Annotated in this window: 70 protein-coding genes and 4 pseudogenes (1 of these 74 only partly in view); 8 read left to right on the forward strand and 66 right to left on the reverse strand. The window is 37.5% G+C overall.

Annotated features, from left to right (window positions below):
* Positions 1-53 precede the first annotated feature (53 nt).
* The 28 genes and pseudogenes from DWX65_RS15675 to DWX65_RS10910 all read right to left on the reverse strand — a co-directional run.
* A pseudogene (locus DWX65_RS15675) lies at positions 54-140 on the reverse strand (DUF6017 domain-containing protein); the annotation flags it as partial.
* 147 nt (positions 141-287) lie between these two features.
* Positions 288-683, reverse strand: coding sequence for a hypothetical protein (locus DWX65_RS10785; RefSeq protein ID WP_330414816.1), 396 nt, complete (start codon positions 681-683; stop codon positions 288-290).
* Between the two features lie 385 nt (positions 684-1,068).
* The gene (locus DWX65_RS10790) at positions 1,069-1,542 is read right to left on the reverse strand and encodes a hypothetical protein (protein WP_118173433.1); all 474 of its coding nucleotides are present in this window, start codon (positions 1,540-1,542) and stop codon (positions 1,069-1,071) included.
* A gap of 174 nt (positions 1,543-1,716) precedes the next feature.
* On the reverse strand, positions 1,717-2,118 hold the full coding sequence (locus DWX65_RS10795) for a (deoxy)nucleoside triphosphate pyrophosphohydrolase (protein WP_118173434.1): 402 nt from the start codon (positions 2,116-2,118) through the stop codon (positions 1,717-1,719).
* A gap of 12 nt (positions 2,119-2,130) precedes the next feature.
* Positions 2,131-5,112, reverse strand: coding sequence for a DUF3427 domain-containing protein (locus tag DWX65_RS10800; RefSeq protein ID WP_118173435.1), 2,982 nt, complete (start codon positions 5,110-5,112; stop codon positions 2,131-2,133).
* A gap of 3 nt (positions 5,113-5,115) precedes the next feature.
* A complete protein-coding gene (locus DWX65_RS10805) occupies positions 5,116-5,424 on the reverse strand; it encodes a nucleoside triphosphate pyrophosphohydrolase (protein ID WP_118173436.1) in 309 nt (102 codons plus the stop codon).
* Between the two features lie 12 nt (positions 5,425-5,436).
* On the reverse strand, positions 5,437-6,597 hold the full coding sequence (locus DWX65_RS15205) for an HNH endonuclease domain-containing protein (protein WP_199535046.1): 1,161 nt from the start codon (positions 6,595-6,597) through the stop codon (positions 5,437-5,439).
* A 29-nt stretch (positions 6,598-6,626) separates the two neighbouring features.
* Positions 6,627-6,806: a DNA-binding protein gene (locus tag DWX65_RS10815; protein ID WP_118173437.1), complete on the reverse strand. Its 180-nt coding sequence runs from the start codon at positions 6,804-6,806 to the stop codon at positions 6,627-6,629.
* A 230-nt stretch (positions 6,807-7,036) separates the two neighbouring features.
* A complete protein-coding gene (locus DWX65_RS10820; protein ID WP_118173438.1) occupies positions 7,037-7,399 on the reverse strand; it encodes a Fic family protein in 363 nt (120 codons plus the stop codon).
* Positions 7,400-7,683: 284 nt separating this feature from the next.
* On the reverse strand, positions 7,684-9,060 hold the full coding sequence (locus DWX65_RS10825; protein ID WP_118173439.1) for a sensor histidine kinase: 1,377 nt from the start codon (positions 9,058-9,060) through the stop codon (positions 7,684-7,686).
* Positions 9,048-9,710 (reverse strand): response regulator transcription factor, encoded by a 663-nt coding sequence (locus DWX65_RS10830; RefSeq protein ID WP_118173440.1) that lies wholly within the window; start codon positions 9,708-9,710, stop codon positions 9,048-9,050. Before DWX65_RS10830 ends, DWX65_RS10825 begins: the two co-directional genes overlap by 13 nt.
* Before the next feature lie 14 nt (positions 9,711-9,724).
* Positions 9,725-10,465: a lantibiotic immunity ABC transporter MutG family permease subunit gene (locus tag DWX65_RS10835; RefSeq protein ID WP_118173441.1), complete on the reverse strand. Its 741-nt coding sequence runs from the start codon at positions 10,463-10,465 to the stop codon at positions 9,725-9,727.
* 1 nt (position 10,466) lies between these two features.
* A complete protein-coding gene (locus DWX65_RS10840) occupies positions 10,467-11,198 on the reverse strand; it encodes a lantibiotic immunity ABC transporter MutE/EpiE family permease subunit (RefSeq protein ID WP_118173442.1) in 732 nt (243 codons plus the stop codon).
* Complete coding sequence (locus DWX65_RS10845; protein WP_118173483.1) at positions 11,191-11,904, reverse strand: lantibiotic protection ABC transporter ATP-binding protein; 714 nt, start codon at positions 11,902-11,904, stop codon at positions 11,191-11,193. Before DWX65_RS10845 ends, DWX65_RS10840 begins: the two co-directional genes overlap by 8 nt.
* An 87-nt stretch (positions 11,905-11,991) precedes the next feature.
* Positions 11,992-12,663 (reverse strand): GNAT family N-acetyltransferase, encoded by a 672-nt coding sequence (locus DWX65_RS10850; protein WP_330414810.1) that lies wholly within the window; start codon positions 12,661-12,663, stop codon positions 11,992-11,994.
* The gene (locus DWX65_RS10855) at positions 12,635-13,216 is read right to left on the reverse strand and encodes a TetR/AcrR family transcriptional regulator (RefSeq protein WP_118173443.1); all 582 of its coding nucleotides are present in this window, start codon (positions 13,214-13,216) and stop codon (positions 12,635-12,637) included. The genes DWX65_RS10850 and DWX65_RS10855 overlap by 29 nt, the downstream gene beginning before the upstream one ends.
* Positions 13,217-13,324: 108 nt before the next feature.
* Positions 13,325-13,450, reverse strand: a complete 126-nt coding sequence (locus tag DWX65_RS15525; protein WP_278336320.1) for a hypothetical protein — start codon at positions 13,448-13,450, stop codon at positions 13,325-13,327.
* Between the two features lie 166 nt (positions 13,451-13,616).
* Positions 13,617-13,811, reverse strand: a complete 195-nt coding sequence (locus tag DWX65_RS10860; protein ID WP_117691176.1) for a hypothetical protein — start codon at positions 13,809-13,811, stop codon at positions 13,617-13,619.
* A gap of 37 nt (positions 13,812-13,848) precedes the next feature.
* The gene (locus tag DWX65_RS10865; protein WP_015553868.1) at positions 13,849-14,169 is read right to left on the reverse strand and encodes a type II toxin-antitoxin system RelE/ParE family toxin; all 321 of its coding nucleotides are present in this window, start codon (positions 14,167-14,169) and stop codon (positions 13,849-13,851) included.
* Positions 14,169-14,471, reverse strand: coding sequence for a type II toxin-antitoxin system RelB/DinJ family antitoxin (locus tag DWX65_RS10870; RefSeq protein ID WP_199534370.1), 303 nt, complete (start codon positions 14,469-14,471; stop codon positions 14,169-14,171). Before DWX65_RS10870 ends, DWX65_RS10865 begins: the two co-directional genes overlap by 1 nt.
* A 54-nt stretch (positions 14,472-14,525) precedes the next feature.
* On the reverse strand, positions 14,526-15,464 hold the full coding sequence (gene xerA, locus DWX65_RS10875) for a site-specific tyrosine recombinase/integron integrase (protein ID WP_118173444.1): 939 nt from the start codon (positions 15,462-15,464) through the stop codon (positions 14,526-14,528).
* Positions 15,449-15,670 (reverse strand): annotated as a pseudogene (locus tag DWX65_RS10880) (GNAT family N-acetyltransferase); the annotation flags it as partial. The pseudogene DWX65_RS10880 and the gene xerA, both read right to left, overlap by 16 nt.
* 83 nt (positions 15,671-15,753) lie before the next feature.
* A complete protein-coding gene (locus tag DWX65_RS10885; protein WP_008981870.1) occupies positions 15,754-16,248 on the reverse strand; it encodes an HD domain-containing protein in 495 nt (164 codons plus the stop codon).
* Positions 16,249-16,285: 37 nt separating this feature from the next.
* Positions 16,286-17,047, reverse strand: a complete 762-nt coding sequence (locus DWX65_RS10890) for a class I SAM-dependent methyltransferase (protein ID WP_199535047.1) — start codon at positions 17,045-17,047, stop codon at positions 16,286-16,288.
* Between the two features lie 32 nt (positions 17,048-17,079).
* A complete protein-coding gene (locus DWX65_RS10895; protein WP_117699138.1) occupies positions 17,080-17,490 on the reverse strand; it encodes a TIGR04076 family protein in 411 nt (136 codons plus the stop codon).
* A 64-nt stretch (positions 17,491-17,554) separates the two neighbouring features.
* Complete coding sequence (locus DWX65_RS10900; RefSeq protein ID WP_278336321.1) at positions 17,555-18,055, reverse strand: SGNH/GDSL hydrolase family protein; 501 nt, start codon at positions 18,053-18,055, stop codon at positions 17,555-17,557.
* A gap of 247 nt (positions 18,056-18,302) precedes the next feature.
* Positions 18,303-19,598, reverse strand: a complete 1,296-nt coding sequence (locus DWX65_RS10905; protein ID WP_008400148.1) for a tyrosine-type recombinase/integrase — start codon at positions 19,596-19,598, stop codon at positions 18,303-18,305.
* An 86-nt stretch (positions 19,599-19,684) separates the two neighbouring features.
* The gene (locus DWX65_RS10910) at positions 19,685-20,314 is read right to left on the reverse strand and encodes a helix-turn-helix domain-containing protein (protein ID WP_008402208.1); all 630 of its coding nucleotides are present in this window, start codon (positions 20,312-20,314) and stop codon (positions 19,685-19,687) included.
* Positions 20,315-20,485: 171 nt separating this feature from the next.
* Between DWX65_RS10910 and DWX65_RS10915 the strand changes: the two genes are divergently transcribed.
* From DWX65_RS10915 to DWX65_RS10935, 4 genes are all read left to right on the forward strand, one after another.
* Complete coding sequence (locus DWX65_RS10915) at positions 20,486-20,716, forward strand: helix-turn-helix domain-containing protein (protein ID WP_004843519.1); 231 nt, start codon at positions 20,486-20,488, stop codon at positions 20,714-20,716.
* Positions 20,717-20,856: 140 nt separating this feature from the next.
* Complete coding sequence (locus DWX65_RS10920) at positions 20,857-21,171, forward strand: hypothetical protein (RefSeq protein WP_005337289.1); 315 nt, start codon at positions 20,857-20,859, stop codon at positions 21,169-21,171.
* Between the two features lie 328 nt (positions 21,172-21,499).
* A complete protein-coding gene (locus tag DWX65_RS10930) occupies positions 21,500-23,221 on the forward strand; it encodes a MobA/MobL family protein (RefSeq protein ID WP_118173447.1) in 1,722 nt (573 codons plus the stop codon).
* Entirely contained in the window at positions 23,199-23,906 is a 708-nt protein-coding gene (locus DWX65_RS10935; RefSeq protein ID WP_008394183.1) for a DUF6040 family protein, read from the forward strand. Before DWX65_RS10930 ends, DWX65_RS10935 begins: the two co-directional genes overlap by 23 nt.
* Before the next feature lie 195 nt (positions 23,907-24,101).
* Here the strand turns inward: DWX65_RS10935 and DWX65_RS10940 are convergent, their stop codons facing one another.
* The 19 genes and pseudogenes from DWX65_RS10940 to DWX65_RS11030 all read right to left on the reverse strand — a co-directional run bounded on the left by DWX65_RS10940 (position 24,102) and on the right by DWX65_RS11030 (position 38,041).
* The gene (locus DWX65_RS10940; protein WP_006859032.1) at positions 24,102-26,429 is read right to left on the reverse strand and encodes an ABC transporter permease; all 2,328 of its coding nucleotides are present in this window, start codon (positions 26,427-26,429) and stop codon (positions 24,102-24,104) included.
* Between the two features lie 14 nt (positions 26,430-26,443).
* Complete coding sequence (locus DWX65_RS10945; protein WP_006859033.1) at positions 26,444-27,109, reverse strand: ABC transporter ATP-binding protein; 666 nt, start codon at positions 27,107-27,109, stop codon at positions 26,444-26,446.
* A gap of 151 nt (positions 27,110-27,260) precedes the next feature.
* Positions 27,261-28,292 (reverse strand): sensor histidine kinase, encoded by a 1,032-nt coding sequence (locus DWX65_RS10950; protein ID WP_006859034.1) that lies wholly within the window; start codon positions 28,290-28,292, stop codon positions 27,261-27,263.
* The gene (locus DWX65_RS10955) at positions 28,289-28,978 is read right to left on the reverse strand and encodes a response regulator transcription factor (RefSeq protein ID WP_009265522.1); all 690 of its coding nucleotides are present in this window, start codon (positions 28,976-28,978) and stop codon (positions 28,289-28,291) included. The genes DWX65_RS10950 and DWX65_RS10955 overlap by 4 nt, the downstream gene beginning before the upstream one ends.
* A 249-nt stretch (positions 28,979-29,227) precedes the next feature.
* On the reverse strand, positions 29,228-29,467 hold the full coding sequence (locus DWX65_RS10960) for a DUF6061 family protein (RefSeq protein WP_006859036.1): 240 nt from the start codon (positions 29,465-29,467) through the stop codon (positions 29,228-29,230).
* 301 nt (positions 29,468-29,768) lie between these two features.
* Positions 29,769-30,965 carry an ATP-binding protein gene (locus tag DWX65_RS10965; protein WP_117699137.1) on the reverse strand — a complete coding sequence of 399 codons (1,197 nt, stop codon included), beginning with the start codon at positions 30,963-30,965 and terminating at the stop codon, positions 29,769-29,771.
* A gap of 382 nt (positions 30,966-31,347) precedes the next feature.
* Positions 31,348-31,545: a YoaP domain-containing protein gene (locus DWX65_RS15685; RefSeq protein WP_118173448.1), complete on the reverse strand. Its 198-nt coding sequence runs from the start codon at positions 31,543-31,545 to the stop codon at positions 31,348-31,350.
* Positions 31,546-31,586: 41 nt separating this feature from the next.
* A pseudogene (locus DWX65_RS15690) lies at positions 31,587-31,856 on the reverse strand (PTS sugar transporter subunit IIB); the annotation flags it as partial.
* A gap of 1 nt (position 31,857) precedes the next feature.
* Positions 31,858-32,175, reverse strand: a complete 318-nt coding sequence (locus DWX65_RS10980; RefSeq protein ID WP_118173449.1) for a PTS lactose/cellobiose transporter subunit IIA — start codon at positions 32,173-32,175, stop codon at positions 31,858-31,860.
* A 355-nt stretch (positions 32,176-32,530) separates the two neighbouring features.
* Positions 32,531-33,667 (reverse strand): Fic family protein, encoded by a 1,137-nt coding sequence (locus DWX65_RS10985; RefSeq protein ID WP_118173450.1) that lies wholly within the window; start codon positions 33,665-33,667, stop codon positions 32,531-32,533.
* Between the two features lie 82 nt (positions 33,668-33,749).
* Positions 33,750-34,244 (reverse strand): annotated as a pseudogene (locus DWX65_RS10990) (hypothetical protein); the annotation flags it as partial.
* A gap of 267 nt (positions 34,245-34,511) precedes the next feature.
* On the reverse strand, positions 34,512-35,747 hold the full coding sequence (locus DWX65_RS10995) for a tyrosine-type recombinase/integrase (RefSeq protein WP_004611641.1): 1,236 nt from the start codon (positions 35,745-35,747) through the stop codon (positions 34,512-34,514).
* Between the two features lie 32 nt (positions 35,748-35,779).
* Positions 35,780-35,956: a DUF6290 family protein gene (locus tag DWX65_RS11000; protein WP_004611640.1), complete on the reverse strand. Its 177-nt coding sequence runs from the start codon at positions 35,954-35,956 to the stop codon at positions 35,780-35,782.
* Positions 35,957-36,090: 134 nt separating this feature from the next.
* A complete protein-coding gene (locus tag DWX65_RS11005; protein ID WP_004611639.1) occupies positions 36,091-36,303 on the reverse strand; it encodes a DUF6462 family protein in 213 nt (70 codons plus the stop codon).
* Positions 36,287-36,724: a type II toxin-antitoxin system PemK/MazF family toxin gene (locus DWX65_RS11010; RefSeq protein ID WP_008395276.1), complete on the reverse strand. Its 438-nt coding sequence runs from the start codon at positions 36,722-36,724 to the stop codon at positions 36,287-36,289. Before DWX65_RS11010 ends, DWX65_RS11005 begins: the two co-directional genes overlap by 17 nt.
* A gap of 2 nt (positions 36,725-36,726) precedes the next feature.
* Positions 36,727-37,098: a recombinase family protein gene (locus DWX65_RS11015; protein WP_004611637.1), complete on the reverse strand. Its 372-nt coding sequence runs from the start codon at positions 37,096-37,098 to the stop codon at positions 36,727-36,729.
* 10 nt (positions 37,099-37,108) lie between these two features.
* A complete protein-coding gene (locus DWX65_RS11020; RefSeq protein ID WP_004611636.1) occupies positions 37,109-37,429 on the reverse strand; it encodes a helix-turn-helix domain-containing protein in 321 nt (106 codons plus the stop codon).
* Positions 37,419-37,571, reverse strand: a complete 153-nt coding sequence (locus DWX65_RS11025; RefSeq protein ID WP_242994293.1) for a hypothetical protein — start codon at positions 37,569-37,571, stop codon at positions 37,419-37,421. The genes DWX65_RS11020 and DWX65_RS11025 overlap by 11 nt, the downstream gene beginning before the upstream one ends.
* 62 nt (positions 37,572-37,633) lie before the next feature.
* Entirely contained in the window at positions 37,634-38,041 is a 408-nt protein-coding gene (locus tag DWX65_RS11030; RefSeq protein WP_077326070.1) for a recombinase family protein, read from the reverse strand.
* Between the two features lie 234 nt (positions 38,042-38,275).
* On the opposite strand from DWX65_RS11030, the gene DWX65_RS11035 reads away from it, so the two are divergent.
* Complete coding sequence (locus DWX65_RS11035; RefSeq protein ID WP_117719293.1) at positions 38,276-38,806, forward strand: hypothetical protein; 531 nt, start codon at positions 38,276-38,278, stop codon at positions 38,804-38,806.
* Positions 38,807-38,853: 47 nt separating this feature from the next.
* Here the strand turns inward: DWX65_RS11035 and DWX65_RS11040 are convergent, their stop codons facing one another.
* From DWX65_RS11040 to dinB, 8 genes are all read right to left on the reverse strand, one after another.
* A complete protein-coding gene (locus DWX65_RS11040) occupies positions 38,854-39,204 on the reverse strand; it encodes a helix-turn-helix domain-containing protein (RefSeq protein ID WP_117719292.1) in 351 nt (116 codons plus the stop codon).
* Positions 39,205-39,252: 48 nt separating this feature from the next.
* The gene (locus DWX65_RS11045) at positions 39,253-40,140 is read right to left on the reverse strand and encodes a hypothetical protein (protein ID WP_117719291.1); all 888 of its coding nucleotides are present in this window, start codon (positions 40,138-40,140) and stop codon (positions 39,253-39,255) included.
* Between the two features lie 205 nt (positions 40,141-40,345).
* Positions 40,346-41,260, reverse strand: a complete 915-nt coding sequence (locus tag DWX65_RS11050) for a helix-turn-helix domain-containing protein (protein WP_117719290.1) — start codon at positions 41,258-41,260, stop codon at positions 40,346-40,348.
* 54 nt (positions 41,261-41,314) lie between these two features.
* Entirely contained in the window at positions 41,315-41,647 is a 333-nt protein-coding gene (locus DWX65_RS11055; protein WP_118088030.1) for a helix-turn-helix domain-containing protein, read from the reverse strand.
* Positions 41,648-41,928: 281 nt separating this feature from the next.
* Positions 41,929-42,069: a hypothetical protein gene (locus DWX65_RS15015; RefSeq protein ID WP_158564735.1), complete on the reverse strand. Its 141-nt coding sequence runs from the start codon at positions 42,067-42,069 to the stop codon at positions 41,929-41,931.
* A gap of 245 nt (positions 42,070-42,314) precedes the next feature.
* Entirely contained in the window at positions 42,315-42,560 is a 246-nt protein-coding gene (locus DWX65_RS11065) for a hypothetical protein (RefSeq protein WP_154266625.1), read from the reverse strand.
* Positions 42,561-42,574: 14 nt separating this feature from the next.
* Positions 42,575-42,817, reverse strand: a complete 243-nt coding sequence (locus DWX65_RS11070) for a LexA family protein (protein WP_118088029.1) — start codon at positions 42,815-42,817, stop codon at positions 42,575-42,577.
* 162 nt (positions 42,818-42,979) lie between these two features.
* Positions 42,980-44,230: a DNA polymerase IV gene (gene dinB / locus DWX65_RS11075; protein WP_016213262.1), complete on the reverse strand. Its 1,251-nt coding sequence runs from the start codon at positions 44,228-44,230 to the stop codon at positions 42,980-42,982.
* 235 nt (positions 44,231-44,465) lie between these two features.
* Here dinB and DWX65_RS11080 point away from each other — a divergent pair, with 235 nt between their 5' ends.
* The 3 genes from DWX65_RS11080 (at position 44,466) to DWX65_RS11090 (ending at position 46,479) form a co-directional block, all read left to right on the forward strand.
* Positions 44,466-45,200, forward strand: a complete 735-nt coding sequence (locus DWX65_RS11080; protein ID WP_117998372.1) for a helix-turn-helix domain-containing protein — start codon at positions 44,466-44,468, stop codon at positions 45,198-45,200.
* A gap of 83 nt (positions 45,201-45,283) precedes the next feature.
* Positions 45,284-45,484: a helix-turn-helix transcriptional regulator gene (locus DWX65_RS11085; RefSeq protein ID WP_004611564.1), complete on the forward strand. Its 201-nt coding sequence runs from the start codon at positions 45,284-45,286 to the stop codon at positions 45,482-45,484.
* Positions 45,485-45,633: 149 nt separating this feature from the next.
* Complete coding sequence (locus DWX65_RS11090; RefSeq protein ID WP_117998369.1) at positions 45,634-46,479, forward strand: MerR family transcriptional regulator; 846 nt, start codon at positions 45,634-45,636, stop codon at positions 46,477-46,479.
* Between the two features lie 212 nt (positions 46,480-46,691).
* Here DWX65_RS11090 and DWX65_RS11095 read toward each other — a convergent pair whose 3' ends face one another.
* From DWX65_RS11095 to DWX65_RS15625, 11 genes are all read right to left on the reverse strand, one after another.
* On the reverse strand, positions 46,692-47,570 hold the full coding sequence (locus DWX65_RS11095) for an ABC transporter ATP-binding protein (RefSeq protein WP_117715640.1): 879 nt from the start codon (positions 47,568-47,570) through the stop codon (positions 46,692-46,694).
* 4 nt (positions 47,571-47,574) lie between these two features.
* Complete coding sequence (locus tag DWX65_RS11100; protein WP_117715641.1) at positions 47,575-48,234, reverse strand: hypothetical protein; 660 nt, start codon at positions 48,232-48,234, stop codon at positions 47,575-47,577.
* Entirely contained in the window at positions 48,235-49,296 is a 1,062-nt protein-coding gene (locus tag DWX65_RS11105; protein WP_117715642.1) for an ABC transporter permease, read from the reverse strand.
* Positions 49,297-49,380: 84 nt separating this feature from the next.
* Positions 49,381-50,562, reverse strand: coding sequence for a HAMP domain-containing sensor histidine kinase (locus DWX65_RS11110; protein ID WP_117998363.1), 1,182 nt, complete (start codon positions 50,560-50,562; stop codon positions 49,381-49,383).
* Positions 50,550-51,224: a response regulator transcription factor gene (locus DWX65_RS11115; RefSeq protein ID WP_117715644.1), complete on the reverse strand. Its 675-nt coding sequence runs from the start codon at positions 51,222-51,224 to the stop codon at positions 50,550-50,552. Before DWX65_RS11115 ends, DWX65_RS11110 begins: the two co-directional genes overlap by 13 nt.
* 119 nt (positions 51,225-51,343) lie before the next feature.
* Positions 51,344-51,712: a hypothetical protein gene (locus tag DWX65_RS11120; RefSeq protein WP_117715645.1), complete on the reverse strand. Its 369-nt coding sequence runs from the start codon at positions 51,710-51,712 to the stop codon at positions 51,344-51,346.
* A gap of 197 nt (positions 51,713-51,909) precedes the next feature.
* Positions 51,910-52,830, reverse strand: coding sequence for a DUF6674 family protein (locus DWX65_RS11125; RefSeq protein ID WP_118173452.1), 921 nt, complete (start codon positions 52,828-52,830; stop codon positions 51,910-51,912).
* 60 nt (positions 52,831-52,890) lie between these two features.
* Positions 52,891-53,580: a SpoVG family protein gene (locus tag DWX65_RS11130; protein ID WP_118173453.1), complete on the reverse strand. Its 690-nt coding sequence runs from the start codon at positions 53,578-53,580 to the stop codon at positions 52,891-52,893.
* 3 nt (positions 53,581-53,583) lie between these two features.
* Entirely contained in the window at positions 53,584-53,982 is a 399-nt protein-coding gene (locus tag DWX65_RS11135) for a hypothetical protein (RefSeq protein ID WP_117690985.1), read from the reverse strand.
* On the reverse strand, positions 53,975-54,592 hold the full coding sequence (locus tag DWX65_RS11140; RefSeq protein WP_008395323.1) for a class D sortase: 618 nt from the start codon (positions 54,590-54,592) through the stop codon (positions 53,975-53,977). The genes DWX65_RS11135 and DWX65_RS11140 overlap by 8 nt, the downstream gene beginning before the upstream one ends.
* 13 nt (positions 54,593-54,605) lie before the next feature.
* A protein-coding gene (locus DWX65_RS15625) for a helicase-related protein (RefSeq protein ID WP_118173454.1) crosses the window boundary here: on the reverse strand, positions 54,606-56,610 show its 3' end. Its footprint extends 5,648 nt past the window's final position; the window shows 2,005 of its 7,653 coding nt (coding positions 5,649-7,653); the start codon falls outside the window, past its right edge; it ends in the stop codon at positions 54,606-54,608.

Here is a 56,610-nt window from a genome sequence, read left to right on the forward strand (position 1 = left end):
TTTTTGGGTGAATGGACTGGAATTTAATTTTCCAATTCACCAATAGCTTCCCATTATGTCCCTGCATTGAATAACACTTCCAACAAACATGCTTTGATATTGCGAATCTTAGTAGTATTCTTTCCCATACAGTGCACAACATACCTATGATACTCCTAATTATGTTTCAGAAGCTTTCGCTTCACTAAGATTACTGAACATGCCTAACTTCCACAATATATATTATACATAAAACCCCCACCAGACAGATTTTTCTATCTAATGGGGGCAATCATCATAATATATTTTTAGTAGAGCTTTGCTCCTGCCGGAATATGGTTATCAACCATCAGAAGATGAAGTTCTTCATCCTCTGAATCCTTCAGGTTATTCACTGCGGAAAGTAACATACCACAGGAATCAATTCCCATCATCTTACGTGGTGGAAGATTTGTGATGGCGATAAGTGTCTTGCCAACAAGCTCTTCCGGCTCATAGTAAGCATAAATGCCAGAAAGGATGGTACGGTCTGTGCCTGTTCCGTCATCAAGTGTGAACTGTAACAGTTTCTTTGACTTAGGAACTGCTACACACTCTTTTACCTTAACAGCTCTGAAATCTGACTTACTGTTTAAGCCCTCTACTTTTATATTCTTTCCACTGTTAATACACGTCGTCTTCCAATCATGTAAAGGTGTATTAATCCAAAAGTCGTACTTACCTCAAAATCAATAATTTTAGAGAGTGATGCTAATATCGTTTTGCTTATATCTACTATTTTCTTAGTCGTTACTCCCCTTGCACTACATAAAGCCTTACTCATTATTTCAAACTTAGATGCCGCTAGAACAATAATCTGCTAAAAAATATCTGAGTAAACTTTTCCATGAACAAAATTTATTACTCCATTATGTTCCTCTAAACCATGATCTATATAATGTTTTATATCATCTAATCGTTCTGCCAATGAACAAAATAATTCCAATGCTGTACTAGCTCAACTTTCTCCATGCATTCTTCCCTTCCTAATGATGTTCTCTGCTTTTACCATATGTTGCTTAATCTTAATACCCTTAAAATTACAATAGACTATTTCAATTTCTTACTTTCATATTTTTTAACAGTCAATTTAGAGTCCTCTATTATCCCTCTTATTATTTGTATCCACTCAATCATAATTGAACTTACTAAGCTACCAGCAGAAATCCATCTACATACTATTTCACTCATCTGTGGCGAAATTTTTCCTCTCAAAACAACTGTAACTCCTATTATTCCATATATTGTAACAAATATCATAACCGCAAAAGCCATATATGGATTGAGCTTTTTTACATTCAAAAGAACGGATAATACTAACATCAAAAGCGACATTATTGATATAACTAAATCATTATGGCTGTAAGCTGTAATAAAACTTAACGTCCCCATCAAAATGATTAATGTCACTGTAGCAATTACATACATAATCCTATTTATTATCTCGATATTAATTCTCCACTGAATTTTTCTATTATCTTTCTCTTTTTTTATTTTATTCGACCTTCTTACCCAACTTTGCATAATCACATCTCCGGAAACACCTAATTATGTCATTCATTTTTTCTTGATAATATTCTATATTCGTTTTTTATCCCATATCGACACCATATAAGAAACGTATATTTATAATTCCATCACATATATTTTTGTATATCACTAAACATTTAATGTCACGATTAAAAGTTCTCCACTCTTCTACAGTTTTGTACTAATATTCTCAACCAGCTTTATATCTGCAGGCAACCATTCCACCGAATTAAGCTGTTCTTTTGTCACCCATTTTGCCGCTTCATGCTCCTTCAAAACCAAATCTCCCTTTACAATCTCACACCAAAAGCAATCCATCGACAAATGAAATGTTGGATAATCGTATTCCACCGTATTAATCAATTCACCAACTGAAATCTCTGTATCAAGTTCTTCCATAATTTCACGCTTCAAAGCTTCCTGTGGAGTCTCTCCTTCTTCAATCTTGCCTCCTGGGAATTCCCAACCACCTTTAAAATTGCCATAGCCTCTCTGTGTTGCAAAGATGATTGGCTCACCGTTTTCATTTATAGCTTTAATAACCGCAGCTACCACTCTTACTGTTTTCATATTGCCTCCATTTTAAGCACTTACAATGTACTCATAAATATCTTCTCGAACTGGAACGTCAAGAATCCATTCGATTTCAACCGCTGACTTTTCTGTATTAGCCATAGTAAATTCCCTAGCATTTCCACTAGCTGTCATATGTCCTAGATAATAAAATTCTTTCGAAATCTTATCGTCTTTGTTCTTTCGAACAAATAACTCCACTTGAATTCCACGCTCTTTTGCTTTTAAGAAATTCTGTACATCATCTGACTGTAGTTTCCTTCCCGATTTAGAAATTGCAATCAATCGATCCCTAAACCCTTCTACAAAATGGTCCTCGTATTTTGTAGTATCACTTATATCATCTGATTTATCATAATTAATAAAAACTGGATATGTTTTTGTTTTCTTATCCAACATATAACCATTCATCACGGAAGATAAGTTCTTTTCCCAATTCAGTAATCTACACACTTCTTCGTAGGTATATTTCTGATATAAAACCAAATCCGAATTCTCATAACAATCGCTGTAATCGCGTTCATATCTGCTAATACCGAATTCAACCAATTCCTTTAGTATGGTATAAAAATCATCATTTTTTAACATCTCAATAAAGGACTCTGTAGGTTTATAATCAGAGGCATCTTCCTCTATAAATACACACTGAGAATAGGTTTTCTTTCCAGATCCAGCTGGAAATTCGTTAGTCAAAACATTGACTATATTTTCCTTTTGATCCCTCGATATTTCTTTTCCATATTCTTTCATATCCTCAGAAAGTCCAGCAAATAATCCAATCTTTGAAAAACCACGTGCATATGCGAGAAGTCTCTTTAACATCTGCAATTCTTGCACTCGCTTTCCACTGGCCAACTTCTTAGAAACAAACTCAATAACCTTTTCCTCATCCTCTGATAATCGAATTTTATATTCCTTTTCATATTTCACAAGGAACTTGTAATACGAACCAAGGCCATTGTTATCAAAAATACGGATAACGTCCATTTCTCCATAATCATCAAAGTCTCTAAGGGCAGGAATTCTTCCAAGCTTGTTTTTTAGATTTGTATAATTCTCGCGAATGAGTTTTATATCACTGAAGTTTGCACTATCTACAGATGCAAAAATCCTCTTTCTGCTTATCTCATCAAAGTGTACTGTGGATGCACCTGGAATCACACGTCCACCTTCCATGATGTATCTTCGAATATTATCCTTGTTATATGTTCTGTCACCAGAAAGAGCAATCGGAATCATGAAGTTATTAGTGTAATTTCCAATAAAATCAAGAATTACAACGTATTCTTTCCCATTTGCTTTTCTAAGACCTCTGCCTAGCTGCTGAATGAACACGATTGGTGACTGTGTTGGGCGAAGCATAACTACCTGATTCACCTCAACAATATCCACACCTTCATTTAATATTTCTACTGAGAAAATATAATCTAAAGGTGTTTTTTCTTCATTGGCATCCTCTTCATTCATCGCCAATCGCTCAAAAGCATCCTGTCTTTCCTGCTCAAATGAACTACCATTAAGAGCAATAGTTCTATACAATTTTCCTGTTGCGGGATTTGTTATCTGATTGAACTTAGCAGATAGCTCTTCCGTTTCCTTTATGCTGCTACAGAAAATTAACCCTTTGACCTTATCCCCGCTATATCCATAATAATCGGCCTGTGTAATGATATGTTTCACACGTTCATCACTCGTCAGCATTGAAAAATCACGATTTGCCTCCTCATCATCTCCAATAATTGCCAAGTCTGTGATACCAAAATAGTGGAATGGACAGAGCAAATTCTCTTCCATTGCCTGCTGTAAGCGAATTTCATATGCTATCTGATAATTAAAGAGTTCATACACATTTCGCCCTTCTACATTATCATCTCGCTTATCTGGAGTAGCTGTCATACCAAGCCATAGCTTAGGTGTAAAATGTTTCATTATCTTCTGATATGTATCAGCTGGAACATGGTGTGCTTCATCCAAAACAATGCAATCAAATGTATCTTTTGCGTACTGCAATAAGTGCTCATCACGATTTAACGTCTGCACGGTAGCAAATACATAATCTGCATCATAGTCATGATATCCAGCACCTACAAGTCCCATTGAAACTGTTTTTGCAAACACCTTCTCATAGGATCTCTTTGTCTGTCTTGCAAGCTGACCTCTATGAACCAAGAATAACACTCTCTTAAATCCAAGCTCACGCATAGCGAATGCAGAAGCATATGTTTTTCCGGTTCCTGTTGCAGAGATAAGTAACGCTCTTTCTTCACCTGCATCAATTATTTTCTTCAAATTAGTAATAAACCTAACCTGCATACTATTTGGCTGTAATTTATATTTTTCAAGAGAAGTAACTTCTTCCTGCTTTGCAATATCTCGCTGATGTTTGATGATTTTATATCGTTCTTTGTAATTCTCATAGAATTCATCAAATGATAATGAATACTTAGAATTCCAAAGTTCCCTAAACTCAGCTACAATTTCTTCTGCCATCTCTCCCTGATCCGTAGAGATTAGCTTTGTGTTCCACTCACGATTACTTGTGAGCGCAGCACTTGTTATATTTGAACTACCTATAATGATACGATAGATTTCGTCTTTTCTAAAAATATATCCCTTGGTATGAAAGCCCTCATCCGCCGCTTCCACATCATACATTTTCAAGGTGATATTTGTCAGCTCATTTAACTTTGCTAATGCTCTTGGCTCGCTGAAGTTCAGATAGTTTGTAGTAAGAATTTCTCCTGGAATATTTTTCTTCTCTAATTCTTTTAAGGTCTGAAGAAGAGGTGTAATTCCACTCATTGTGATAAATGCTACGCTAATCTGAAATTGATCGCATTTTAATAACTCATCTTCGATAGAAGATAAGACTTTCTTTCCTTCTTTGTAATTGTTAGAAACAAATTGTGGCCTGTATGCAAGAGAAGATGCTACAGAACCATCAATGTATGCTGTTTCAAAACCAGCTCTTAATTCATTATAATTTTTCATAGTTTACTCCACGTATTCTAAGAATATTTTATCTGCAAATCCGCCTCTTTCGCTGGCTTTCTTTGCCCTAAGTGCTTCCAGTTCCTCTAACGAGTACCCTCGTGCTATACAAATAGCCTGTAATACTTCAAGCACATCCGCCATCTCTTCAAGATTTTTATCTGCCTGGTACTCAGCAACTTCTTCATTCAACTTTGCTTCAAGTACAGCTATATACTCGTCATTGGATAAGATGCGCGTCTTGCATTCTTTGCCATCTGCTTTAATTATTTCAGGTATCTTATCGCGTACTAATTTATTGTATACCCTCATCGTGGTGCCCCCTTATGAAACATCCCAAATATCATATCCTTGCCTTCTTGCTGAGTCATATACCGGATGCATATTTTTATCCAAAATGTTTCTAAACTCATCCGCTGAGTTTCCTTTTCTATATAATTCCTGTATCGCCCAGATTGAATGCAAATTGTCTTTATAGCATTGCTTATACAGCTTTAGTAATTCTGGTTTTTCAAATATCATTTCATACATCATAAATTGATTATTTGCAAACTGACCAAAATAATTTTCCCACACCGGAAGCTTCTTATTTTTCTTCATATTCTGGATTGGATCCATCGGCATTAAATTCCACAACTCATCATTCATGACAAAGTTTCTTGGAATAAAGTGATCCACTGCATAACTTTCTCCGTTTATGTCACCATCCATAAATACATTTTTTACAGGACGTATTTCAAGGATTGCATCCCAGAGTTTTCTTACATTGTCCAATTTTCTTGCTTTCTCATCATCTTGAGCTAATTTATATACAATCCCCGGGACTTCTGGGTTATTATTTTGCAACCACTTAACCTTCTCATACTTTATCCATCCCAAAATTGAGACCATATTATCTTGAATCATCTGAATCCAGCCATCATTGAATTTGACAACCTTTTTTAAACTTTTTTCATCACCAAATGTATATGGCAGCAAGAGTTCTGAACCACTGAGCTTATTATAGTAAGCTATCATTCTTCCGGCGCTGCTCTCCAAATTTATCTTTTCCGTTCCTTTATTTGCAAACCCTGATAAGGCTTTATAAGGCACGTTTTTTGTAAGCTCTGTTTTATATGAATGCAGCTCCTTATCATTAGAAAACTCAGCTAATTTGTTCATAATCTGTATTTCATTAGCATTACTTGGTAACTGAGTTAGTTCATATAATCTAGAAACTGCTTTTTCAAGATTATCCTTTACATCTCCATCTCCATATATCCCGCTTAAATGGATATGATATTCCTGAACAGGGAACCATGCATTCGCAATCATTTTATTTATAATTTCATCATATGTTGCCTCTGTTCTATTCGCAGATATTAGCTGTACAATTGCTTCAAGCCAATAAAATTTATAGCAATATGAAGGAGAACTCATCATCTTTGAAAAGCCTTCTATATCAAGTTTATTGTAATAATTACTATCGATTATTAGCTCAGCCAATATCTCACCTTCTCTCTATCAAAGCAACATTATTCTGCATTCTTTTTGGTCTTTCTTGGATCCTCTGGTTTCTCTGCACTTTTAGGAATCATCCACATTCTTCCCATCATGACAGCGCCTTCAATGCGTCCTTCTTTACAATAAATCGCCACTCTTCTCTGAGATACATTCCATTTTTTTGCACAATCTGCTGAAATTAAATATTCCATTCTGTGTCCTCCATATAAAACGACAACATGTCACTTTAATTATATTCGAATACGCGAACACTTTCAAGATAAATATTCTATGTTGCGAACACTTTTCTATATGTTGACAGCATGGTCTACACTCCGTTTCGGTCGTCGCTAAACAAGTGCCACCGGCACTTAGCGACCTGCTGTAAACATATTTAATTTGCAAACTAGTTTTGGTCCCGACATTAATGTCGGGACCAAAACTATTCGTAAAACTGCTCTTCAACAGAAATGGCATTAAATAATTTTAACTTTAATGCTTCATCATTATCATAAGTATTATCTAATATAGCAGTCATCAGCTCGGTTAAAAGCTCCTCATCTATGTGCCCGGCTGCCACATGATAACTTATATTTTCCATTTCTCTGAAATACACATTTGCAATTCCCATGTATCCATTTCTCAGTAAGAAATCTGCAGTCAATGTGATCGCAATTCTCTTGTTTCCGTCTGTAAAACAATGAAATTTGCAGGAGCAAAAGAATAAATGTACTAGCTTATCAATGAATGTTTTTATGTTTGAATCGTCAACCTTCAATTCGATTATGTTTTCATCTCCAAACACATTTTTTCATCCAATGCAATGTTATATTAAATGAAAAAATCATTTGATATCATAACAAAAGTTATATTATTCTCTTCTTATATGTGCATATAATCCCAACTATAATGATAGTTATGTAATAAAGAATAGTACGAGCATTTTTAATTTTATCAGCTATCATAATTCTGTATGCCTCCTTCTTCCATGAGATTACAGCAAACGTAGTAGTAATGTCTATCAAAAGGCTTTTACATATTAGATAAAAGCATGTAAAATTTCTTTTACATAGCTTAATTGCGGTCTATTTAGCTTGTTTCTTGACTACTCAGGAAAAATATTTCTACCCTCGCCCCACCTGTATTTTCAGAATTTGAAAGTTTAATATCTCCACCATATTTTTCAGCCACAGTTTTTGCAAAAAATAGTCCCATCCCATAATGGGCTTCGCCATTTCTACTTGTGTCATCCATAAAAAACTGCTCTGTGCCATGCAATAATGCTTCTTTTGTAAATCCTGATCCGCTATCCTCCACAATGAATGTCAGCCGGCCATCCTGCTCCTTTGCGTCAATATAAATGATTCCATTTTCTTTTGTATGCTCCACTGCATTCTGAATCACATTCATTACGGCCCGGAACATTGGATCATAAGCAATCGTTACCTTTTTATCACTTTGTTCCGCCTTCCAATCTATCTTCTGGTGATAGATTTCTACCAGTCCGAGTGCCTGTTCCTTTATATCTGCGAAAAAATCTTCTAACCTCACCGTTGTATAGGTAACATCACTGCAATTCCATGATTTTGTGACATCTATCAACTGTTTTACATAACTTTGTATCTGTGTTGTGCCGTTCAAAACATAAGTGATATTTTTCTTCTGTTCTGTGGTCAGTTCAGTCTCTGAAAGTAGTTCTGCATTTCCCCGTACAATCGTAAGAGGTGTTTTAATATCATGCGCCAAAGCAGACATCTGCTGTTTCTTTTCCTGCTCTGTTTTCCACTGCTTTTCTAAAGATTCTCGCAATGCATCCCGCATATCATCGATTGCCGATAAACAGTCATCAAACTCTTTGATACCGGAAGAGGATGTCTCATATTCCAGATTTTGATCCTTTATTTGTCCGATTGCGTCTAATACAGGCTGCATCTGCTTTTTGATTCTTTTTCCAAAACGTATGGACGGAATGATGATAATCGCTACCGCTCCAATCACAGACATAATACTCATCACATTCTGTGGTCCTATAAAATGCTCCCTCAAAAAAGCTGAATGATATTGAGGTGTCAGGCGATATTGCAATACAACATATTCATTTTCCCTTACAATTACTTTATAAAAATATTTCCCGGATGCGTTTCCGTACTTTGCAACATTCCATGCTATCTGTTCGTATTGTTCTGACAGATCTCCACCTATTTTCTCTCCATTCTCTGAAAAGATTACATAATCGCAAAGTGCAGGAATCATCTCAGCAGTTACTTTATCCGCATGTAAAATCGTATCATATGCTTCATTAATCTTTTGCTCTGCATAATTCGCCGGATAGATACAGCCCACACTAATCAAAAGGTACAGCAGCAGCCAAGCAACAATCACCAAACCTACTAATGATCCAAGCATGACCAGTACATATCTCATAAAAATCCAGCTGAGTGCATTGCTTCTCTTTACTCTTCCCATTTATATCCAATCCCCCAGACTGTTTTTATCGGTGTATAATCATAATCCGCAAATTTTGCTCTTATATTTTTGATATGCGTGATAATGGTACTGTCATTACTCTCACTGTCAAAACCAAAGACCTCTTCTAAAATCTGTTCTTTCGAGAAAACCTGTCCCCTGTTTTTAGCCAGGAATTCACAAATTTCGTACTCCGCTTTCGTAAGAGGAAGTTCCTTATCATCCATCAACAGTTTCTTTTGAGACATCTGAATGCAGACTCTCCCTAAAACCATCCGGACAGAATGTTCCCTGTGCTCTCTTCTAAGATGTGCATTGATCCTTGCCCGAAGTTCCATCACTCCAAATGGCTTTGAAATATAATCATCTGCTCCTAAAGAAAGTCCGTTTACCAGACTGTTTTCCTCCGTTTTTGCCGTAAGAAACAAAATCGGACAATCCACAAGTGCCCTGATTCTTTTGCATAATTCGAAGCCATCAATTCCAGGCATCATAATGTCCAGTAAAATCAGGTCATAACGATGTAATTCTTCCATATTAATTTTTAGTGGATTACTTACTTTGGTAACCAGATGTCCATCCTTATTCAAAATGCTTTCTATCATTTCCAGAATTGCCGGTTCATCATCAACTGCCAGTATTTTTGCCATAGTTTCCCTCGATTCTATTCCGATATTCTGTTTCCTTCCCAGTGGTTTACCCACCAAAAATAGTATACCATACTAATCACTGTAAATATTAAGCAACCTGGTATGAATGACAACCATTCACCTACACTAGTTTCTCCCAATACAGATTGCAGATAAGTATATGGTACTCTACCCGTCCAGCAGACAAATACATATTTCCACACATAATCTCCAAGTCCGGTAAGCATCAATGCACTAATTAGTCCTGATATAATCCCTGCTCCAATGGATACCCCTTTTCCAAACTGAAAAGCCAGAATCAGCTGCCACAGATAAAGTGGAACACTGCTTCCCCACAGCAGCAATGCTGCAAATATACATCCTTTCATGATTTCGATATCGCTTGATGCGATTCTTCCAAATCCAATTCCGAATATGATTGCTGTCAATAGGATAGAGCACAGACACAAAACCAGTAGCATCAACAGTTTCGATAAAAATGCTGCAGGTTTATCCGGTAAAGACAACAGATTTTGAAAATCACCTGCATTTTGTTCCTGCTCCATCACACTTGCTGTAAAAATTCCAACAAGTACTGGAAGTCCTGCTCCTATTGCCTGATAAAATGCAATCACTTTCATATTTTCATTCCATGGTGAAAAAAGGTAATACACTAAAAATATAACGCTGGTTAGAATCGGAATCAGTAAGTGTGCCAGAATCACAGATGTTCCTTTCATCTTTCGCAAGTCTGCATTCAGAGATCTTCCAAGCATCCTATCTCACCTCTCTTCTCTCAAACCATTTCAGAAACAAAAGCGTTGCAAGAACAAACCAGATCATTGAGAGGCAGATCCCCGGAGCAATGACTCCCGTATTCAAAAATGGATTCCCCGATTCTGCCGCAAGACCATTCGGTAAAATATGAAGTAACGGACACATCATTCGCATAGGGATTGCCGAAACAAGTACATACCAGATCCTGGTTTGTGATATTACCACACCGCTGACGGTAATAAACAGGCAGACGAACAGGTTTACAATCATTCCAAAGCGTTCGCTTAAAAACAAAGCTACCGGAATCTCCCATAACTCAGAAATCGTCAGAAACAATACTGCAATCAACGCTCCTTTCACCGGAACATGTGTCGTTAGAAGAAAGCCTCCAAGCGTTGCTCCTGCAAACACAATCACATTGGAAAACAGAATCATGCACCCAATATAAATAATTTTCCCCAGCAACAATTTTCTTCTGTCTGTGGGAATAGTCATTAAATGATAGTATTTTATCTTTTTCTCCTGCGCCACAGAAAGATAACAAAATAGAGCAATCATCCCCGGCAGCAAAAGTGTATACCACCAGTTCCAAACACTTTCTGCATAAGCATTTGTCATCCCAAGAGTAAATATAAATGCCATGACAAATGTAAGAAGAGGAAATCCCCAGATAAACTTTTTTCGCATGGTTCTTTTGGCTTTTTGATGTTCTGCTTTTATAATATTAACCATGGATTTCACCTGCTTTCTGGTTTTTTCTTACCACATTCATAAACAAATCTTCAAGATTATCTCCCTGCTTTAATTCTCCTTCGTATCCTAAGATTCCACCTGAAATAATCCCGACTTTATCTGCAAGTAACTGTACCTCCGAGAGAATATGACTGGAGAGAATTACAGTGATTCCCTGTTCCGGAAAAGACCGGATCAGCTCTCGTAATTCCTCGATTCCTATTGGATCTAATCCATTCGTAGGTTCATCCAATATCAAAAGTTCCGGTTCTCCAAGCAATGCCATTGCAATGCCTAGTCTTTGCTTCATTCCCAAAGAAAACTGTCCTGCTTTCTTCTTTCCGGTGTTTGTAAGTGATACAATCTGCAAGACCTCATCAATTCTGTTTTCATCTGTACCAAGCAATAATTGCCTTACCTTCAAATTCTCTCTGGCGGAAAGATTTTCATAAATAGGCGGATTCTCAATTAACGCTCCTATTTTTGATAAATCTTTCCTATCCCAAAGTTTTCCATCAAAGTAAATCTTTCCTGCAGTTGGTTTCATCATACCGGTCAGCATTTTCAATGTGGTAGATTTTCCCGCACCATTCGGTCCAAGCAGTCCATAAATCTGTCCCTTTTCGATATTAAGTGAAACATTATTTACCGCTTTCTGTTTTCTAAAATATTTACATAGATTTTGTGTCTGCAACATCATTTCCATCTTTGCCATCCTTCCTTCTATATTTCATTTCTTACTGAAATATAATCTATCAGGGAAAAATAAAGATTTGATGAAGTTTGCTACATTTTAGAAAATCTGTCCCGGAAGTTTTTTCTTCTCCATATACGGGAACTCTCTATCAAATGCCTCTGCTTCCTTTTCATTTACCAGATAACCTGCCGGAGGTGCATACTCTCCTGTAATTCCATTAAGATATCCCGGCATCAGTTCTTCGCACAGAAAAAAAGATGCATCCTCGCCTTCCGGCAATCCATGATAGCGGATGCCAAACTCACTCGCCTGTCTGAATCCGCTTTTTCCATAAAAATCAATATTTCCTTCAAAACATAGTGCTCCGCATCCAAGCTCTTTTGCTTTTTCTAAAGAATAATCCAGTAAAATCTTTCCATACCCCTTCCTTTTAAGCTCCGGTGCAATACAGATCGGTCCCATAGTCATAATGGGAATACTTCTGCCATCATCGGCTGCAATCACAGCCTTCATAAACATGTTCTGTCCAATTAACTGTCCATCTAATGTCATGACAAAATCCAGTTCCGGAACAAATGCGGGATCATTGCGAAGTTTGTGGAGTACATAATGCTCCAGACAGCCTGGTCGATACACATTCCAGAAACTCTCCCTTACCAGATTTTCTACCTCATGGTATTCATTTTCTCTTTCCAATCGAATGATAATATTTTCCTTCATTTTCTTTTTCTCCACTTCTTTATATAATGCTGCTAATACTTTTTTCAAACCGCTCTTTTATTCTTGTTTTATCCTTTGCTCCATCATACAGACTATAGTAGAAAAACATGATGGAATAAAACATGGTTGCTTTTTTATCTGCCTCCACAACACCCATGCTCTTGAACAAATCCTTCACGTATTCTACCGGACCAGACACAAGATACTGCTGATACAAAGCCTGCATCTCCTCATTCCGAAACTGCTCTAACGTAAGCATCTTTCGAAATGACGATGCAAAATCGTTTTCTGTCCAATATAAAAACATAGATTTACTGTATTCCATGAAATTGTCCGCAGAAATCTCTTCATACTGTTCCGGTTCATTTTCCTTTTTATCAGCAGGCATATCATGTGATTCTGCCTGTTCGCCATCCCCCTGCTCCATCCTTTTTACAATATGTTCAAAAATATCTCTCTTACTCTCATAATGCCTATACAATGCACCTTTTGTCATGCCAAGCTCCCCCGCAATCTGACTGACAGAAACTGCTTCATATCCATCTCTCGCAAATAAATGTAATGCAACAATCAATATATCTTCCTTTGTAGTTTTTGACATACCCAAACCTCCTGCTCATAAAATAAACGACCGTTTACATTTTGATTATAGTAAACGGCCGTTTATTTGTCAAGTCAGATATCTCTACACATTTTTACATAACTTTGTTTATGATAATTTTGTCTTTAATGGGAAACAGATGTCAATCTCCATATAACCATCTTCCTCTATCTTCCGATAAATATCAATAATCGGTCGCTCATCCAGCTCATTCTTTCCCTTAGGAGGACTCATAAACAAGGGGAAAACGATATAACACGATACAAGATGTAATCGAAAGGATACCAGTGAAAGGTTTAGTATTTTCAAGGGGGCGACGAGATTTTTATAACAAGATATAACAGTTATTAAATCCTTTAAAAATCGTCATCTGAAAACTGAAAGTTTCAAGTGGAAATTATCAAATCAATTTTTTCGCATTATCTGCATTCAATTCAACATATCCACATTTTGGACATACATAACATGAAACAGTACTATTCTTTTCATTCTCAAAGATACCGTTTTTCTTATTAGTTAAATAAACAACCGTACCTACTGCATCTCCTTTTAATTTTGCTTTAATCATTTCCTCTTTACATCTTAAACAATCCATCTTTATTCCTCCATAAACTTCAAATAAACGCGTGCTTTTATAGCTCGCCTCTCAAACGTGCTTCTATATCAGATGCCGTGTATAACACATCCGTTACAATTACCCTTTCGTCACGGATTGTATAAAACACTGAATAATTATCGACGAGCATTCTACGCAACTCCATTCTCTTTTCCGGCTCAGAATCCATAATCCTAAATCGTTCTGGGAAAGTGTCTAATGTAAGTATTTCATCAGCAATGCGATTATATTGCCCCATTGCATTATCTGGAGCAAGCAAATCTATAGCAATATAATTGTATATATCTTCCATATCCTGCAAAGCTTCTTTTGTAATCTCTACCTTATATTGCTTCATTAATGCCTCTCTCTAAATGCCACAAACGCACTAGCTGCATCCTCAACATTTCCTTTCTCTATATCGGCATATCCTTTTTCTAACTTTTGATGAATCTGTGTAACAGACATCATATCTGCATTCACTGAATTAGCTGCTTTTGGTAATACAATAGAAAAGGGAATTCCTCCTACTAATGATATTTGTTTTAAATACATATCTATAGCAGTAGCCATTGGTATCCCTAATTGTGCCAATACACTTTCTGCATTTTTTTTTACATCTGGATTTACTCTTATATTTAATGTTGCTGTTTTTCCCATAGAATACACCTCCATCTTTCTTTTATTGTAACGTCTTTTGCGTTACAAGTCAATCTATGAAATATATTTTCGATGCGATAGCTTCACATTGTTTTGATTAACCATTGCATATCTGAGCGTTGTATCTATTTGCTCATGTCCAAGAATTTTCTGTACCTGTTCAATCGGCATACCTTTCTCAATTGCTCTGGTGGCCATCGTCCTTCTGAACTTATGTGGGTGTACCTTTTCTACACCTAACTTCTTCCCCATTTCTCGTAATCGTAACTCCACACCGCTTTCAGTAAGTCTACTGTGTGGTTTGTTTAACGACACAAATAACGCTATATTATTATCTGTCCTTGATTCAATATAATTCAACAAATGAATTTTGGTCTTAGCATCAAAATATGCTTTCCTCTCTTTGTCTCCTTTGCCATAAACCACGCATTCCCGCTCAGAGAAATCTATATCATCAATGTTCAGCCTTACCAATTCGCCTACTCTAATTCCTGTTGAAAGCAGAAAATCAATCATTGCCCTATCACGCAGATTATTACAATTATCTCTAAGAATTTCTATTTTCTCATCTGGAATGGTATCTTTTACAATAACGGCAGTCTTTACCTTATGAATTCTTTTCATTGGGCTTTTTATAATATAGTCCTCTTCCTCTAGCCACGAAAAAAATGTGGAAAGACTTCTACGAATATTATCAATAGTTACCTTTCCACAATTATTTATCGTTTGATACTCTACAAGATATTTTCGTAGCATCTCGGTCGTTATCTTTATGACCGGAATATTTATTGTATCCAACATCTTTTCAATATTACACCTATAATAGCGTATTGTTTTGTCAGAACACCCTTCTAAATGCTTTGCAGTTAAAAACATATCTAGAAAGTCCATATTCGTTGTCTGCAAATAATCAGATACAGTATTTTCAGATAACCGTTTTACCAACACCTCTTGTAGTTTCTGCATCTGCGATGCATTTAATACTTCTGCCATGTCATTACATAATCTTTTTCTCCGGTAGCCTCATCTAAGCCACTATGCTGAATCTCAAATCCTTCTCTCTTATAAAAAGATATTGCCCGTGCGTTCTTTTGGTATACGTTCAAGTACAACTTATTCCTTTTATCCTTTGCATAATTCAGCAGAATTTTACCTATACCCTGCGATTGCATTTCACCAGAAACAAAAATGCCCTCAACATATTCATCATTTAACCCTAGGGTTAAACTTAACTACTATTTTTTCTTTGCGATATAAAATACATAACTGTAATAATCTACTACTAATCTAAAATAAAGCGATTATAAGCTATCCTTTTTCCAGTGTTTGTTTTAAAGTTTTCATCTATACACTTTTTTATCTTTTCCTGTTCTTTTTCTTTATCCATAACCGTTAAATTTTCAAGCAAATCAGCTTCCCATTGTATTTGAAAATCAAGTCCATCAATTTTAGATGGAGTATGATGGTTGCCTATTATAAAGCATATTCTATCAATATTTTTGTTATAGCCTACCTTTTTTAATATTTCTTTCGCTACTTCTGGTCCTTCCTTTTCTTGATAGACACCATCAATAGAACCGTATTTTTTTTGTGCTTCAACCGCACCAATATCATGTAGTATAGCAATAATACTGATGAATTCTTTTTCTTCCTCTCCGATATTTTCTCCTTTCATTATATCTTCTGCATTTTTCAAAACTTTGAGAGTATGCTCTATGCCAAAAGGAATTTCTTTGAATACTTCTTTCATCTCTATAATAATTTTTTCTTTAAACATAAATTCCCCCCATTTATACCTTATAGGTGTTTTAGTTCTATCTATCCACTTTTTTGTTCGCCGATACAATCAGCATCATGGGACGGCGCATTTCATCCTGCATCCCCGGAATATCCATCATGTTTTCCGGTGGCTGCGGCTCCACAATATGATTTATTATAAAACCATTTGAAAGCAGTGTATTTAGATATGTGGTCAGTGTTCTATGAAATTTTGTAACCTTTTCTCCCAAAAACACAGCTGTTCGTTTGCCCTCATAATAATAATTATCCACCGGAAAATGCAGTATTTCTCCTTTTTCGTTATAATACCAGTCTTGTGTTCCATAGGCAGTAAAAACAGGATGTTCAACCGTAAAAACTAGCTTGCCACCAGACTTCAGTATTCTATATATCTTTTTTACTAAAATCTCATAATCTGCTACATAGTGAAACGCAAGTGAACTTAATATTACATCAAAACTCTCCTCTGGGAATTCCACATCTTCTATAGCACAGCATTTATATTCAACCTGTGGAAAATGTGTTTTTTCTTTGGCTACCTCGAGCATTTTATGAGAAATATCAACACCTACAACAGAAGACGCTCCGTGTTCCATCGCATAAATACAGTGCCATCCATAGCCGCATCCTAAATCAAGCACACGCTTATCTTTAAAATCCGGCAGCAGCTTTCTCAATGTTTCCCATTCTCCTGCACCGGCTAGTCCCTGCTGTGAGCGACTCATTTGACTGTATTTTTGAAAAAATATATCATCATCATATTTGTTTTCTTTTCCATATTCTACATAATTCAACATCTTTCACCTCGCTGTAAACTTCCGTTTTGTATTTATCCTGTATATGCATTTTCAGCAGTATTCTTGAAATCGTGTTTTTCTAACCACTGCTTTTCATCTTCGTTTTCCGGTATATCAATTCTTTCGATCTTGAAAATTACAGGTCGTGTTCCATCATTACAGCAAGCAATCATCATTCTTTCATCATTTGTCCATCCATGCATAATCGAACCACCCTGTAATGCTGTATAAACATACCTACTAATAGCATCCCATGCTTCTCCACAGAATTTTCCATTCATAAGATGATAAAAATCATCCTGTTGCGGTGTCCTTTTCAAAAGGAATGTATCTCCAACCTTAAAACATGGACACGGTCCTGATTTCGGATCAGCAAGATATTTTTCTTGAAGATCTGGAAATACTTTTGTCTCTAAAACAGTTATTTTACACTCGTGCTGCATTCTGTATCACCTCGAAATTCCGATTTGTTTACTTTTTGTTCCACTAATAAAACCCTTTCATGAATTACAAATAAGGCTTTAAAGACTTAAAAACATTCAAATATCCATTTGCATACATATGTACACCATCAATGGCATACTCCGATTTCTGTTCACCATGTTCATCAACAAGTGCTTCATTACAATCAAGGTAACGACAACCGTATTTTTCTGCTATTTCTTTTAATCGATGATTACATAATATAAGATTTTCAGGAGTACGGAGTTTCATCCATTGGATTGATTGTTCTGTCTGCCATGGCAGGTGAAGATTTGCAGGATAAAACCCCCTGATAAAAATTTCCACATCTGGAATACGGAATTTGATAATTTCCATGATTCTACAGATATTATCCATTAAATGTAACATCCACTGATCTCCAAATCGTTCTTTTGTAATATCATTAGTACCGATATTGATAAATATCTTTGATGGCTCAAGATCTAAAAGCAATGTATCGATATTTTCCAGAAACTCATCTGTATTCAATCCACTAACGCCGCGATTATATATCTTATATACCACTTGTTCAATACCCTAGCTTCGTGCAATTTCACAGACAGGAAACATTTCCATCAAGGATGATCCTGTAAAAAGGATTTGTCCTGTTGACTCCCGATTTTCTTAATTATATAAACTGGAATTTATATAATTATTCCTCTAACTTTCCCCATTTTATAGGCTTTCCTGCCTGTCCATTAGTGAAATGATATGTAGTTTCCCTTATTTTTGCCCTTATGAGATAATCACAAGGGAAATAAGGGAATTTTTTTTAATCATTGCCTACCACTTTATCAAGAAGCCGAACCGATTTTCGTTTCGCATCTCTTGTGGAGTGAGCATAGACATTCATTGTGGTACTTACATCTGAGTGTCCTAATAATTCCTGCACATCTTTTGGAGCAGCTCCATTTGCCAAAAGGTTGCTTGTATAGGTGTGACGTAACTGGTGGAAATGAAAGCCTTCAAATCCCTCTAATGTTTTTGCCACCTTTCTGCATACCGTCCCCAAAGTAGTCGGAAGTTCCAGACAACCATCCGGTCTTAAGCAGACGAAAGAAATTTCTTTATAATCTGCCGGGACTTCCTCTGTTCTGTCTAAGCAGTAATATTCGTAGTACACTCTGTTTTTCTCTTTGACCTCTTTGTAGTAGTTCGTGTGATAAAGTTCTCCGTACTGCATTCGATTTTTTAACTGCTCTTTCCGGGCATTGCGGAAAATCTCTACCAGCGTATCTCCAAAATCAACAATCCTCACTTTTTTCCGCTTGGTTGGTCCGATGATATATTTGCGCTTTGAGCCATCATATCGGATGCTGCGTCTTATGGTAAGGCATTGTTCTTCCAGATTTACGTCCTGCCATGCCAAACCACAGGCTTCTCCAATACGAAGCCCGGCATAATAGGCTATCTGGATTGGAAGTATTGCGGCTGGGTTCTTTTTTTGAAGATACGCAAGCAGTCTTTCATAATCTTCTCGTGAAATTGGTTGGATATTTCCGTCCATGTCCTCATCCGAAAACAAATCAACTTCGTCCGTCTGATACCGCAGTTTAATATACTGCATGGGATTGAACGTAATATACTGTTTTGGAAATACTGCAAAGCGGAAAGACTGCTGCATGACTGCGGAAAAAGAATGGATGTAATCTTTGCTGTAACCCTTTCTCTCTTTTCCATCGGGATGAACTCCCCCGAAGGAAAGCAAATCAAAGAAAGATTGCAAATGCTCAGAGGTTACATTTTTTAATTTCCGTTCTGCCAGCGGATGTTTCTTAATATTTCGGATTGTTCCGAGGTAATTCTCCACAGTACCATTGCTGAGCGTACCTGTTTTTAATTCCTCCTCTGCCCACACATCCAGAAGTTGTCCGACTGTGAGATTTTCCGCTTTGGCAACAAATTTCTTTTTCTCATAATCATCCATTGCCTGACGGAGCAGCTTTTCAGTTTCACTTTTGCTTTCTGTTCCAACGCATTCTTTCTGAACAAGATTGCCGCTTGCGTCCTCTACATAGAAGCGGTAGTACCATTTCTTTCCTTTTTTTCTTACAGATCCTTTTGCCATAATCGTATGTCTCCTTTCGATATTAGACAATCGGAACTGATGAAATGCTTCGTGCGTGTAAGTATATCATAACTCCGGTTGTCTTACTATACCGATTCGGAATCTTCGTATAAGACTTCTGATAAAAGATTTGCAAGCCTTTGTTCTGCTGTTTTTGGTTTCTTGGAATAGAGCCTTACAACGTCTGCCATCTCATTAAAAGCATTGATGGTAGGAGTGATTTCCCTTAAGAACATAATCTCATTATATTCATCATTCGATTCAAACCCTATTGTTTTGGCAATATCCGTCTGACCAGCATTCCCCTTGAAGTTTTTGCAGGCGAACTGAAAGGAATCCAAAAACAGACCATATTGTTTTAACATCAGCAGTAATAAATCTTTTGAAAAAGCATCTTCTTCTTTGGTAAGGGCAAGCGGTAACTGTTCCAGAATATCTCCCATCGCATCACGAATCTGTAACTCTCTCTTATCCGTAATGTCGGTTTCATATTCATCTGTTTCCCCTTTGAGCCATTCCACAGATACATGGAGTGCTTCCGAAAGACCTTCCAGCACCATTTTTTTCGTATTGTCAATCGAACCATTCTCATAACGCAGGATTGTAGAAGCGGTAACCCCCATCTTTTCTGCAACATAAGGCTGTGTCAGATTCAATTCCAGACGGCGCTGTTTTACTCTGCTGCCTATCAGCTTGCGTAGTTCTTTATCTTTCATGCTGACTGCCTCCTTTTTCGGTATGTATGAATTATAGCATTGTTTTTCCAAAATTGCAATATGCAATATAATATTTACTTTTAATATTTCGTAACGCTTGACAAAAAGATATGAAAAGGATATACTTACATCACAAGAATTGCATAATGCAATTTATAAGGAGGTGATTATATGACGCAAAGAAAAATTGCATTATCCATCGAAGAAGCTGCTGACTATACGGGAATCGGCAGAAACACCTTAAGACAGCTTGTAGAATGGAAGAAACTTCCAGTATTAAAGGTTGGTCGCAAAGTCCTGATTAAAACCGATATTCTGGAAATGTTTATGGAAGCGAATGAAGGTCGTGATTTGAGGGATAGAGGAAATGTAAAAGCCGTAACAAGAACTGCGGCAAATTAAAAAGGCGGCTTCCAAAGAAACCGCCAAAGGTTCTATCAGACCGAAGCCATGATATACCTACACGCAAGAAGATTATACCATGTGCTTCTTCTGATACGCAACCAAGAACTTATGTTTGCAAGAGAAAGGAGAATGTAATAATGGCAAAATCAACAAAAAGTTATGAAGAACGAATGCTTGAAATGGAAAAGAAAGAGCAGGAAAGCCTTGAAAAGGCGAAAAGATATGCAGCACAGAAGAAAGAACTTCTGAAGCGAAAGAAAGCCGAAGAAAGTAAAAAACGAACCCATAGGCTCTGTCAGGTTGGCGGTGCGGTGGAATCCGTTCTTGGTTCGCCTATTGAGGAAGAAGACATCCCAAAGCTGATTGGTTTTCTGAAAAAGCAGGAAGCCAACGGGAAATTTTTCTCAAAGGCAATGCAGAAAGAAACAAATACCGATATGGAGGAAGTGTAATGGCGGAGGGGATGAGGTTTTCATTCCCTTCATTGCTTTTTTATGAAGGGCGCACTTATGGACAACCAGAGGTCGTCCCAATAAGTTTGCCACAAGTGTCAACCGGTCTGCGCTCACGCTTGCCGGGCTCGTTCCGTCGGCGGGGCTTTCAGCCAGACCTGCTCATGCCGCAGGAGGCACTCTTCGCCAGAGAGGCGCATTCCATGCAGGCTGCTATGCGCAGGGCACTCTTACGCAGAGGGAGTTCCGGCAATGCTGCTTTTTCTAAAACTGAAAGCAATGTTGCCGGAAATCTATGCCGGATACGTCAGAAAGGAGGAATCCAGACATGGCGATTTTTCATTACACAATCAAAATAGTCGGACGAAGTAAAGGGAAATCTGTTATCTCCGCTTCCGCATATCTCAATGGGGATGTGATGAAAAACGAGGAAACAGGGAGAATCAGTTATTACACTTCTAAAAAAGAAGTGGTCTACACCCGGCTGATGATGTGCGAAAACGCACCTCCTGAATGGCAGATAGTACCAGAAGAAAATATAAAACGCTTTCAAAAATCTGTCCGATACAAAAGGTCAGAAGATAAAGAAGCTGCTTTAAAAAAATTCAGAATCACATTTCAGAAACAGAGGTTATGGAATGAGGTATTGAAGATTGAAAAAAATGCAGATGCCCAACTTGGCAGGTCATTTGAATTTGCCCTCCCCAAAGAATGGAGCAGACAGGAACAAATTCAATATACAACCGACTATATCCAAAAAACTTTTGTAGATAGAGGAATGTGCGCTGATTGGAGTATCCACGACAAAGGGGATGGCAACCCCCATGTCCATCTGCTTCTAACTATGCGTCCTTTTAACCCGGATCATTCTTGGGGAAAGAAAGAAGTCAAGGATTGGGATTTTGTCAGAGATAAAAACGGAAATATCGTGATTGATGAATCCCATCCGAACTGGTGGCAGGATAAGAAAAACCCTGACCGTCATGGAATCCGTATCCCTGTATTAGACGAAAACGGAATTCAGAAGATTGGAGCAAGAAACCGCCTGCAATGGAAACGGGTGCTGACCGATGCTACTGGATGGAACAATCCAAAAAATTGTGAACTGTGGCGGAGTGAATGGGCAAAGGTATGTAATGAACATCTGCCTTTGCATAATCAAGTTGATCATCGTTCTTATGAAAAGCAGGGAAAACTCCAGATTCCTACCATCCATGAAGGAGCTGACGCAAGAAAGATTGAACAAAAGTTTTTTGCCGGGCAGGAAATAAAAGGCTCGTGGAAAGTAGCGGAAAATCAAATCATAAAACAACAAAACACGTTATTGCAAAAGATACTAAACACCTTTGGGAAAGTATCGGGTGCATTATCATTATGGAAGGAGCGATTAAATGACATTAGAAGAAAGCCGGGAAATTATACCCTTAATGGAATCCATGATTGGTCAAATCGAAGAACAGCAGAACCTAATGGCAGAAATGATTCTGGAAATGCAGAACCGGGACACTCAACTCTCTCTTATGCAAAAACAGAATCAGAAATTACAAAAATTAAACAACGAGTTATCCGAGCTGCTCAACATTTTGCCAAATACCGAGGAACTGCTTTCCAAGATGGAAGAACAGAAAACGAAGATAGAGCTTTTGGAAAACGAAAATCAGCAATGGCAGAAATTGGCACAGAAGCTGAACAGCGAAAACAGTTTATTACTGAAACAGAACACCGAATTGCTGAACTGGAACAGCAGATAGAGAAAGGACGTGATATAGATGAACGAATCCAGAGAATCAAAGAACGCCGAACAGTTGGAAGAACTTCTGCTCTTGACCGAGGAGATACAAGAAGAACTAGAACAGAAAGAACAGCTTATCGTGGAACTGAAGACGCAGCTCAGCGAATCTCTGACCTTGAACGAGAAATTAAACAAAGAGAACAGAGCCGGGAATATTCAAGCATTAAAGAACGACTTGAAGCTGGCAGACAGAGCATTGCGGATCGAGAAAGAGAAGTTGCGAAGCGCAAACGTCATGATAGAGGAATGTCAAGATAAAATATGCTATTTAACACAGGAACGGGATTATGCCCGGACACATCAGAAAATCGTAGAAATACCGGTAGAAAAGCCGGTACTCTATGAAAAATGTGAAGCCTGTAACCGGACAGCCTATCAGAATGCAAAAGCAAAATACGAAACACAAAAAGAGCGACTTGCAGGACAGTATAAAGCAAAAACGGTAATGTTCCAAACAACCTTGTTCCTTCTTGCATGGTATTCGTTGACAACCACTCTTTTTCAGGCAGTACAGTCAGATATGTTCCTTGTCGATTGTAAATCATTCTTCAATGATTTAGCATCATTCATACAAACCTTTGTCGGATGGACGATTGATGCCGGGCATTCTGCGGCACAGATTAGTACAAAAATTCCAAATGCTTTTATAGCCGGAATGGTATATTGGTTATTGCTAATATTGATTGTAGGAATATGTATGGCAGGAACAGGGATGCTGGCGATACTGATAGAAATAAAGGTTATAGAATTATATAAGAAAAACTGTTGGGATGTTATTACTCTACTAATGATACTGACAAGTGTTGCTATTGTCATTTATTTTGGAGAATCAATCAAAAAAGTACTGTCAGTAAATCTTCTATTGCTTTTCGTACTTTCGCAGGGCGCATATGTTGGAATTAGATGTTATCTTAAAGTTTGGTTAGAAAAAAGACCATATTAGTATTTTCAACTTACTGTATAGACAGTAAAATTACTCCATACCAGCCTAGTGAAAATTTACTGTATGAAAAGAAGTATTACAGAGAAAAAAGGCTGTAAAAACAGGAACAGCCAGCCCGAAAGAATTTACGGACTGGCTGTATCAGCAGAGTAATGTAATTGTGGAGCTGACCGAGATATGAAAAGCTTTCTATCATCAATTTCGCATTATTGCAATAACAGATTGCTTCTTCCATGAATGAATAAGCAATATTGTCATCAAACTTTCAAGCATAAACATAGCAACAGCAAAAAGAGTAAAAGCAACAACCGGAAATACAAATCCCGTAGACATGCCTGCATTTTTCAAAAATATACCGATTGCATATCCGCCGGGGATTCCAACAACAGCAGTTATAAGCAATGCAATCAAAGTAGTAAAAAGACCTTCCATCATAAATGCTTGCTTCAACTGCTTATTTGTCATACCAATAGATTTTAGTGTGCCCATTTCCTGTTTCTGTGATAAAAGATTTGTCACAGTAAGATTGATTTGATTGATGACCGCAAATATCCACAAGATGGCTGCAATCGCATAAGCTAATGTAAAACCTGCACGATTGTCTGATTGGTGTTCTACAATAAAATCTTGAAGGGTTTGTAAGCGAACATCCCTATTGTCAGAAACGAGTAATTTGAGTTCTTGCTCGATTATCTCCTGATATTCAGCTTCTGCTTGTATTTCGATTGCGTATGTACAGTCATAACCTGCAAGTTCTTTGAGCATATTTTCCGGCATTCTGAAAATATAGCCACCCATTCCATCATTGCTGGAAGTGATTGCACCAATTTTGAATGCTTTTGTTATTGTTTTACCACTATGATTTTTGAAATTAAAGGTCACAGTATCCCCAATTTGAGGTTTCCAATGGTAAACATCATAAATACGTTCGGGATCACTTACAACTAATTCTGTATCATCAGTAATATTTCCAGACAAAACCGCTGCATTTAGCGACGCCAAATCCTTTTCATTATAGCCGAGCATCAAGGTGCTATCTGAAATATCATTGTCTGTTGAGAAATCAACTGGTACGGTAGCATAAGTAAATATATTGCTAACTCCCTCTATATCTCCAACACGCTTTACATAATCAGAAAAATATTCTTTCTGCAAGAGAGCATCCAAATTTTCACTTTCGTTTTCTAAATCAATGCTGATTTTGAAATCTCCGTACTTCATATCCCAATAACGAGCCATACTCTCGGCATTAAAAGAACTCTGATAACTTGCTGCAAGGAAAAATATAACTCCGCACAGTCCCAATGATAAAATGGTCAATAGAGATTTTTTTCTGTTTCTGGAAAAGCTGATTTTCGCTAAATATACAGGCGTAATACGATGTCTTTTGTGAGTGCGGTAATTTACAATTCCCACTGGATTTTTCAGGGCGGAAATTGGAGAAGTATTCGCTGCAATTTTTGCTGGTTTACGAACACTAATATAAACAAGCAGTATTCCAAAAAGGCATGCGCCACATAGAGAAACAATAAATGCAAATACTGACCAGCCTTTTGATTGCAGACAATAGCTGATGATCGTTCCCATGATACTACCAATTAAAATCCCCGGAACTGCAAGCATATAACCCTGTTTAAGAACTATTTTATAAATTTGCTTTTTACTTGCCCCTATTGTCCGAAGCTGTCCGAACTCAGCAACTTTTTGTCCAACCGAAATATAGAAAATGCTGTAAATTACAAGTGCGGCAGCTAAAAACAAAATGGCAGCAACTACACCATATACCGCATAATTACTGAAGGACAAAGTTGTATTTACATAATCATAGTAACTGCTGACTGTCCAATTATTCAGTCCAGTCTCCTCTGAAATTTGAGATAATATTTCTGTTGCTTCGTCTTTTGTAAGGGTATCTGCATTTTCAAGCCAAACATATCCATTAAGCAGGTTATTTCCACGTAATTCCCGGCATTTTTCAAGTGAAACAAAAACAGGATAAGCGGTAGAAGTTTTATCATGATAAATACCAACAATAGTATAATTCTTCAAAGTACCATCCAGATTCAACTGAACTATGGCGTTGATTTCCGGAGACTTATTTTCACTGGCAAAAAAGGCATCTGTAACAGCAATTTCACTTGCTTTCTCTGGATATTTTCCGTCAAAGGCAGGAATCAAACTAAGCATGTCATCATCATAATAAATCAGAGACAGTTCTTTAGAATTTTCTTTCACTGTTTTGATATTACAGGAAAGTCCTACACTTTTTACTTCTTCGTTTGCTAACAACTTTTCTTTACTGTCCTGCGTAATGTCAAAGAAAATCCCTTGATGTAATCCTTCGATTTCTTTCTGATTTTGATAAATGATATTTTGCACTGTGAGCAACGACATCATTATCATAGCAACGGCTACAATAATTGCCGAAAGGCAAAATAAGTTTTTCTTCTTATCAAAACGCACACTTTTTCGTGCTAATTTTTTAATTACTGCACTGGTATCATTTTCAAAAGGATAATTCATAATTCCCACCTCCTTTAGCCAACAATTTTACCATCTTCAATCCGTACAATGCGGTCTGCGAGTTGAGCGATCTCGTTGTTGTGAGTAATCATTACAATGGTCTGATTAAATTCTCCGCTGGTATGCTTCAAAAGCCCTAACACATCTGCACTGGTCTTGCTATCAAGATTTCCGGTCGGTTCATCAGCAAGGATAATCGCAGGCTTCGTAATTAAAGCTCGTGCAATCGCTACACGTTGCTGTTGACCGCCTGAAAGATTGTTCGGCATATTTTCCAGTTTATCTTCTAAAGCCAACATATACACAACTTCGTCCATAAATTTCTGGTCTACTGTATCGCCATCCAGTTCCACAGGCAGGACGATATTTTCATATACATTCAAAATCGGAACCAGATTATAATTTTGGAAGATAAATCCGATGTTACGACGGCGGAAAATTGTCAATTCATCATCATTCTTTTTTGCGAGTTCTTCTCCCCGTACAATCACGCTGCCGGAAGTGGGGGTATCAAGTCCTCCCATCATGTGAAGCAATGTAGACTTACCGCTGCCGGAAGTTCCAACTACGGCAACAAATTCTCCCTGTTCCACAGTAAAATTTACACCATTAAGGGCACGAGTAATATTTGGTTCTGTGCCGTAATACTTCTTTAAGTCGATTGTTTGTAAAATGCTCATATTCAAATGCTCCTTTCAAGGCTTTCTATCTGTTGATAAAGCCATTGTAAACCACAAATGTTACACAAATGTCCGAGATAGAAAAAATTTTTATCGAAAATCAGAGTGAAATGTTACAACGCTCGGACATTTCAAAAAAAGTGGTTATATCTTACCTTACAGGAAGCATAATAGAAAATTCTGAGCCTTGCCTCAGCTCTGAAACAACCTTGATATAGCCCCCTTGCCTTGTTACAATCTCACGAGCCAAATACAAACCTATTCCCACACCCTGTTGATCGTGTACTTCTTCCTCACGATAGAAGCGCCGGAAGATGGCAGCCTGATTGCTTTCTGAAATGCCCTTGCCGGTGTCGGTCACTTTGACCTCTACGTACATTTCCCACTGAACCACTGATACAGAAATCTTTCCACCTGACGGAGTGTATTTTACTGCATTGTCCAGCAGATTGAAAAGGGCTTCGCTTGTCCACTTGCTGTCATGGGAGATTATCAAATTTTCCGGGCAATCCACGGATACAGCAATTTCTTTTTTCTCTGCGGCATATACAATACTGCTCATGGCTTGTGCAAGCGTATGGAATAAGCTGCTGTCTTTCTTTTCTAATCGTATTGCTCCGGTTTCCAACCGGGACGTTTTAACCAGTGCTTGGAACAGAAAATCCAGTTTATCAGTCTGACTACGTATGCCTTGTAAAAAGTCCATCCGTTCTTCTTCTGAAACAGGCTTTGTTAAAAGTGTGTCCGTTACCATTTGCAAATTGCTGACAGGCGTTTTAACTTGATGTGAAATATCAGAAATCAGCATTTGAAGCTCCTGTCGTTCCATGTCTACCTTGTGCCGGTTTTTCTGCATAATCTCATACAACCGAATTAAGCGGTGGTTGATACGGGCAAAAAGAGTTTCACTATCATTTGACTTTTGTAATTCCTCGTTTCCATCAATCATGTTGTCCAGCGTCCGGCACAAATTAGAAGTAAAATGAGAAAGGCGTTTTCCAAAAATCAGCACCAATAGCCAAATCCAGAAAAACGCACAGAGTGTCAATGTTCCACCCACTATAAAAATTCGTATATCCTGCATTATACCGCCGAAAATACCGGTAATTACCAGCATAGAGAAAACCATGCCAGCACTAACCAGTCTACAAATTTTCTTAGCAGAAAGGTTATTCAGATTCATTTCTTTTCGCCTCCTGTCCATTGATACCCCATACCATAAACCGTTTTGATATATGTGTCGCCATCCGCTTCAATCTTACTGCGAATACGGCTGATAGAAGTAGTAAGGGTATGTTCATCTACATATTTTTCATCAACATCCCACAGTTTTTCTAAAAATTGTTGGCGAGTAAGTACCTGCTTCGGATTTTTAAGAAATAGGTTCAACATTTTATATTCCATCGCAGAAAGTGCTAATGGTTTCCCGTTCAAACTTGCAAATTGTTCCGAAAAATCCAGAAACAAGCTACCATCCTCGTAAATATCCTTAGCTGGTTTGTGATGCTCCAACATAGCGAACATGGCTTTGATTTTTCGCTGCAAAGCACTAATCGAAAAAGGTTTCGTGATATAATCCACTGCACCAGCTTCATATCCCCGTATCTGATTGCTTTCCTGATCGTTGGCAGTTAGAAATATAACTACTGTATCAGGATGCTCTGGCTTGATAAGACGGCATAGGTCATAACCATTTCCGTCTGGTAAATTTATATCCAGCAATACCAAATCAAAAATGTTTGTTTTTAATGATTCAGCGGCTGTCCTTGCATTCAGAACAGAAGTTATTGTGTAACCGTCCAATTCCAAATTATAAGTAAGCGTTTTATTCAAAAGATTATCATCTTCGACAATTAAAATATGCTTCATATTATCACTTCCTTTTCTTTTTGCAGATAGTATAACAGGCAAATGTCCGAGAATTGTTACAAGGACAAATATATTTTTCATTTTACAGCTTTTTTCTGTGTACTGCAATTTTATAAAAGAAAGGACAGCAGTGTCAAATTGCTGTCCTTTCTTTTATCATAGCTGGTAGTGTATAAGCGTGGGTTCATCATATCGGGTGTGGTATCTTTAACTACAGGAAACTCCCTACAACACTATCTCACTTCTTGCTTAATAAAGTTCTAATGAATCTTCTGTATCCACCCACATCTGTAAATTGCCATCAAGATATAATCTTGCATATTCCAAAGGCTCATCCACAGCCAATGAAGTAAGCGCACATTCTGATCCATATGTGGTTTTTAAATTTTTTTCAGCTTCCCAGCAATCAATGCGAAGCATATATCCAGCACTTGTGTAAACATCAATACTATCGTGGTTTATATTATATTCTGCATAAATTGTTCTCATCGTATCTTATCTCCATTTTCTTTTGATAATCAGTTACAGAGTTAAATATCGAAAACATTTCAATCAGTTCACCATGTCGTTATTGTTATATGTTATATTGTGTTATGAAATTTTCTTTCCCTTAATTTTTCCCATATTAAGGTTCATGAAAAGCAATGGGAAAATGTAACACAAGGGAAAGAGTAAGGGAAAGTTCACTTGCTACAAACTTAGTATTTTCAAGGGTTTGCGAAGAATTTGATAATCAAATATAACAGTTATTAAATTTCCTAAAATATGTGAAATATCAACTGGAATTTATCTATCTGCATCGCAGCCATCTGCAAATATCGACCACCTGCACACCCTGATAATCATAAGTTTCATGATGTGTCCTTGCAATTACCATCTTAGGATATGCATCTCGTATTGCAAGCAATGGCGAATATTCCCTCTCAAATGTTGTTTCATCTGAAATATTGTCACTTACCTGAATGTATATCAGTGTGTCTCGTTTCTTTGCTACAAAGTCCACTTCTTTTTTATAAAGTTTACCAACATATACCTCATAACCTCTCCTTCGTAACTCCAGATAAACAATATTCTCATAAACCCTTCCAAAGTCCATATTTCGTGTACCATTGACTGCATATCGAAATGCTGGATCACAAAGATAAAACTTACTATTGTTTTCGAGATATTTTTTCCCCTTTAGGTCATACCGTTTTGCCTCATAAAATAGAAATGCGTTCTCTAAATAACCAATGTATTTTGATACTGTCTTTCTGGTAATCTCTCTTTGGTCATTATTTAATGTCTTGCAGATATTATTGGGAGAAAGCAGGTTGCCAATATTATCCATCATAAATTCAGATATACTGGCAAACTCTGATGTATTTCTTATTCTATATTTCTCAACCAAATCTCTTATAAGAATAGTCCCATACACATCTCTGATATAATCATACTGTCTATCCTCTGTCTTATATACATAAGCTCCTGGCATACCACCGGTTCGGACATACTGATCAAATGCATCATCATACCCATCCGTAATTCCATAATAAGTCAGATATTCCACAAAAGAAAAAGGATATACCTTTATTTCCATCGTTCTTCCAGTAAAAAGTGTTGCCAGATCTGAACTTAACAAAAATGCATTTGATCCGGTAACATAAATATCATAGATTCCTTTTGTATAAATACTATTGATTGCAAGTTCGAACTGAGGGCACATCTGAACCTCATCAATCAATAATACGTTATTCATTCCTTCTTTATATTGACCCAGGATATACTTATGCAATGCATGATATTCCAGTAAATGATCAAACTCTAATTCCTGAAGGTTTATCATTACAATATTGCTCTTTTCCTCTAACGACTGCAGATAAGTGATAAATTCCTGCAGCAAAACAGACTTGCCGCTCCGTCTGATGCCCGTGATTACTTTTATATCTGGCGTCCCATATAATTCAATCAATTCATCTAGATACTTTTGCCTTACCATAAACTGCATATCACTATCTCCTATTCCCATTTTTTTAAATTTCTTTATATTTTGGTAATACATTTTATGCATATTCTAGCACAGTCAGCTGCTTCTGTCATTATTCTATTCCCATTTTTCTTAAATAATTCATTTTCTGGTAATGGCATTTTCTTATAGAACAAAAAAGCAGCAGACATTTCGTAAGCGCATGGTTTGACGTTTCTTCCTAAAACAGACCACTCTGATTGCAGTTTAAATAGATTATCTTCACACCATTCATTTTAAATCTCGCCTCTGCATTGCCCTGTGGATACGGCTTCTTCCTGCTGTAACTGCAATCCATGACACCATTCTATTTCAGCGTATGAATATCCTCAACCTACGGAGAGTAGAGTTCGAATTTGCTCATTTATTTTTCCATCCCGTCCAGAAGCTTTATAAATCTTTTATCATTCATCTGCTCATTCGTAAGGTATTCTCCATTATAAAACAATGCATAGGTTGTAACCGGTGTCGGAGCATTTTGCGCTTCTTCTTTCGTTTCCAGTCTGGTTGCCTGAAACGGAACCTCTCTTTCCCTGGCAACTTCAAGAAGTATCCATTTGATTTTCCCCCTTCAATCAGATTAAGTGCATCTTTCAAAATTTTCTCCCCATTCATCATTCCAAAATCCATTGCCGGAATAACCATGATCCGTTCTGCTGCCTCCGGATATTTTTCAATAAACGTATTTTTCTTAAATCCAATCTGCGGTCCAAGTAAAATACAATCTGCAAGCTGTACTAAGGTACCAATTTCCGAATCCGGATAAGCTGCAATTGTACATTCAATATTATCTTTTGCTGCAGCCTGCTTCATCTTCTCCACACATATCCCTGTGCTCGCACCATGCTGACATACTAACGCAATTTTTAACATTCTATTTCTCTCCTTTCTTTGTCTGCTTATATACCCGTATAAGCTCTTCCACTAATACTTTGATTGTGTCCGCACTGTTTAAATGATCGCCTGCATGCATCATAAGCAAAGTTACTTTTAAGTCTTCCTCCTGCGCTTCACAAAAAAGAAGCTTTGTATGTGCTGCATGTGCCTTATTTAATGCATCCTCTGAATCCTGCAATACTTTTTCTGCTTCTTTAAATGCTCCCTGTCCTGCAAGTGAAAGTGCATTTAAAGCAAGTGTTTTCGCCTCTCCGGCATTTGCGATCATTTCCATACATTCTTCTGAATGATCCATTGTTCCACCTCTTTTCTAATCCTTAATTGATATCATAGTCATATCTTATCTTATTTTCTTCCAGATGTATTTTTCATCATTTGCACGGTATGTGTGCAAATGATGAAAAATTTGTGCAAAAAAAGAGGTGCTGCATTGTGCAAACACCTCTTTAGATAGATTTTTAAACGATTCTAAATTTCTATTATCTGCTCCACTTTTTTCTGAATATTGTCTAAGTTATCATGAAATATCTTAGTATAGTCCAATTTATTTATCCTTTAACCCATAACATTGGTACAACATATCTCTCATTTTTTCATTGAAAATTATAGCCCAAAAAGGCATTTTTGTTCAACGAACTTAATCTGTTAAATTACATCTTAAATTTATATTTTCCTTTTCCGTGACCGGACACTGGTTCAATAATATCTGCCTGCACCAAATTGGAAAGAAGTTTTGAAGCACCTGAACCTTTTAGCTCAAGAAGCTCCATAACTGCACTTCTTCCAAACACCTCATCAAAGCCAAACTTTTTAAAAAGTCTATGAATATGAACTGTCGTTTTTACTGAAAAATCACTACCTTTTTCGGAAAGCACACTTTCAATATCCACTTTTGTTTCTTGAATGTCCACTTTTTCATTCTCAATATCCACTTTCAAATCTCCAATGTCCACTTTTTCTTCGTTCAAAAGTCCACTTATATGAAGATTTCGATTATGAAGCTCATTTTTCTCGTTCAAGAGCAGATTTCTGAGAAACGCTTCCAGATACTCTGTTGTTTCGTGAATGCCTTTTTGCAGATTCGTATAATTTGCACGGACAAGTGCATTTCTAAAATACCACGCATTTTCCGCAAATATATCATTTGTTACAGAAAAGCCAAGTTTCCCGAGATACTTGATAAAGAATACTGCCGTTGTCCTTGTGTTACCCTCACCGAAAATGTGGATTTGCCACAATCGTGAAACAAACACTGCAAGATGATGAATAATCTCATCCATCGAAAGTCCTTTATAGCTGAAATCCCTTTCCTGTGAAAAATCATATTCAAGTGTCTCTCTCAATTCTGATGCACTTCCATACATTACAGTTGCACCATCAAGTACCCACTCTTTTTTCGTAATATTGTAATCTCTGATTTTCCCGGCATGCTTATATATTCCCCGAAAAAGTTTACGATGGATTGAGATATATTCATTCGGAGAAAAGGAAAATGCTGTTTCAGAAAGTATCCCTGCAATACGGGAAGATACCTTATCCGCTTCTTCTATACGTTCCTCATCCGAAAAATGCACAGGTTTTTCCCCATAATAGCTGTCGATAAGGCTCTGTGCTTCTTTCATTGTGATTTTGCCTTCAATATTCTGAATGGCAGTATCAATCAAATATTTAGATGGTTTGAGTCCGTCCACTGCCTGAAGTCCGATTGCCGTACTCCAGGCATAGCTTTTGCCTGCTTTGTCTGGTTCTGCCTCTTTCAGATATTCTTTAAATGGATCTTTTTCCATACCCGCTACCTCAATTCATATGCATTACCTTTATGGCAAAATTCCCCACCAGTAACCTGATGGGGAATATCTATTTTTATTCTTAATATAATTTTGCACCAGCAGGAATATGGTTATCAACCATAAGAAGATGAAGTTCTTCATCTTCTGAATCCTTAAGGTTATTTACTGCTGAAAGTAACATACCACAAGATTCAATTCCCATCATCTTTCTAGGTGGAAGATTTGTGATGGCAATAAGTGTCTTTCCAACAAGCTCTTCTGGCTCATAATAAGCGTGGATTCCGCTTAAAATAGTACGGTCTGTGCCGGTTCCGTCATCAAGAGTAAACTGTAACAGTTTCTTTGACTTTGGTACTGCAACACATTCCTTAACCTTTACCGCACGGAAATCAGACTTGCTGAATGTATCGAAGTCTACTTCTTCCTCAAATAAAGGCTCAATCTTTACATTTGAAAAATCAATCTTCTCATTTGCTGTAAAGAATCCGTTGTTATCGTTTGCAGCTTCTGCTGCATCTCCCTCGGAAGACTTGGAAGCCTTCTTGTCGGAGTCGAGTGACTTCATTGTCGGGAATTTTTTTGATTGCTAAGCTAACTCTTGTATATCCTTGTAAACCCTTGGAAAATGGGCTTTCCCGGATTCTATATACTTGGATACTCTTGGACGTTTTTTTGACTTTTGTGTGTCCAAAAGATGTCATTCGCCTTAAAATACGTCTTTTTATTTTATGCATGTACTGCTGTGTCAAACACAACAATACTTAGCAAGTATAACATATTTGCCACAGTATGAATAGGTATATTTTTCAATCTTCAAAGAGTTCAATCGCAGGACTCTTTTCTAAAAAATATCCATATTTTTTGATAATTTCTCAATTACTGATTTGGTAACATCTGGGTTTGCTTCTGCATATATGTTCATGGTAGTCGATACATCAGCATGTCCCATTACCTCTTGAATTACTTTGATGTTGGTTTCATTCTCGCAAAATCTTGATGCAAACGTATGTCTGAAGATATGGCAGGAGAATCTTGGAATCATAACAGGTTCTCTCTTCTCCTTTTTAGCAGCCACCTCTTCTTCTGAATTATGTGTATCCACAATTCTCTTGATTGCCCGGTTTACTGCTGCTGGGTTATGTGGCATCCCAAATCGGTTTGTAAATACAAAATTGGTCATTCCATCCACATTCTCAACACAAAAGCCTTCTTGCTTCTGTCTCTCATATTCTTCCTGAAGCACATCATATACCTGCTGCATCATAGGTATTCTACGATTACCAGCTTCCGTCTTTGGCAAAGATACTCTAAACTCACATTTATATGAATCATCCGCTCTCTGGTAATAGGTTAAGCTATGATTGATATCAATGATTCGATTCTCCAAATCGATATCATCCCAGCGTATCCCAATTGCTTCTCCTATTCTGCATCCAGTTCCTAACAAAAATACAAAGAATGGATACCAGTGATAAAAGAACGGATTCTTTGCTACATACTCCATGAATTTTCTCTGCTGATCCACAGTCAACGCTCGCCTTGTTTTTCTGGCACCACCATTACGCTTCTTTACTTCACAGTATGCTCCGTCTACCGGATTCTTCCTTATGATATCATCTCTGACAGCAAGCTGAAATGTAGGTCTTAATACTGTGTTAATTGTCTCAAGCGTATTAATCTGTAATCCCTGATTATTAATCAAGTCTGTATAAAAGAATAACACGTCTGAGTATTTCACATCTCTTACTTTCTTCTTGCCAAATGTATCACGAATAAAATGATTCCATGTATACAAATAATTACTGTAAGTAGTGCTACGCAATTCTGTTTTAGTTGATATGTACCTGTCAAACAAAAAGTTTACATCAGCTTTTCCTGCGACATAGATATCAAGTCCATCCAACTGGTCTTTTTGTAACTGTTCTTCTCTTTCTCGAAGCTTTACCAAAGACTTTGCATAAATGGTTCTTTTCTTGCCTAATGGATCAATATATACATATGAGTATCTTCCGTCGCCTTTTCTGTAACCCTCACCCTTTCTTAATACTCTGCCTTTACCATCTTTTCTACAAGCCATTATTCTCTCCTTTCCGGAGAAAAGAACCTGTTCTACTGATTAGCCTGCTGCTTCATTTGTAATTCAACACCCATTCTAATCAATTGCGAAATGGATAGATTATGAGTCTCAGCATACTCAACCATTATCTGGTATTCCTCTTCTTTGAATTTAACAGTTACCTTATGATCAAAAGGTTTATCTGCTTTTGGTCTTCCAGTTCTAGCCATCTGTATGCCTCCTTCATATCTTAGTCATATTATACTTTTGGTCTGACCGAAAGTCAATACATTTTTTCTCTCTTTGCTCATTTTTCTCCATACTTGTTTGTATTTCTTCTATATTAATGCGTCATTTCTCATAATTACTTATAAAACTCGTCATCTACAATATGGAAAGTCTCCAGATATTCATCAATAATATCCAGATTAACCAACACCAGCTGATTCACTTTATAACATGCCTTTGCATCCTTCGCTAACTGCATAAACTTTGACACACTCATTGAATACATCTCTGCTCCTTCTGAATATCTGACAAATCTTTTATTATTAGTCTTTTTAGTTCTGCTGTCCATTTGCTAACTCCTCCATTACCATTTTGCGAGCTACAGGTAACAGATCAAACTGTCGTATCAATGCTCTGTCTATTTCTTCTCTCACGCCGGAATCCTCAATGACAGTTCCACTTTTTGCTCTAATGCAGCCTTTTGAAATTGTCTGTGCATCTTCAGGCATAAAATCAGAGATCTTACTTAATCCAAATCCACTCACATCCTTCGGATTTAAAATCACATGTACCGGAATATCCTTTAACTTACTGCTCAAAGGGACTACTGACACCTGCGGTGCACCATCATGATTACTTGCATCACATGAAATAATTATTCCTGGTCTGATTCCGCCCTGAATGCCATGTGGGTTTTTCCCAAAATCCGCATACACGACATCAAATTTATTATATTTACCATACTTTCTTTTTTCTGTTCGTCTGCTCATATCTATGCTCCCTTCTTGATGTGCATATCCAATCTGCCCTCATCTACAGTCACCACAATGCCGCCTGCTTCAATAACCAGTCCTACCTTAAAATAAGCATCCGCAACACTGCTGGATATAGCTGCCATATTCGCAACAACTACTCCACTGATTTGCTTTTTGCGAATCATATTCACAATCTGATTCCACTGGCGATCAACATCTCTCTGCGAAAAGCCATTGCGTCTTATCTTTCCCACGATTGAATATTCTTTTCTCTTTACAAATTCATGTATATATTTGCTCTGCTTGTCTTCAAGCATATTTACTTTTTCCAATGGAGCCTGCACTGAAAGATATTCTATGCAATCCATCTTTTTAATCTTTCTTCTCATTCTCTGCCTCCTATGCTGACTTCAAAGCCTGCTCTATCATAAAATCAAATGTCTTTTTCAAATAATCCTGCTTATCTGCAGGTAACCGCTTTAGCCTCGAATCTAATGAATCCGGTGTACAGTCTATTGCAAGTAAGCTATTTGCGTCTGTTTCATAAACTTCCATAAGCATATACAAATTTTTCATGCTCAAGTTTCTTCCTCCTTGCTCCACCTGTCCAAGTGTCGAAACACTTATTCCAGTTTTAGCAGCAACCTCTTCAATGAGAAGTCCTTTGTCCTTACGGATATCACGAATCACCGGACCAATTTTATATCCTTCATATTTCATCGTCGTACCCTCCAATGTCCTGTGCCATTTCCCTAATCATCTCTACAGCTGCATCTTCTGTCTCGTACTGACCAAGCCACTTCCCACTTGAATCATGTACAACTGTTCCGAATGCAGTCTGTGTAAATCTGCAATCCTTCACAGCCGAGACTTGTTTGTCCCGACCGGAATGATTTTCTGTTGTCGCTCTACCAAAGGACTCCGTTAGCATCCAAAATCCTCTGCATGAGATACAATAATTGGCACCGGACCGACTTCAAGAGAATAGAGCCATATGCCCATATCTGTGATGGTCTTAACAAATTCTTCCAAATCATAAATGTCATCTGTGATCTCATTCAGGCTTCTGACTACTACAACCTCAAAGTCTTCCTCTTTAAGTGTTGCAAAGAAAGCATTCAGACCTTCTCTGTCATAGTCCCTTGTCATTGAACGATCACAATACGCATCATTGATTATTACTCCATTAGGCATTGCCTGATCACGCATATTCTCGACCATCTGGACTACATTAAGTTCTGCTCTGCGTGACTTTACAAATGCAATACCCTTTGCAAGCTCCTGATTATCTGTACCTTCGTTTCCTACTACGTTAAAATCTCTTTTATTCATTTTGTTATCTCCTTTACATTTTGATTTGTATTGGAGAGTATTGGCGCCTCCACTCTCGTGGTGTGCTGTTTCTAAGCACAATTATATTTTACAAAACATCCATATTTAATTTAATCTATTGGTATTCGGCTTTTATAAAAATAACCCCGAATACTATTCGAGGTTTTTTGTTTCTTGTATATCACTTGCTAGGTGTTATAATTGACTTAACATTTTTGTAGGAGTAGCATTTTCATGATTAACGCAGACAATTTGAAATGGATAATTCCATCTAAAGAACACAGTACAATTTCTGAAAATTGTATCAGATATATTAAAGCCGGACAGCAATACAATATGAATACTGTCGATGATGAAGTAATCATCCAGCTTATTAATCAATACCTTTGTTCTCTATGTATTCCAGCAGTTAGTAATCCGAAGGTAATTCCTAAAGCTCGTGAACTCAGACGTTTTGATTATGCCAGCTATAAAAAAATTTATAATCTAAAAGATAAACGAGATATTGTTTGGTTAAAATTCACCAAGAAAAAACATCACATCGGTGTAATCGGAGCCAGTTGTGACATAAACTTTAATTATGATACTACATCAGGCAAAATAATATCTCACTTGGGCGAAAGTTGGGATGAATCATATGTATTTATTTTTCCACTATATAATATTCCAGAAGAGCTAAATCGATCAGACATTGAAAGTGGCATTGGTAACTATCTCATAGCAAATAATATACCTATTATTGACTTCTATTCTCACAATTATTAATTACAACAAAATAAGCCAACTGCTAGTCTAACAATTTATATGTCAGACTAAGCAGCTGGCTTAGCTAATAAGATGTCTATTATCTGTTCAATTTTTGACAGTTCAAATGGATTACATCCCTTAAGTCGTTGAAATATACGTTCTATACCATCATTCCCCTGTAATTTATAATTTTTACCGAAATAGAAGTAGTCAGCAGAAACATCAAATATCTGGCACATTTGGATAACATGTTCTGGCATACACATAGTTTTTCCAGTTTCAAAATTTGAAACGCTTTCCTCTGAAAGAAACAATAATTCCGCTAGTTCTTGCTGCGTCATTTTCTTCTGTTTACGAATTGTCCTAATTCGTCTTCCAAACTCAACAGCATTATAATGAATTGTTTTGTGCTCCAACTTTCCACTGACACCTCCTTCCTTTCACAACAAATTATAAAATATTATTTACTCAAAGAACTTCTCTAGATTCTTTACCTGAGCATACTCCTCGATTCTTTTTGTTTCCTCAGGATTATCCTTTAAAAAAGCTCCTATTTTTTTTAGCCATGGATAGTATTCTGAAACCATCGTTATATTTTCAGGATCTCTAATCATTTCTATAGCTGTTTCACAATCCGATACCCCTTTTGCTAAAGCATAGCATTCAATAGCAGGTATAGCCTTGTCTTTAGCATCTTCTATCATAAAATCAATGATTTGCTCTAATACATGATAGTAATCCTCCTGAAAACTCAAATCTTTGACAATACTCTTCAAAAGCTCATCAGATAAGGTTTTCTTTTTCTTTTCATAATGGGATGCATAGTCCCTAAATCCATTTTCATGACCTATTACAATATCTCCACAAGAAACAGTACTGTCTCTTACCAATGTTTTAACTCGAAACTCCTCCAATTTATTCTTCAAAGCAATAGTGTTTTCTGCCATATCTACATTTAACAACCCTTTAATTGTTGCTAACCATTCATCTACTGTTACCATATCAGATTCACCAGTCATTTCTGCCCTCATAATTGGTTCTTTTACAGACCAATATAAAAGCAGACATATTTCCGAATCTGATAAATCTAGGCTTCCATTGAACCAGTCTACAATAAGTGGATACTCATCATCTAACGAACTCATTAATAAATTACGAACAATAGCAGCATCCGAATTAGGGATGAGTATATTATTTCCCTCCTTAAAATCTGATACCTTTCTTAACGCCACCTTCTCCACCAAAAAATTCATCTTTTTACGCAAATTCCTAACATAACTCTCCTGTGCCTGTTCTGAAATGTTCTTCATTGTTAAAATATCCTTGTAAATTTCTGCAGCTCTTATGCTCATACTTATGACTCCTCCAACGTTTTTCTTTTATTATATCATCGGGATTTCTTTTTAACAGGAACCAGTTTTGATATTTCTGATTCCTCTTTATGATTATAGAATACTTACTTTTTTCATTTCTGCATAGGACACACGATGTCAAAAAAAGAAGCAGAAATCAGTGAATTCCATCTGCTTCCTACTTCTTTTCCCTTTAAATTCAGTATTAAGATATGACATGCAATGTCCTACTGTTTATTTTTTTCTTAGTTTTTATTATAGATGAAAGAGATGTCAGTCCCATTTGTTCCAGGAACTCATTACATTCATCTATGCTACACTGGTAAAAAACATGTATTAATGCTATATAACCTCTTTCTATTTTCAAGTTTGTTCTAAGTTTGTAACCAGCGAGATCTATGAGTTTGTCACTCTCCCATGGTAAAAGTGACATTGCGATACAGCAAGCAATTATAAATTCTAAAGAAGGCAAATAATCTTCCTTGGTTCGCATTCTAGTTATTGTGCGCTCATCTATCCCAGTAATATCTGCTAACTCTTTTTTTGAAATATTATATTTTTCATCCATTAGCCATGTGAAGTATAACCCAAATGAATCCCCCGGACCTAGACCTCCTGTACCATTAACATAACCCCCCACCTCATTCATAAGATAGCTAGTACTATCTATTACGACACGACCTTTGCGTGACAGTTCTTGATATTGTTTTGCATGTATGAAATATGTTCTCACCTTTATTTCACATGTGTTATTTCTAGGCTTTCTATGTAAATGACCTCGATTGATTCGTGTCAAAAAATACAATGAAGGATTCTTTTTTACATCTTCCGAATAATATACTCCATCATTATTAACAACTATCGTATTATTTAAGCATATGCACAATTTATTCTGAAAATAAAAATAAGCACCTGAGCTTATAATATCTTTAAACTGATGGTTTCTTTTAAACTCTTGTTTAACATCATTTAAAGAAAAGGCATACTTATCGGCTACAAATACGCCATTACTTAATGTAGTATTTATAATCTCTGACATTTCTTTATTCGATAGTTTTTTTCTATAATTACTAATTTTCTTTTCGACTGCTTTGTTGACTTCTTTATCTGTTTTCACCATAAAGACTACCTCCAACTATATATATGATTATATCACATCATTCTCTATATGTATCTATCCAAGAAACAAGGAAATCATCTTATCAATCCTGTCCAGTTCATCCGCACTACAGCCACTAAGCTTAGCCATTATGCTGTCCATTAAAGGATTCTTAACTTTTGATGCACTCTCTATCCCATAGTATATGTAATCAGATGTCACCCCGAACAGCTCACATATCTTTGCTATATTCTCAGGCATACACATTGTCTTGCCATTTTCAAAATTTGAAACACTTTCTGCTGTAAGATATAATTCTTCCGCTAACTGCTCCTGTGTGAACTTGTTCTGCTTTCTGATTGCTCTGATTCTCTTTCCTGTCTCTACTGCATCATATTTGTAATTCATATTTATCCGTCCTTTCGTTTCTGTCGTGGCTAGAAACGTCTAAGAACCGATAAATACTCCTCGATATGTAATTTTCTGCAAATAAAAAAGGACACATGAAAAACAGTTCCAGTCCTCAAACTGGTTTCTAATTTTTCATGCGTCCTTAGGATGGCACCTTTGCGTATCATCAGCTTACGCTTATTGCAGGTGTCTCCCATATCATGATGACCACTAATTTAATTGTCTTGTCCTGTTGCGACCAAATATCTGCCGCAGCATCTGATGTCTGACTGTATTAATCAGATATAATACTTATCCTGTTCTACTCTATCCAGTAGCTCGCCTTCCTTGAAATTCTTCAAGGTCATTACTCTGCCACAATGGTGACATTTCATCATTACTCTCGGCAGTACCAGATAATTTCTGTTACCTGTAACCATGTATGAAACTTTCATACTCTTCTTACACTTCTTACAATAAAAATCTATAACTTTTAACTCTTTGTTCAATTCAGTTCGCTCCTTATTCATACAAAATCATCAATCTACAATTCTGTACTCGTAAAGGAAAGGGAAATCACCTTTGCAAGCCTTTTGCCGGGAGTTCCGATGAATGTCTGCACATTCCCCGGCTTTGCTGATCTAAAGCCAACTGATATGAATTGTGCTGTCAGCACATAATCACATCAGGCTCCGGCTCTTTCCATAAACCACATATTGTTATCTTCATAGAAAAGGAATATTTCCTTTCCATCTACCACACAGGTATAACGCTCTCCAACGCCGCCAGCCCTTGTACTGGCTGCTCTGCGCTTGTCTTTTACTCGTGTAATCTCATACTTTCTGCCATCTTCCCATGTTATCTCTTTGGGAATGAGCAGTCCGTCCTTTGAAAACTCTGCAAGTACATCAACATATACCTTATTGCTCAATGTAATCACCTTCCTTACAAGATTGCTATTGCTCTGGAAGCATCCATCTTCCTTGCTATATAGCCTTTTTCTTCTAATATTTTCAGATGTGCATAAACACTTGAAGTCGATGCCACCCCTACCATCTTGCATATCTCCCTAATAGTAGGAGCATAACCATTCACACACTGATATTGCATAATGCTTTCATACACATTCTGTTGCTTCTCCGTCAATGGTGCTCTGTCTACCAGATCAATTCTCGCTGCTTCGCTCATGTTCCGCCTCCCTCTTTTTTACTCTATCGCTACTCGTAGTGCAGCTCAATTCCGCTTCGCTTCATTTCGCTCACGGCAGTCGCCGTATCAGATAACCAAGTCCCATATGTTTATGTGCAAGCACAACACATCTGCGCCTTGATTATCTAGCACTTCTCGTTGCTAACCTGAAAAGTATCCATGTGGATGTACTGTGTGTTCTTCTTTTGCATTGACTGCCGACAGAATCCTGTCCCGGTACATAAGTCCTCTCTGGATACTGTAAAATCCAAATCTTCTGCGTATCTCATCCACCGCTGAATCCATCTTCATCTGCTTTTCACGCTTCTCCACACTTGAGAACAAATCAATCTGTTCCCAATAATTATCTGTCACTAAATCTGCACCTCGGACACCAACACTACGGATTGGCTTGCTCCAGTTATAGTTTTCCTTAAATATCTGATAAGCGTATGCAGCTATCTCTCCGGTGATATTCGTTGCGTGGTCAATCTTTTTCTGACGGGTAAAAGAGAATAACTCATTATCCCTGACACTTATCTCAACCACTCTGCACCGGAATCCATTCTCACGAAGTCTTGCTGCAACACTCTCAGCCAGAATATAAAGAACAATCTTTACATCCTCATCGCATACTAAATCCTTTGGTGTCGTTGTGCTGTTTCCCACCGATTTGATTGGAGCGTGGGTATTCTCCAGCTTGACAGGTGAATCATCATAGCCATTAGCAAACGACCATAAGATACTGCCCATCTTTCCAAGGTGACTGTTAAGCACATCTTCATCTGCCCTTGCAAGATCACCTATGGTTTTGATACCAAATAATGCAAGCTTTCTGTTCGTACTTTTGCCAACGTATAGAAGATCTGCCACCGGAAGTGACCAAGCCTTCTGCTTAAATTCACTCTTATACATAGTTGTGATTGCATCAGGCTTCTTATAATCAGAACCAAGCTTTGCAAATATCTTATTGAAAGAAACACCAACACTTACTGTGATGCCAAGCTCTGACTTCATTCTCCTGCTGATTTCCTGTGCAATGAGCAATCCATCCCCTTTAAGGGAGCTGCTCCCTGTCACATCAAGCCAGCACTCATCAATCCCATATGGCTCCTGTCTGTCCGTATATTCTGCATATATCTCATGTGCCATTCTTGAGAACCGAAGATATAAGTCCATTCTTGGTGAAACAAATGTTATGTCCGGACAGACCTGCTTTGCCTGCCAGAGTGCCATTCCTGTTTTCACACCGTACTTCTTGGCAATATAGTCGGCTGTTAAGACAATCCCATGTCTTGCCTCCGGGTCACCGCCTACTGCCAGTGGCTTTCCTGCAAGCTCCGGATGATGCAGATGCTCAATCGAGGCATAACAACAGTTGATATCTGAATGAAGTATTACCCTGTCTCCCATCTTCATCACCTCCTGCATTTAATCTGTCACTACCATAACCTTTAGTCCAAGTATATGAGTAATGTTTCTTACAGAGCATAGTATAACCCCAAGAATAATCGACTGTCAACGGACACATATGTCCTTTTTCTCATTATATTGGATTTTTAACTTGAATAATTGGCACTATTGCTATATACTATGGAGTGAAAAGAGAGATTTGAAATCAACAAAATGAAAGAAAAGAGGCGTATGTATGTACTCAATCGGAGAAATCATTTCAACATATAGAAAAAAGAAAGGCTTGCTCCAGCAGGATCTCGCTGATGAACTGGCAAAGGAAGGCATTACCATTTCCTATAAAGCCATATCCAACTGGGAGAGAAATCTTGCTGAACCAAGCGTTACCATATTTTACAAAGTGTGTAGAATCCTTGGTATTACTAACATGTATGAGGCATATTTTGGAGTAAATCCTGCCGATCCTTTCTCATCACTTACTGATGAGGGCAGGGAAAAAGCTATGGATTATATCAATCTGCTCCATGCATCCGGAATGTATGAAAAGCAGACTGCTAAGATAATTCCATTCCGTAGCATTGATATTTTTGAAAATGCCGTATCAGCCGGAACCGGTAACTTCCTTGTAGACGGACCGAAAGAGACTGTACACATAGATGAATCTATCCTGCCGGAAGATACTACTTTCGGTGTCCGTATTAGTGGTGACAGTATGGAACCTGAATTCCATGATGGTCAGATCGCATGGGTATTACAACAGGAATCTGTTGCTAATGGAGAAATCGGCATCTTCGCTCTTAACGGAGAAGCCTATATTAAGAAATTACAAAACGATAAAGACGGAATTTTCCTTATCTCACTCAATGAAAAGTATGCACCTATCAAGGTTAGTGAAAATGACCGCTTAGACATATTTGGAAAAGTTCTTGGAAAATCTGATGCTTCTGCTATTACAGGACATTGCCGATAAAATTGCAAGCCCTTTTTATCGGACACATTATTTTGCATAATGACAATAAGAAAATATCTATAGAACTGAAAGAAGGGATTTTTATGGCGGTTACCAATAATATCAGAGAAATCCGGGAACAGCGTGGCATTTACCAGGATGACCTTGCTGCTGCTATTGGATACAGCACCAAAACTGTCGGCAGGATAGAACGTGGGGATAGCACCCCATCTGCCGAATTTATGTTGCGGATATCAAAGTACTTTAATATGCTGGTGGAAGATGTATTCCATGTAGAAGATTGAGTCGGAGCAGCAATCCGGTTCTCCTTCTATTTTGGACAGCTTTTCATGTCCTTATCAACAACTATAATTTTTTGATAAATGCTTGACTGTAAACCTTGTTTATAGCTTATTATTAAGTAAAATAGAGTTGCTCGAAAGGGGGGCATAATATGACTATAAAAGACGTAGAAGAGCGAACAGGTTTATCCCGTTCTAATATCCGTTTTTATGAAAAGGAAAAACTTATTGAGCCTTCGAGAAATGAAAGTAATGGTTATAGAGATTATTCTGAAAATGATGTGGAAAATATAAAGAAGATTGCATATCTACGTACATTGGGAATTTCTATTGAAGACATACGAAGTATTATATCCGAAAAAGTAACATTGCAGGAAATGCTTGAGAAGCAAAAGGAAGTATTAAAAAATCAGATTACTGATTTGAATAAGGCGAAACTCATGTGCGAAAAAATGCTGGATGAAGAAAGTATTAGTTATGAAAAATTACAGGTAGAACAGTATGTAACAGATTTGCATGACTATTGGAAAGATAATCGAACTGTTTTCAAACTGGATTCAGTCAGCTTTTTGTATATATGGGGAAGTATGCTTACCTGGACTATGATTACCGCACTATGCTTGATTATTGGGGCTTTGTCTTATTCTAAGTTGCCGACAGAAATTCCAGTACAATGGAGTAAAGGAGTGGCAACATCCCTAGTTAATAAAAACTGGATTTTTATTTGTCCTGTTATATGTATCATAATCCGTTATTTATTAAAACCTTTTATCTATGCAAAATTGCAAATGAACAATTATTATGGAGAAATTATAACAGAGTATTTGACAAATTATATATGTTTTATTGTGTTGTCAGTGGAAATCTTCTCCATACTTTTTACTTTCGGAGTGGTAAAAAGTGTTGTTGTACTGTTATTTGTGGACACGGCAATTTTTATTGGATTGTTAGTAGTTGGTTTGGTAAAAATGGATTTGAGAGGGAAAGAAGTTTTATGATTCAAATTTTATATTTCAGAAATAACAATAAGATACTATTTTTCCCACGCCTACTATGAGAACGGCGGCTATGAGATAGAAATTGCATATACCGGCGAATAAAAGAACCGCTGTTGCATGGTTTATTGGCTCTTCCATGTAGCAGCGGTTTATACTATGGGTTATTCAGTTAAATTTTCAGAAGGGACAATTAGAATTTTCTTTTCTATGCATTACTTATTGTATCTGTTTGTAAAATAAATATATGCATCCTCCAATGTTGCCGGAACTGACATACACTCCAATTCTGGCTGTATTTCAGAAATCACTCTTAATTGTAATCCTCCCTCAACGTATTGTTTTGATGTAATGCGATATTTACGTTCCACTTCTCTCGCTTTTTCCTCATCTGGTACTTTGCAAACCCATATTTTTCCCTGTGCTTCTTCAGTCAAATTCTTCATAGACCCAGCATATAAAAAACTGCCTTTGTGCATAATTGCAAGTTGGTTACAGGTCGCAGCTAAATCTTCTACCACATGAGTTGAAAACAAAACTGTTCTGTTCTCAGAAAAATCTACTAATAAATTTCGGATACGAATACGTTCTTCTGGATCTAATCCGGTAGTCGGTTCATCTACAATTAGAAATTCTGGTTCATTCAAAAGTGCCTGCACCAATCCAACCCGCCTTTTCATACCGCCTGATAATTGTTTCATTTTTTTCTTTCGATGTTCTATGAGACTGGTCTTTTTCAAATAATATTCTATCCGCTTTCTACATTCTGCTTTCGGGACACCTGCCAGATCTCCCATATATTCCAAACACTCCTGAACCGTCAAATTAGGATATAGTTCAATTTCCTGTGGCAGATACCCTATCTTTCTTTGGATTTTTTCATAGTTTCCTTCGCTATACAAAATTCCGTCTAATGTAACCATTCCGCTTGTGGGTTTCAGCACAGTAGTTAAAACCCTCATCAATGTTGTCTTTCCCGCTCCATTTTCTCCCAATAGTCCAAATATCCCATTTGATATATCTAAATCTGCATGGTCGATCGCTGTGACACCATTCTTAAATCTTACTGTTAAATCCTCAATATGAATACTCATAAATTTACCCTCTCTTTCTTACGATCTTCGGCAATGCCAGTAACAAAATCAGTCCGATACAAATACACAAGCCTTTTCCATACAGCCATGTAATATCAGTAGCATTTTCTATATCTCTAAAAGAATAAGAAAATACATTCCATGCACCTAAAAACTTGTCCGCTCCTGATGAATTTGTTGCTACCCATATCAAAAGACAACTTCCAATTCCCATCCACATATTGCGAAAAAGCATAGACAATGTATTAGCCAATATTCCCCAAAAGAAAATGGTTACTACAATCGCCCCAAAATATGCAATAAACTGAAGTATTTCACTTTCTGTTACTGGATGTGTAACTGGTTTCTGAAACGCAAAAAACAATCCATATCCAAGAACAGCGAGCAGCAGCAAAAAAGTTCCCTGTATCATCAGTCTCTGTATAATAGAATAAATTCTCTTTTTTATCTGATACAACCTCTGAACTTCGGAACGGTTGCTTGTAATTTCCTGAACATAAGTATCTGCACAAAAAACAGCGATCAATATTGCAAATGGTCCCTCTATGGAAAGCCCTATCTCATTTGTAAATACTACTCCACGTATCAAACTCAAAATTACAACAAAAGCGAACGCATAAACCATCTTATAAACTGGCAAAATAATCTTCATTTCCTTCTTCATTCACATCCGCCTCCTCTTCCAAATCTGCATCGTAATCAAAATAATTGCTACAGATGCTAAAATAAGAAAACTCTGATTTAAAAGTGCCATTGGCGGCGGTGCCGTATCAAAAAACTGTCCGGGAAATCGAACCATAATTGCGAAAGGTCTTCCCACATATCCGTAAACTCCTTCCGCATTTCTTCCCCCCATATTGGAATACACCATATAAAGAATCAGAAGTGGCACTCCCGGAAGTGGATTTTTAAATATAAGTGCAATCAAAGCATACATACTCACAATCATTAGCATATTTGGCAGTATATAAAGTATGGTAGATATTATAAAATTTGACAGATGTATTTCAAATCCACTATCTCTTGTATAAAGAATACATAATATCCAAAACAGTAGGTTTAAAACTGCTAAAACAAATGTACAAGTAAGAAATCCAGCGCTTACTTTTCCAAGCACATATTTTCCTGCACTAATTGGTTTTGTATGGAGTAATTCATAAGTATGCCTTTTTGTATCTTGTAAAAACAAAACGGAAAACATTATCGTTGCAAAAAATCCCATATACAGACCTGTAAAATCAGCAAATTTCCTTGCGTAATAATATGAAAATGGTTTCTTTTCCATTTTCTGATCTAAATACGAATTGATTTCTTCTGCCGTCCCCTTAAAGTAAGAGGTATCTTCATATAAATACCTCGCTCCGTACCATTCATATTTTTCGTTAAGATAATCATATGCTTCTTCTAATTCCATATTCTCTATTTTTCCGATAACTTTTTGCACCTCTGCATCGGTTTCTCCATCTTCAAGCAGGGCTTGTTTTAACTGTTCATGCCATAATTCCCGGTGTTTCTTCGGATCTGCCGGTATATACCCTTCATACACTTCACCCTCATCAGAAATAGCTGGCTTATCATTGGCGATTTTCTCCCCTTCTGCAAGATAACGTGTATGCAGATAAGGACTTGTATCGCTAAAAACTCCATAAATGACCAACAAAACACCAATCCAAAATAATGGTCGCTTAAAATAGTTTTTTATCTCCCTCCTAATAATTGCAATCATACGTTTGCCTCCTTTCCTTCGTTATAGACATCATAAAATATAAATCACAACAAAAAGACAACAGCGTAAAAAAAATCGGACTGCTCATGCAATCCGATGAAATACTGCTGTTATTACAGCTCCACTCAGTTTTTCGTTTTCTATAAGCAACTGTCCGCCATGCTTTTCACAATACAATCTGCTGATATACATACCCATTCCTGAGTGTTTTAAACTATCTTTCACATTTTGCTGATAAAAAAGTTCTGTTGCCTTTTGCTTGTCTACTGTAAATCCCACTCCATCATCTTTTATTCTGATTTGTAATTCAGAACTGGTAAGAAACACTTCCATTTCCACTTTTGTCTTGGCATAACGAAAGGCATTTGACAAAAGGTTTTCTATAACCTCTAAAATCACTTCCTTATCTCCTGAAAATTTTTCTGCTGTTTCCGAACATTTTAATTCATACAGTTTTCCAAATTTTTTCTCAAACACATTCATCTCTGCCCGTATGTCTATTTCCAACTGCTTGCTTGTAATTTCTTCTGCCACCAACTCCCTTGCATCTAAACTGCTCATCTTCCGCATTGTTTCCACAAATATATCCATACGTTCAATCTGTTTTTTGCTTTCATTTACCATTTCTAAGGCTTGTTCCATATTTATCTCTTTTTTAGGGAGATATTCTGAAAGCATTTCCTGATACCCCTCAAGCACAGATAGCGGAGAACGTATATCATGCGCAATGGCAGCCCGCAAAGCCTTTTCTTCCTCAAGCATTTTCCATAACTGTTGATTATTTTCTGCAAGTTGTCCTCTCATTCGTTCAAACTCTCTGCACAATCTGCCCATTTCATCTTCATTTTCATAAGTGATATGGAAGTCTAAATTATTTCGACCAACTTGCTGGGAAGCCAGTTCTAATTCTTCAATAGGACACTTCAATTTATGCTTATAAAAAAGAAATACCGCTATAATACTCCCTGCAACAGATACGATAAGCACTGTAAATGTCTGAAGAAAATCACATATTTCCGATACATGATAATCAAATTCTTTCATTTCATAAGAATGTGGTCTCGGAACATCTGGCAAATACCTTCTACCATCCCCTTCAGCCATTTCAAAATATTCTTCCTGGTCTACATACTTCCACCAAATGTTGTTTTGTACTGTGGTTGCTATTCGCATAATTAGTGCTGAAAGATAAAAACTAATTATTAAACTAATTATCATATACAAAACAATGGTTTTCCTTAACGAAAGATTTTTTATTTTGCCCATTTATATCCCATCCCCCATACAGTTTCAATATATTCGTGTTCCGAATACATTTTCATTTTCTTGCGGATTCTGCGAATCAACTCTGTAACCACCCGGCTGTCCCCTTCTGCATCATATCCTCCAATCTTTTCATAGATTCGTTCTTTATCAAACACAATTTCAGGGTTCATAGACAAAAATTCTATAATGTCATACTCTAATTTCGTAAGATCTAAAGTTTTCTCTTTCATATGTACACATTTGCCGGCATAGTCAATTACTAAATCCCCATAAAACCGTTGTTCTGTTTTCCTATGTAAGCGTTCCTCACGTTTCAAATGGGCAATAATTCTGGCATCGAGTTCTTTCAAACTAAATGGTTTCAAAACATAATCATCTCCGCCAGACAGTAATCCCATTACCCGATCCTGTTCTTCTACCTTTGCAGTCAAAAAGATAATCGGACAGGAAACCCTGTCTCGGATTCTTCTGCATACTTCAATCCCATCCATTCCCGGCATATTCACATCCAATAGAATAATATCAGGGTTTGCACTTATCTTTTCCATTGCTTCTATGCCATTTTCTGCAATCATTACTGTATAATTCTTCAATGTAAAGTATTGATTCAGCATTTTTAGCAATTCTCTATCATCATCAACCATTAAAATTTTATATTGCATTATATTTATGTCACTCCTTAAAGTATAAATGCTTTTGAAGATTATCTTTGATTCATTATGCACTATCTAGTATCCCATAATCGGGACTTTTAACTCAACTTTTCAATTATTTTACTTTACTAACGCCGATAAACATTATTATGAATTTCCAATAACTGCTTCAACACATCCTCTATTATCTCATTATTTTCGGTATATAAAATGTTCTCTTTCTCGTTCAAAGTATTTTCCATGATCTCGATATTGCTATCTTTATCAAAGCAACCTTTTATGCTTCTAAAATGATTAAATTCAATAGCAAAATCCTTGCCATCATAAATAGAAATACTAATCTCTATATCTTCAATCATAAAATCGGCATAACTGTTTTTTACATGAAAGTCTTTCTTTAAGAACGGGAGTTTTTGGTTTGGCAGTCGATACCGAACATTGTCTTTTTCTAATTCATAAAGTTCTCCTTTTATGAATCCCAATTTCTCCGCATTCATTTCATCTGTAAAAGCTGACCATCTATCTTTTTATGTATTTTTGTCTTTTTACTTTTTGCCAAATTTCTCCCACCTTTATATAATTAATAACTTTTGCTAGTATAGCGCATGTTTCGCATTTATCTTTTCACATTATAACATCTATCAAATTGATCCGCACTAAAAAAGGACGCAGAATCTCTCCCACGTCCTCTAAACTATCTGGCTTTATCTTCTCTTACCTTTGATACATCATTGTGTGCCGCTTCCTGCTTCACATCATCCACACCTCTTGCCTCAAATGCATCTGCATTATACTGATACTCCTGTGGCTCAGCGACCATTGGTGAATATACAATCTCTGCTTCCACTCGCTCAGCTTCTGCCCTCTCCGGCTCTGTCTGTTCCACGCTCTTCACATTACCCTTATGCTTTTCCTTATCTATCTGCACATTCATTGCCAGATTATCCAGCTTATCAATCGAAGCGTCCAAATGCAGCTCCATTAATACAAACAGCTTTCTCACTGCTTTCATAGGGACAAGCACTGCTTTGGTTATTGGATTCTTCTGTTCTTTCTTCGAATAATCCACTTCCGGCTTATCTGCAAAAGTACGGAATGCATTGACTGTTGTCTGTCCTGCTTCACGAAGTTCTTTTCCAAGCAATGCAGTTTTGGCTATATCCTTATTCGAAGTCTTGATTGCTCCTCTTACATTCTCCCGAATATTAAGAAGTTTATTCTTTATTCCTAAGAACTCTGATACTCTGTATAATGCTTCTCTGCCTTTTACCTTAGCCTCATCTACAATGCTTTTTGCAGTAGATTTCACATGCACTTTCACCTGAAACACCTGTAATTTTATCTGTTCACATCTGGTATTAAGTCGATCTTGTGCCTCTGATAATGCCTTTTTAGCATTATTGACAAGCGTATCTTCCTGCATTTCTTTGATCTGGTTCTGCATATTGGTAAGTTCTTCCGTCATGGAATCAATCTTTTTCTCCAGTCCGTCCACATAGCTACATATCTCAAATACATCGTTTGCCTGCTCTTTCATGGCATTCTTCTTTATTAATTCGAGAAGTTCTCTTATGACCTCCTCATTGGTAAGTGTTTTTCCAGCTTCCATATCCATTCTGTTTCCTCCATTCTGTAAATGGGGCAGCCATGGCCGCCCCTGTACTCTGATTACTAATTATCGAAAGGGTGTTGCCTCTTTGTCCTTTTCTTTATCGGAATTACCATGATGTTTCTCAGCACTCTCCCTCGCCTTTTCATTGCTCTTATCCTTTGCTTTCTCATATTCCGAGATAATCTCATTATAGAGTTTTTCCCTGAAATCCTTTGTGACCGGATAGCAGACATCCTGATAGATTGGCTTGCCCTGCTCGTCCACCTGCTTTGTCTTATAAGAAGGCATTGATACAAAGATTTTCTCTTTTCCCTGCACGATATTGATATTATTTACAATGAAACTGTTTTCAAAGTAAATGCGGGCAAGTCCTTTGATGTTACTGCCTTCCCTCTCATAAGGTGTCACAGTTACGGAAAACTCAGGCATTTCCTGTGTTCTGTCCTGCTTCTGTGTCTCCTCTTTCTCCGGTTCTTTGATTCTTGCATAGGCATCAAGGATATTAGTATAGAGTTCCTCTCGAAACTCTGCTGTGATAGGATTGCACACATCCTTATAGATCACGCCATTGCTTTCATCACGCTCATTGGAGCGGTATCTAGGCATTGATACGAAAAGTTCTCCCTTGTCCTTATTCTCAAGGATTGCAATATTGGTAATCTTAAATGAATCACCGAATACCACTGTTGCAAATCCTTTGATATTGCTGCCCTCTTTTGCTCTTACTTCGTTTACTTTAATTGAATACTTCATATGCTATTCCTCGCTTTCTTTTTGTTCTTTGTTTTGCTCCGGTATGATAAGCTCACACCAAAGCTGTTCTATCTGTTCACAAGACAATCTGCCATTAAGCCAGTTGCCAAGTGTAACGACCATTCCGTCCTGCTCGTAATAGAGCCACTCCTGTGTTTCAATGTTCCCCTCATACACGATAGTCACATCAAAATCAGGCATAAATAATCCTTCCTCTGCATCCCATACACAGGCTATCCCCTGTCTGAGTGTCAGATTCAGACTTTCGACATACACAGACCAGCCGCTTACAACTATCTGAAAGTCATCATTAATCTCTGCAATATCATCCTCGATGTCAATTAACTCTTCCATTTCCGATACTGCCTCTTCTATCTCAGCTAACCGGTATCTCTTATTCATCCATAACCGCCTCCTTATAAATGCACCTGACCACAAAACGCATGGTTCCTTTCTGGGAACAGGTAAAAAGAGTTAATTCTTTTTCATCTCCCTGTGTCTTGATGCTGTTATCATACGGATTTACTACCTCTGTCTCTGTTACCTCATAGATATGCTCCTGTCCCTTTTTGTCGGTTATCATCACTTCATCACCTATGGATATCTGACTTAGTGGTGTAAAAAATGTGCCATATCTGCTGCCATTGTGACCGCACAATACACAGTTGCCACTCTCACCGATTCCTGCAGTCTCTTCTATATGACCAATCCCTGCATTAAGCACTTTACTTGTGGTTCCTTCCATTACCGGATACCTGATATCTAACCCCGGTATCTCAATGATGCCGATAACACCGCCTTCTTTAAGAATGGCTTCATCCTCTTCACTAATGGAGGTTTGCTCTTCCTCCACATCTGTTTCTTCATCGTAATCATCCTCCAATGTCTGCTCAAATTCACTTATGAGCTGTTCTGTCTGTTTTTCTCCTGTTGCCCGCCAGAAAAAAGGGACTGCCATAATGGCAATCCCTGCTGTAATCAGTAGTCCTGCGACCACTTTTCTTATGCTCATATTATTCACTCTCCTATCGTGTTCTGCCCTCTCTGTCGGCTGGATAAGCACCTTTATCCTCTGCTACAATTGCTGCAGATTTCATCCTGTCATCTGCTTCTCTTTCTTCCTCCGGTCCGCTCAGGTCTGCATCCACAGCCTTTGCGTTCTCAAGGTCAAGCTGGGCATTCAGTTCACACTGCCTTGACAGCTTTTCTTCCAGTTCCTTGCTGTATGCAAATGGCTTGTCATACTCTGCCTTTGATGCTTCAAGGTCATTCTGGTACTGCTCAATCTTCTTTTCTAAGAAATCAATGTTCTCATGGAGTCCATTGAACAGGTTTTCCAGCTTTACCATACTGCCGACCGGACTTGTGGAAAGCTCTGCCTTGTACTCAGTCTTTCCACGAAGCACCATATAATTGATGCCAAGGAAGTTCTTTTCCACAAGCAGCTCAAATCCGTGGAATTTACCGATTGCAGTTGTCTCTCCGGTCTTGCATTTGCTGATTGCTTCAAGCATCATCGTTCCACCATCCACACGTTCAGTATAGGTTGCTTTGCCTATGGTAATGGCAAATTCCGGATTATCAATCAGCTCTTTATCCCTTGCCTTTACATCCTCACGGACATTGGCAAGCTTTTCAGTTGCTGTCTTAATCAGCTTTGGGTACTTAATCATAAAGTTATCCTGCAAGCCATATCTCTGGTTGTCATAGGAAGCCTTCAAAAGCTTTAATCTCTGGACATCATTGTCAATCTCCATCTTCTCACGAATAAGAGGATTGCCTGTGGCGACTGCCTTAATCTCTGCATAGGAAAGTGTTGCCTCGTCGATGTCCTCACAGCTTCGGCTTACTGCCTTGCTTGTCATGACCTGACTGATGAAACGCTGCTTATTTTCAACGAGCGACCAGTTGTATGCATCAAAGGTTCCTTTAGTGACATATCTGTAGATTGCTACTTCTTCATTTTCGTTGCCCTGCCTGATGCCTCGTCCTTCCCTCTGTTCAATGGAGCTTGGCTTCCACGGACAATCCACATGATGCATTGCTACAAGGTGTGTCTGCACATTGACACCTGTTCCACACTTGTCCGTTGAACCGATAAGAACTTTCTTTTTACCTGTCCTCATTTCCTTAAAAAGTGCATCCCTCTGTGCATCCGTTTTGGCATCATGGATAAATGCTATCTCATCTGCCGGAATACCATACTGGATAAGTGTTTCCTTCAGATAATCGTAGATGGTAAAGTCCTTATCCGGTCCCGGTGTGCCGATATCTGAAAAAATAAGCTGACAGCCTATATGACCGTTGGCATTTCCTTTCTCATATTCTTTCCAGACATTCTCCGCTACCTTATTGAGCTTTCCATCTGGATTATTTGGTGCGTCCTTATCAATCAGCCTTGCATCTGTTCCAAGAAGTCTTGCCTCATGGGTAATCTTTAGAAAGTTATCCACGCTTGGATCAACTCCACCGCCTCTGATACGCTCTGCCCTCACAACAAAGTCTTCCATGACCTGCTTCACATACCAGTCAGGCTCCGACTCCACTATAATAGGCTTGCCGCCACGGAGAGCTGGCACATCAAGGTCAAGCATGTCTGCGGTCTGCACATCTGCTACCTCACGGAAGATATTCATAAGCTCCGGCAGATTCGTAAACTTATTAAATCTGCTCTTAAAACGAAATCCGCTTCCCTCTACAGTAAGCTCAAGTGCTGTTGTCACTTCACCAAAGTTTGCTGCCCAAGAATCAAAGTGATAAATCCCCATCTCTTCAAGTGCCGCTTTCTGTAAGTAAAGCTGCATGACATACATCTCACACATGGTATTGGATATTGGTGTACCTGTTGCAAACACAATACCCCTGCCATCATTTATCTCAGACAAATACTGGCATTTAAGCTGCATATCCGTTGACTTCTTAGCTCCGCTACTGCTGATACCTGACACATTATTCATCTTGGAAAAAATCGCAAGGTTCTTAAAATTATGTGCTTCGTCTACCATAATAGAATCTACACCCAGTTCCTCA

Origin of the sequence: Roseburia sp. AF20-18LB (assembly GCF_003461185.1) — a bacterium.
Classification (GTDB): Bacteria; Bacillota; Clostridia; order Lachnospirales; family Lachnospiraceae; genus Roseburia_C; species Roseburia_C amylophila.

Bases quoted from the DNA above. Each gene is read 5' to 3' on its own strand.
- DWX65_RS10790 (WP_118173433.1), bottom strand. From the start codon at position 1,542: ATGCAAAGTTGGGTAAGAAGGTCGAATAAAATAAAAAAAGAGAAAGAT.
- DWX65_RS10795 (WP_118173434.1), bottom strand. From the start codon at position 2,118: ATGAAAACAGTAAGAGTGGTAGCTGCGGTTATTAAAGCTATAAATGAA.
- DWX65_RS10800 (WP_118173435.1), bottom strand. From the start codon at position 5,112: ATGAAAAATTATAATGAATTAAGAGCTGGTTTTGAAACAGCATACATT.
- DWX65_RS10805 (WP_118173436.1), bottom strand. From the start codon at position 5,424: ATGAGGGTATACAATAAATTAGTACGCGATAAGATACCTGAAATAATT.
- DWX65_RS10815 (WP_118173437.1), bottom strand. From the start codon at position 6,806: ATGGAATATTTAATTTCAGCAGATTGTGCAAAAAAATGGAATGTATCT.
- DWX65_RS10825 (WP_118173439.1), bottom strand. From the start codon at position 9,060: ATGGGAAGAGTAAAGAGAAGCAATGCACTCAGCTGGATTTTTATGAGA.
- DWX65_RS10830 (WP_118173440.1), bottom strand. From the start codon at position 9,710: ATGGCAAAAATACTGGCAGTTGATGATGAACCGGCAATTCTGGAAATG.
- DWX65_RS10835 (WP_118173441.1), bottom strand. From the start codon at position 10,465: ATGCTTGGAAGATCTCTGAATGCAGACTTGCGAAAGATGAAAGGAACA.
- DWX65_RS10840 (WP_118173442.1), bottom strand. From the start codon at position 11,198: ATGGTTAATATTATAAAAGCAGAACATCAAAAAGCCAAAAGAACCATG.
- DWX65_RS10845 (WP_118173483.1), bottom strand. From the start codon at position 11,904: ATGGAAATGATGTTGCAGACACAAAATCTATGTAAATATTTTAGAAAA.
- DWX65_RS10855 (WP_118173443.1), bottom strand. From the start codon at position 13,216: ATGTCAAAAACTACAAAGGAAGATATATTGATTGTTGCATTACATTTA.
- DWX65_RS15525 (WP_278336320.1), bottom strand. From the start codon at position 13,450: ATGAGTCCTCCTAAGGGAAAGAATGAGCTGGATGAGCGACCGATTATT.
- DWX65_RS10860 (WP_117691176.1), bottom strand. From the start codon at position 13,811: ATGGATTGTTTAAGATGTAAAGAGGAAATGATTAAAGCAAAATTAAAA.
- DWX65_RS10865 (WP_015553868.1), bottom strand. From the start codon at position 14,169: ATGAAGCAATATAAGGTAGAGATTACAAAAGAAGCTTTGCAGGATATG.
- DWX65_RS10870 (WP_199534370.1), bottom strand. From the start codon at position 14,471: ATGGGAAAAACAGCAACATTAAATATAAGAGTAAATCCAGATGTAAAA.
- xerA (WP_118173444.1), bottom strand. From the start codon at position 15,464: ATGGCAGAAGTATTAAATGCATCGCAGATGCAGAAACTACAAGAGGTG.
- DWX65_RS10885 (WP_008981870.1), bottom strand. From the start codon at position 16,248: ATGTTTAAAGAAAAAATTATTATAGAGATGAAAGAAGTATTCAAAGAA.
- DWX65_RS10890 (WP_199535047.1), bottom strand. From the start codon at position 17,047: ATGTTGAATTATGTAGAATATGGAAAAGAAAACAAATATGATGATGAT.
- DWX65_RS10895 (WP_117699138.1), bottom strand. From the start codon at position 17,490: ATGCAGCACGAGTGTAAAATAACTGTTTTAGAGACAAAAGTATTTCCA.
- DWX65_RS10905 (WP_008400148.1), bottom strand. From the start codon at position 19,598: ATGGCAAAAGGATCTGTAAGAAAAAAAGGAAAGAAATGGTACTACCGC.
- DWX65_RS10910 (WP_008402208.1), bottom strand. From the start codon at position 20,314: ATGAAAGATAAAGAACTACGCAAGCTGATAGGCAGCAGAGTAAAACAG.
- DWX65_RS10915 (WP_004843519.1), top strand. From the start codon at position 20,486: ATGACGCAAAGAAAAATTGCATTATCCATCGAAGAAGCTGCTGACTAT.
- DWX65_RS10920 (WP_005337289.1), top strand. From the start codon at position 20,857: ATGGCAAAATCAACAAAAAGTTATGAAGAACGAATGCTTGAAATGGAA.
- DWX65_RS10930 (WP_118173447.1), top strand. From the start codon at position 21,500: ATGGCGATTTTTCATTACACAATCAAAATAGTCGGACGAAGTAAAGGG.
- DWX65_RS10935 (WP_008394183.1), top strand. From the start codon at position 23,199: ATGATAGAGGAATGTCAAGATAAAATATGCTATTTAACACAGGAACGG.
- DWX65_RS10940 (WP_006859032.1), bottom strand. From the start codon at position 26,429: ATGAATTATCCTTTTGAAAATGATACCAGTGCAGTAATTAAAAAATTA.
- DWX65_RS10945 (WP_006859033.1), bottom strand. From the start codon at position 27,109: ATGAGCATTTTACAAACAATCGACTTAAAGAAGTATTACGGCACAGAA.
- DWX65_RS10950 (WP_006859034.1), bottom strand. From the start codon at position 28,292: ATGAATCTGAATAACCTTTCTGCTAAGAAAATTTGTAGACTGGTTAGT.
- DWX65_RS10955 (WP_009265522.1), bottom strand. From the start codon at position 28,978: ATGAAGCATATTTTAATTGTCGAAGATGATAATCTTTTGAATAAAACG.
- DWX65_RS10960 (WP_006859036.1), bottom strand. From the start codon at position 29,467: ATGAGAACAATTTATGCAGAATATAATATAAACCACGATAGTATTGAT.
- DWX65_RS10965 (WP_117699137.1), bottom strand. From the start codon at position 30,965: ATGCAGTTTATGGTAAGGCAAAAGTATCTAGATGAATTGATTGAATTA.
- DWX65_RS10980 (WP_118173449.1), bottom strand. From the start codon at position 32,175: ATGGATCATTCAGAAGAATGTATGGAAATGATCGCAAATGCCGGAGAG.
- DWX65_RS10985 (WP_118173450.1), bottom strand. From the start codon at position 33,667: ATGGAAAAAGATCCATTTAAAGAATATCTGAAAGAGGCAGAACCAGAC.
- DWX65_RS10995 (WP_004611641.1), bottom strand. From the start codon at position 35,747: ATGGCTTGTAGAAAAGATGGTAAAGGCAGAGTATTAAGAAAGGGTGAG.
- DWX65_RS11000 (WP_004611640.1), bottom strand. From the start codon at position 35,956: ATGGCTAGAACTGGAAGACCAAAAGCAGATAAACCTTTTGATCATAAG.
- DWX65_RS11005 (WP_004611639.1), bottom strand. From the start codon at position 36,303: ATGGACAGCAGAACTAAAAAGACTAATAATAAAAGATTTGTCAGATAT.
- DWX65_RS11010 (WP_008395276.1), bottom strand. From the start codon at position 36,724: ATGAGCAGACGAACAGAAAAAAGAAAGTATGGTAAATATAATAAATTT.
- DWX65_RS11015 (WP_004611637.1), bottom strand. From the start codon at position 37,098: ATGAGAAGAAAGATTAAAAAGATGGATTGCATAGAATATCTTTCAGTG.
- DWX65_RS11020 (WP_004611636.1), bottom strand. From the start codon at position 37,429: ATGAAATATGAAGGATATAAAATTGGTCCGGTGATTCGTGATATCCGT.
- DWX65_RS11030 (WP_077326070.1), bottom strand. From the start codon at position 38,041: ATGAATAAAAGAGATTTTAACGTAGTAGGAAACGAAGGTACAGATAAT.
- DWX65_RS11035 (WP_117719293.1), top strand. From the start codon at position 38,276: ATGATTAACGCAGACAATTTGAAATGGATAATTCCATCTAAAGAACAC.
- DWX65_RS11045 (WP_117719291.1), bottom strand. From the start codon at position 40,140: ATGAGCATAAGAGCTGCAGAAATTTACAAGGATATTTTAACAATGAAG.
- DWX65_RS11050 (WP_117719290.1), bottom strand. From the start codon at position 41,260: ATGGTGAAAACAGATAAAGAAGTCAACAAAGCAGTCGAAAAGAAAATT.
- DWX65_RS11055 (WP_118088030.1), bottom strand. From the start codon at position 41,647: ATGAATTACAAATATGATGCAGTAGAGACAGGAAAGAGAATCAGAGCA.
- DWX65_RS15015 (WP_158564735.1), bottom strand. From the start codon at position 42,069: ATGGTTACAGGTAACAGAAATTATCTGGTACTGCCGAGAGTAATGATG.
- DWX65_RS11070 (WP_118088029.1), bottom strand. From the start codon at position 42,817: ATGAGCGAAGCAGCGAGAATTGATCTGGTAGACAGAGCACCATTGACG.
- dinB (WP_016213262.1), bottom strand. From the start codon at position 44,230: ATGGGAGACAGGGTAATACTTCATTCAGATATCAACTGTTGTTATGCC.
- DWX65_RS11080 (WP_117998372.1), top strand. From the start codon at position 44,466: ATGTACTCAATCGGAGAAATCATTTCAACATATAGAAAAAAGAAAGGC.
- DWX65_RS11085 (WP_004611564.1), top strand. From the start codon at position 45,284: ATGGCGGTTACCAATAATATCAGAGAAATCCGGGAACAGCGTGGCATT.
- DWX65_RS11090 (WP_117998369.1), top strand. From the start codon at position 45,634: ATGACTATAAAAGACGTAGAAGAGCGAACAGGTTTATCCCGTTCTAAT.
- DWX65_RS11095 (WP_117715640.1), bottom strand. From the start codon at position 47,570: ATGAGTATTCATATTGAGGATTTAACAGTAAGATTTAAGAATGGTGTC.
- DWX65_RS11100 (WP_117715641.1), bottom strand. From the start codon at position 48,234: ATGAAGAAGGAAATGAAGATTATTTTGCCAGTTTATAAGATGGTTTAT.
- DWX65_RS11105 (WP_117715642.1), bottom strand. From the start codon at position 49,296: ATGATTGCAATTATTAGGAGGGAGATAAAAAACTATTTTAAGCGACCA.
- DWX65_RS11110 (WP_117998363.1), bottom strand. From the start codon at position 50,562: ATGGGCAAAATAAAAAATCTTTCGTTAAGGAAAACCATTGTTTTGTAT.
- DWX65_RS11115 (WP_117715644.1), bottom strand. From the start codon at position 51,224: ATGCAATATAAAATTTTAATGGTTGATGATGATAGAGAATTGCTAAAA.
- DWX65_RS11120 (WP_117715645.1), bottom strand. From the start codon at position 51,712: ATGAATGCGGAGAAATTGGGATTCATAAAAGGAGAACTTTATGAATTA.
- DWX65_RS11125 (WP_118173452.1), bottom strand. From the start codon at position 52,830: ATGGATATGGAAGCTGGAAAAACACTTACCAATGAGGAGGTCATAAGA.
- DWX65_RS11130 (WP_118173453.1), bottom strand. From the start codon at position 53,580: ATGAAGTATTCAATTAAAGTAAACGAAGTAAGAGCAAAAGAGGGCAGC.
- DWX65_RS11135 (WP_117690985.1), bottom strand. From the start codon at position 53,982: ATGAATAAGAGATACCGGTTAGCTGAGATAGAAGAGGCAGTATCGGAA.
- DWX65_RS11140 (WP_008395323.1), bottom strand. From the start codon at position 54,592: ATGAGCATAAGAAAAGTGGTCGCAGGACTACTGATTACAGCAGGGATT.